At 60.9% G+C, this 57,400-nt stretch carries 48 protein-coding genes and 1 pseudogene (2 of these 49 running past the window's edge); 27 read left to right on the top strand and 22 right to left on the bottom strand.

Annotation, left to right across the window (positions count from 1 at the left end; genetic code table 11):
* On the bottom strand, window positions 1-1,491 hold the 5' portion of the coding sequence (locus tag J2045_RS08530) for a glucan ABC transporter ATP-binding protein/ permease (protein WP_307371644.1). The gene continues 255 nt to the left of window position 1, outside the view; only the first 1,491 of its 1,746 coding nucleotides appear in the window; it begins with the start codon at window positions 1,489-1,491; its stop codon lies off the left edge, out of view.
* Between the two features lie 283 nt (window positions 1,492-1,774).
* On the opposite strand from J2045_RS08530, the gene J2045_RS08525 reads away from it, so the two are divergent.
* A complete protein-coding gene (locus J2045_RS08525) occupies window positions 1,775-2,512 on the top strand; it encodes a LuxR family transcriptional regulator (RefSeq protein WP_307371643.1) in 738 nt (245 codons plus the stop codon).
* Between the two features lie 117 nt (window positions 2,513-2,629).
* The gene (gene pyc / locus J2045_RS08520; RefSeq protein WP_307371641.1) at window positions 2,630-6,091 is read left to right on the top strand and encodes a pyruvate carboxylase; all 3,462 of its coding nucleotides are present in this window, start codon (window positions 2,630-2,632) and stop codon (window positions 6,089-6,091) included.
* Between the two features lie 65 nt (window positions 6,092-6,156).
* On the opposite strand, the gene J2045_RS08515 is transcribed toward pyc, so the two are convergent.
* Entirely contained in the window at window positions 6,157-14,670 is an 8,514-nt protein-coding gene (locus J2045_RS08515) for a GH36-type glycosyl hydrolase domain-containing protein (protein ID WP_307371639.1), read from the bottom strand.
* A gap of 354 nt (window positions 14,671-15,024) precedes the next feature.
* Window positions 15,025-15,669, bottom strand: a complete 645-nt coding sequence (locus J2045_RS08510; RefSeq protein ID WP_166600460.1) for a TetR family transcriptional regulator C-terminal domain-containing protein — start codon at window positions 15,667-15,669, stop codon at window positions 15,025-15,027.
* A gap of 139 nt (window positions 15,670-15,808) precedes the next feature.
* Here J2045_RS08510 and J2045_RS08505 point away from each other — a divergent pair, with 139 nt between their 5' ends.
* Window positions 15,809-16,972, top strand: a complete 1,164-nt coding sequence (locus tag J2045_RS08505; protein ID WP_307371636.1) for a M20 aminoacylase family protein — start codon at window positions 15,809-15,811, stop codon at window positions 16,970-16,972.
* Here the strand turns inward: J2045_RS08505 and J2045_RS08500 are convergent.
* Window positions 16,969-17,832, bottom strand: a complete 864-nt coding sequence (locus J2045_RS08500) for a DMT family transporter (protein ID WP_307371634.1) — start codon at window positions 17,830-17,832, stop codon at window positions 16,969-16,971. The two genes, J2045_RS08505 and J2045_RS08500, sit on opposite strands and share 4 nt — an antisense overlap.
* 204 nt (window positions 17,833-18,036) lie before the next feature.
* On the opposite strand from J2045_RS08500, the gene J2045_RS08495 reads away from it, so the two are divergent.
* From J2045_RS08495 to J2045_RS08485, 3 genes are all read left to right on the top strand, one after another.
* Window positions 18,037-19,233 carry an MFS transporter gene (locus J2045_RS08495; protein WP_307371631.1) on the top strand — a complete coding sequence of 399 codons (1,197 nt, stop codon included), beginning with the start codon at window positions 18,037-18,039 and terminating at the stop codon, window positions 19,231-19,233.
* 264 nt (window positions 19,234-19,497) lie between these two features.
* Entirely contained in the window at window positions 19,498-20,763 is a 1,266-nt protein-coding gene (ispG, locus tag J2045_RS08490; RefSeq protein WP_166600457.1) for a flavodoxin-dependent (E)-4-hydroxy-3-methylbut-2-enyl-diphosphate synthase, read from the top strand.
* Window positions 20,764-20,839: 76 nt separating this feature from the next.
* Window positions 20,840-21,505: a YiaD family glycine zipper/OmpA-like lipoprotein gene (locus J2045_RS08485; RefSeq protein ID WP_166600456.1), complete on the top strand. Its 666-nt coding sequence runs from the start codon at window positions 20,840-20,842 to the stop codon at window positions 21,503-21,505.
* A gap of 55 nt (window positions 21,506-21,560) precedes the next feature.
* Here the strand turns inward: J2045_RS08485 and J2045_RS08480 are convergent, their stop codons facing one another.
* From J2045_RS08480 to J2045_RS08470, 3 genes are all read right to left on the bottom strand, one after another.
* On the bottom strand, window positions 21,561-22,193 hold the full coding sequence (locus tag J2045_RS08480) for a LysE family translocator (protein ID WP_307371627.1): 633 nt from the start codon (window positions 22,191-22,193) through the stop codon (window positions 21,561-21,563).
* Between the two features lie 62 nt (window positions 22,194-22,255).
* Window positions 22,256-23,311 carry a histidinol-phosphate transaminase gene (gene hisC / locus J2045_RS08475; protein WP_307371625.1) on the bottom strand — a complete coding sequence of 352 codons (1,056 nt, stop codon included), beginning with the start codon at window positions 23,309-23,311 and terminating at the stop codon, window positions 22,256-22,258.
* Between the two features lies 1 nt (window position 23,312).
* Window positions 23,313-24,227 (bottom strand): polyprenyl synthetase family protein, encoded by a 915-nt coding sequence (locus J2045_RS08470; protein WP_307371623.1) that lies wholly within the window; start codon window positions 24,225-24,227, stop codon window positions 23,313-23,315.
* Window positions 24,228-24,371: 144 nt separating this feature from the next.
* Here J2045_RS08470 and mtgA point away from each other — a divergent pair, with 144 nt between their 5' ends.
* The 4 genes from mtgA (at window position 24,372) to J2045_RS08450 (ending at window position 26,698) form a co-directional block, all read left to right on the top strand.
* A complete protein-coding gene (gene mtgA, locus J2045_RS08465; protein WP_370873058.1) occupies window positions 24,372-25,106 on the top strand; it encodes a monofunctional biosynthetic peptidoglycan transglycosylase in 735 nt (244 codons plus the stop codon).
* Window positions 25,107-25,178: 72 nt separating this feature from the next.
* Complete coding sequence (locus tag J2045_RS08460) at window positions 25,179-25,826, top strand: glutathione S-transferase family protein (protein WP_307371621.1); 648 nt, start codon at window positions 25,179-25,181, stop codon at window positions 25,824-25,826.
* A gap of 156 nt (window positions 25,827-25,982) precedes the next feature.
* On the top strand, window positions 25,983-26,168 hold the full coding sequence (rpmF, locus tag J2045_RS08455) for a 50S ribosomal protein L32 (protein WP_006724402.1): 186 nt from the start codon (window positions 25,983-25,985) through the stop codon (window positions 26,166-26,168).
* A gap of 134 nt (window positions 26,169-26,302) precedes the next feature.
* Window positions 26,303-26,698: a hypothetical protein gene (locus J2045_RS08450; protein ID WP_307371587.1), complete on the top strand. Its 396-nt coding sequence runs from the start codon at window positions 26,303-26,305 to the stop codon at window positions 26,696-26,698.
* A 42-nt stretch (window positions 26,699-26,740) separates the two neighbouring features.
* On the opposite strand, the gene phaR is transcribed toward J2045_RS08450, so the two are convergent.
* Window positions 26,741-27,319, bottom strand: a complete 579-nt coding sequence (gene phaR, locus J2045_RS08445; RefSeq protein WP_307371585.1) for a polyhydroxyalkanoate synthesis repressor PhaR — start codon at window positions 27,317-27,319, stop codon at window positions 26,741-26,743.
* Between the two features lie 225 nt (window positions 27,320-27,544).
* Between phaR and J2045_RS08440 the strand changes: the two genes are divergently transcribed.
* The 3 genes from J2045_RS08440 (at window position 27,545) to J2045_RS08430 (ending at window position 30,019) form a co-directional block, all read left to right on the top strand.
* On the top strand, window positions 27,545-28,726 hold the full coding sequence (locus J2045_RS08440) for an acetyl-CoA C-acetyltransferase (RefSeq protein ID WP_166600449.1): 1,182 nt from the start codon (window positions 27,545-27,547) through the stop codon (window positions 28,724-28,726).
* A gap of 151 nt (window positions 28,727-28,877) precedes the next feature.
* Entirely contained in the window at window positions 28,878-29,603 is a 726-nt protein-coding gene (locus J2045_RS08435; RefSeq protein ID WP_307371582.1) for a beta-ketoacyl-ACP reductase, read from the top strand.
* A 62-nt stretch (window positions 29,604-29,665) separates the two neighbouring features.
* The gene (locus J2045_RS08430) at window positions 29,666-30,019 is read left to right on the top strand and encodes a YunG family protein (RefSeq protein ID WP_307371580.1); all 354 of its coding nucleotides are present in this window, start codon (window positions 29,666-29,668) and stop codon (window positions 30,017-30,019) included.
* A 212-nt stretch (window positions 30,020-30,231) separates the two neighbouring features.
* Here J2045_RS08430 and J2045_RS08425 read toward each other — a convergent pair whose 3' ends face one another.
* The 3 genes from J2045_RS08425 to J2045_RS08415 are packed head-to-tail and all read right to left on the bottom strand — an operon-like array spanning window position 30,232 to window position 31,688.
* On the bottom strand, window positions 30,232-30,486 hold the full coding sequence (locus J2045_RS08425; RefSeq protein ID WP_166600446.1) for a YMGG-like glycine zipper-containing protein: 255 nt from the start codon (window positions 30,484-30,486) through the stop codon (window positions 30,232-30,234).
* Between the two features lie 40 nt (window positions 30,487-30,526).
* Window positions 30,527-30,679: a DUF3309 family protein gene (locus J2045_RS08420; protein ID WP_102021035.1), complete on the bottom strand. Its 153-nt coding sequence runs from the start codon at window positions 30,677-30,679 to the stop codon at window positions 30,527-30,529.
* Window positions 30,612-31,688: an alpha/beta fold hydrolase gene (locus J2045_RS08415; protein ID WP_307371577.1), complete on the bottom strand. Its 1,077-nt coding sequence runs from the start codon at window positions 31,686-31,688 to the stop codon at window positions 30,612-30,614. The genes J2045_RS08420 and J2045_RS08415 overlap by 68 nt, the downstream gene beginning before the upstream one ends.
* Window positions 31,689-32,051: 363 nt before the next feature.
* Here J2045_RS08415 and J2045_RS08410 point away from each other — a divergent pair, with 363 nt between their 5' ends.
* From J2045_RS08410 to J2045_RS08395, 4 genes are all read left to right on the top strand, one after another.
* On the top strand, window positions 32,052-35,102 hold the full coding sequence (locus J2045_RS08410; protein ID WP_307371975.1) for a helicase-related protein: 3,051 nt from the start codon (window positions 32,052-32,054) through the stop codon (window positions 35,100-35,102).
* A complete protein-coding gene (locus J2045_RS08405) occupies window positions 35,102-35,512 on the top strand; it encodes an RNA-binding S4 domain-containing protein (protein ID WP_307371575.1) in 411 nt (136 codons plus the stop codon). The genes J2045_RS08410 and J2045_RS08405 overlap by 1 nt, the downstream gene beginning before the upstream one ends.
* Before the next feature lie 189 nt (window positions 35,513-35,701).
* On the top strand, window positions 35,702-36,040 hold the full coding sequence (gene fdxA / locus J2045_RS08400; RefSeq protein ID WP_166600442.1) for a ferredoxin FdxA: 339 nt from the start codon (window positions 35,702-35,704) through the stop codon (window positions 36,038-36,040).
* Window positions 36,041-36,420: 380 nt separating this feature from the next.
* Window positions 36,421-36,993: a CarD family transcriptional regulator gene (locus J2045_RS08395; protein WP_166600441.1), complete on the top strand. Its 573-nt coding sequence runs from the start codon at window positions 36,421-36,423 to the stop codon at window positions 36,991-36,993.
* A gap of 241 nt (window positions 36,994-37,234) precedes the next feature.
* Here the strand turns inward: J2045_RS08395 and typA are convergent, their stop codons facing one another.
* Window positions 37,235-39,061, bottom strand: a complete 1,827-nt coding sequence (gene typA / locus J2045_RS08390; RefSeq protein WP_166600440.1) for a translational GTPase TypA — start codon at window positions 39,059-39,061, stop codon at window positions 37,235-37,237.
* Window positions 39,062-39,218: 157 nt separating this feature from the next.
* Entirely contained in the window at window positions 39,219-41,282 is a 2,064-nt protein-coding gene (locus J2045_RS08385; RefSeq protein ID WP_307371573.1) for a M3 family metallopeptidase, read from the bottom strand.
* A gap of 285 nt (window positions 41,283-41,567) precedes the next feature.
* On the opposite strand from J2045_RS08385, the gene J2045_RS08380 reads away from it, so the two are divergent.
* Together J2045_RS08380 and J2045_RS08375 are read left to right on the top strand one after the other, a co-directional pair.
* Window positions 41,568-41,906, top strand: coding sequence for a hypothetical protein (locus J2045_RS08380; protein WP_307371571.1), 339 nt, complete (start codon window positions 41,568-41,570; stop codon window positions 41,904-41,906).
* A 114-nt stretch (window positions 41,907-42,020) separates the two neighbouring features.
* Window positions 42,021-43,211, top strand: coding sequence for a multidrug effflux MFS transporter (locus tag J2045_RS08375; protein WP_307371569.1), 1,191 nt, complete (start codon window positions 42,021-42,023; stop codon window positions 43,209-43,211).
* A gap of 52 nt (window positions 43,212-43,263) precedes the next feature.
* Here J2045_RS08375 and J2045_RS08370 read toward each other — a convergent pair whose 3' ends face one another.
* From J2045_RS08370 to J2045_RS08360, 3 genes and pseudogenes are all read right to left on the bottom strand, one after another.
* Window positions 43,264-44,487 (bottom strand): argininosuccinate synthase, encoded by a 1,224-nt coding sequence (locus tag J2045_RS08370; RefSeq protein WP_307371567.1) that lies wholly within the window; start codon window positions 44,485-44,487, stop codon window positions 43,264-43,266.
* Between the two features lie 108 nt (window positions 44,488-44,595).
* Window positions 44,596-44,853, bottom strand: a pseudogene (locus J2045_RS08365) (type II toxin-antitoxin system RelE/ParE family toxin); the annotation flags it as partial.
* Window positions 44,854-44,889: 36 nt separating this feature from the next.
* On the bottom strand, window positions 44,890-45,126 hold the full coding sequence (locus tag J2045_RS08360; protein ID WP_307371561.1) for a type II toxin-antitoxin system ParD family antitoxin: 237 nt from the start codon (window positions 45,124-45,126) through the stop codon (window positions 44,890-44,892).
* A gap of 110 nt (window positions 45,127-45,236) precedes the next feature.
* Between J2045_RS08360 and J2045_RS08355 the strand changes: the two genes are divergently transcribed.
* The 3 genes from J2045_RS08355 to J2045_RS08345 all read left to right on the top strand — a co-directional run bounded on the left by J2045_RS08355 (window position 45,237) and on the right by J2045_RS08345 (window position 47,666).
* Entirely contained in the window at window positions 45,237-46,094 is an 858-nt protein-coding gene (locus J2045_RS08355) for an SDR family NAD(P)-dependent oxidoreductase (RefSeq protein ID WP_307371559.1), read from the top strand.
* A gap of 55 nt (window positions 46,095-46,149) precedes the next feature.
* The gene (locus tag J2045_RS08350) at window positions 46,150-46,947 is read left to right on the top strand and encodes a hypothetical protein (protein ID WP_307371558.1); all 798 of its coding nucleotides are present in this window, start codon (window positions 46,150-46,152) and stop codon (window positions 46,945-46,947) included.
* A 77-nt stretch (window positions 46,948-47,024) separates the two neighbouring features.
* The gene (locus J2045_RS08345) at window positions 47,025-47,666 is read left to right on the top strand and encodes a LysE family translocator (protein ID WP_166600432.1); all 642 of its coding nucleotides are present in this window, start codon (window positions 47,025-47,027) and stop codon (window positions 47,664-47,666) included.
* A gap of 37 nt (window positions 47,667-47,703) precedes the next feature.
* On the opposite strand, the gene rlmN is transcribed toward J2045_RS08345, so the two are convergent.
* From rlmN to J2045_RS08325, 4 genes are all read right to left on the bottom strand, one after another.
* A complete protein-coding gene (gene rlmN, locus J2045_RS08340; RefSeq protein ID WP_307371556.1) occupies window positions 47,704-48,942 on the bottom strand; it encodes a dual-specificity RNA methyltransferase RlmN in 1,239 nt (412 codons plus the stop codon).
* Between the two features lie 236 nt (window positions 48,943-49,178).
* Window positions 49,179-49,682 (bottom strand): invasion associated locus B family protein, encoded by a 504-nt coding sequence (locus J2045_RS08335; RefSeq protein ID WP_166600544.1) that lies wholly within the window; start codon window positions 49,680-49,682, stop codon window positions 49,179-49,181.
* A 263-nt stretch (window positions 49,683-49,945) separates the two neighbouring features.
* Window positions 49,946-50,326 carry a YkvA family protein gene (locus J2045_RS08330; RefSeq protein ID WP_307371554.1) on the bottom strand — a complete coding sequence of 127 codons (381 nt, stop codon included), beginning with the start codon at window positions 50,324-50,326 and terminating at the stop codon, window positions 49,946-49,948.
* A 76-nt stretch (window positions 50,327-50,402) separates the two neighbouring features.
* Entirely contained in the window at window positions 50,403-50,705 is a 303-nt protein-coding gene (locus tag J2045_RS08325) for a 4a-hydroxytetrahydrobiopterin dehydratase (RefSeq protein WP_166600429.1), read from the bottom strand.
* 25 nt (window positions 50,706-50,730) lie between these two features.
* Here J2045_RS08325 and J2045_RS08320 point away from each other — a divergent pair, with 25 nt between their 5' ends.
* Window positions 50,731-51,189: a low molecular weight protein-tyrosine-phosphatase gene (locus tag J2045_RS08320; RefSeq protein WP_307371551.1), complete on the top strand. Its 459-nt coding sequence runs from the start codon at window positions 50,731-50,733 to the stop codon at window positions 51,187-51,189.
* On the opposite strand, the gene thpR is transcribed toward J2045_RS08320, so the two are convergent.
* Window positions 51,138-51,731 (bottom strand): RNA 2',3'-cyclic phosphodiesterase, encoded by a 594-nt coding sequence (gene thpR / locus J2045_RS08315; protein WP_166600427.1) that lies wholly within the window; start codon window positions 51,729-51,731, stop codon window positions 51,138-51,140. The genes J2045_RS08320 and thpR overlap by 52 nt on opposite strands.
* Window positions 51,732-51,797: 66 nt before the next feature.
* Window positions 51,798-52,445, bottom strand: coding sequence for an arylesterase (locus tag J2045_RS08310; protein WP_307371548.1), 648 nt, complete (start codon window positions 52,443-52,445; stop codon window positions 51,798-51,800).
* Between the two features lie 74 nt (window positions 52,446-52,519).
* Between J2045_RS08310 and J2045_RS08305 the strand changes: the two genes are divergently transcribed.
* The 4 genes from J2045_RS08305 to J2045_RS08290 form a co-directional block, all read left to right on the top strand.
* Entirely contained in the window at window positions 52,520-53,233 is a 714-nt protein-coding gene (locus J2045_RS08305; protein ID WP_166600425.1) for an ABC transporter ATP-binding protein, read from the top strand.
* Complete coding sequence (locus J2045_RS08300) at window positions 53,230-55,776, top strand: ABC transporter permease (protein ID WP_307371545.1); 2,547 nt, start codon at window positions 53,230-53,232, stop codon at window positions 55,774-55,776. Before J2045_RS08305 ends, J2045_RS08300 begins: the two co-directional genes overlap by 4 nt.
* A 174-nt stretch (window positions 55,777-55,950) precedes the next feature.
* Window positions 55,951-56,688 (top strand): Bax inhibitor-1/YccA family protein, encoded by a 738-nt coding sequence (locus J2045_RS08295; RefSeq protein WP_307371543.1) that lies wholly within the window; start codon window positions 55,951-55,953, stop codon window positions 56,686-56,688.
* Between the two features lie 279 nt (window positions 56,689-56,967).
* Window positions 56,968-57,400: the 5' portion of a GNAT family N-acetyltransferase gene (locus J2045_RS08290; protein WP_307371540.1), read on the top strand. The gene runs 74 nt beyond the window's last position; only the first 433 of its 507 coding nucleotides appear in the window; its start codon is at window positions 56,968-56,970; its stop codon lies beyond the right edge, outside the window.

Below are 57,400 nucleotides of genomic sequence, written 5' to 3'. Positions count from 1 at the left end.
TTCGTCAAGCACGAGGATCGGGGCGTTCTTGAGGATCGCGCGGGCGATCGCGATGCGCTGGCGCTCGCCGCCCGACAGGCGGTTGCCGCGTTCTCCGACATGGGTGTCGTAGCCGATCATGCGGCTTTCGATGAAATCGGTCGCGGCCGCTGCCTCGGCTGCCTGGATGATCTCTTCCTCGGTCGCATCCTCGCGACCCAGGCGGATATTGTCTCTGATCGAGCGGTTCAGCAGGCCAGCGTCCTGGAAGACGGTCGCGATTGCGTGGCGCAGCGACTTGCGGGTCACCTTGGCGATGTCCTGGTCGTCGATCAGGATCTGGCCCGACTGCGGATCATAGACCCGCTGCAGAAGGTTGATCAGGGTGGTCTTGCCGGCGCCCGTCGGACCGACGATCGCGACCGTCTGACCGGCGCGGACATGAAACGACACGTCGCGCACGCCCTGCGTGGTCGAGGCGAAGTCGAACGAAACGTCACGGAATTCGACGTCGCCGCGAACATGCTTCAGCTCGGCGGCCCCGGCGCGTTCCTCGCGTTCCTGGACGGCGTCCTCAAGCTTGTAGAAGTCCTCAAGCTTCGAACGGGCTTCGAAGATCTGGTTGACGAAGGTGATCATCTGGTCGAGGCGGGCGATGAGCAAGCCGGCAAAGCCCGTAAAGGCGATGATTTCACCGACCTTCAACTCACCGCGTTGTACCAGCAGCGTGCCGATAACCAGGATGACGAGCATGGAGAGCGTTGAGGCGATGCGGTTGAGCGCCCCTGCGAGGGCCCACCAGTCGAGGACTGGATACTGGGCCGAGAGGAGCTTTGTCGTATACTCTTTCAAGGCTCGCGTTTCGGCTTCAATACGATTATAGCTGTGCAACACGGACACGTTGCTGATCGAGTCGCTCACATGCGAGAACACCGTGTGGTAGTGACCTTCAACGGAGGCTTGACCTTCCTTCGTTCGGTTCATCACCGTCTTTCCGACGATGACATACAGAACTGCTAGAACGATCAATACCGAGGTCAGGCGCACATCCATCGAGAAGGCCGTGGGGATGAGCAGCGCGAGTGCCACGGCGGTGGCAAGATGTGTGCGCATGAATTCCAGCCAGAGGCCGAAGAGTGTCTCGCCTGCGCGCAGCAATGTGTGGAGCGCGTTTGAGGTGCCGCGCTGATGATGCCAGCTGAGCGGCATCGAGATGATCTTGGCGAACGAGTCGGTCAGAAGGTCTGCTCGTCGGCCATGGGCAAGGCGGTCTGCCTGTCGCGCAACCAGGACATAGGCAACCGTATTGAAGACGCCGAAGCAGCCCCAGGCGATCAGGATCGTCGAGGCATCTCGCTTTTCTGAGATCGCATCAATGATGCGGCCGAAAAGAATCGGCTCCAGGATCGTAATGACAGCAAGGACGATGTTTGCGACAACCACGAGCGAAACCCGCAACCTGTAGTGTGCAAGATATTTCAGAGCCTTGAAATAGACCTGGAGCAGGGACAAGTGGTGTTACCTTTGTTTCGTTCGTGGCGTGCGCCAAGACAGTATCAGGCCGGAGTCTGCCGTCAGTGCGAAGGATGCCTAATGCTACAGTGGATCCTCTGCAAGATCTCACCTTCTTCGGTCCGATCGCGGAGCATGGCCACAGGCCAAAGTCGACCCCCGCGCTTTAAGCTTCCCATAACGCAATTTGACGATAAATGTTCATATTGCTCAGGGTGGTTGAAAAAACCGCTGCTCGTGGCTTTTTAATGGTATTTTAGCTGCGCATTTTGGAGAGAGTTTTGTGAACATCAATCAATTGCTGCATTTTTTGGTCGTAGTGGATGAGTGCCGATCCGCAGCCGAGATCGTCACGACGCTCGAAAAGCTGATTCGGTCCTATGGTTTCGACTATTACGGCGTCGTGCGTCAGCCCAAACCGGACGAAAATCCGATGGAACTCGTTCTGGCGGGGCACTGGCCGGAAGGATGGCCGCAGCTCTATATCGCCAAGAAATATGTCCTCATCGATCCGACCATTCGTTATCTCGGCCACGCTCAATCCGGCTTTCGCTGGCGCGAGGCGCTGTACGCCTTCCGAGCGGACCCGCATCGCAAGCGGATGGAGCGCATGCTGGCGGACAGCATGCGGTTCGGCCTGCAGGACGGATACATTTTCCCCGTCCACGGGCGAACCGGGCTGCTCGGCAACATGACGGTGGGCGGACGTCCCATCGATCTGTCCCCCACGGAAGTGGCGCTTTTCGATGCCGTGGCGAAGAAGGCCTATTGGCGTCTCGTGGAATTCCGCTTTGCCGATGAGGCGGAGGCGATCAAGCCGATCGATACGCGGATGACGCGGCGTGAAATGGAAGTTCTGAACTATCTGGCGGATGGACTGACCTCGAATGAGATCAGCAAGATCTTGAAGATTTCGAACCACACCGTTGATTGGTACATGAATGGTATTCAGGACAAACTAAATGCGAAAAATCGACAGCACGTGGTGGCTCTGTCGTTCCGTCTCGGGCTTGTAACCTGAGGCACACCTGAATCTTCTCGACACGAAGCAAGGCAAATTGAACTTCCCAAAACAACGCGCTATGACTTTTCTTCGCAGGTGCACAATGCCCTGGCATATCGTTTTGGGGAGATCGAATTGCCAATATCCAAGATCCTTGTCGCCAACCGTTCGGAAATCGCGATCCGCGTCTTTCGCGCCGCCAACGAGCTCGGTCTGAAAACGGTCGCTATCTGGGCCGAGGAAGACAAACTCGCGCTGCACCGCTTCAAGGCGGATGAAAGCTACCAGGTTGGTCGGGGCCCGCACCTGGCGAGAGATCTCGGACCGATCGAGAGCTATCTGTCGATCGAGGAAATCATCCGCGTTGCCAAGCTGTCGGGTGCCGACGCGATCCATCCCGGCTACGGCCTCCTCTCGGAGAGTCCTGAATTCGTGGACGCCTGCAACGATGCAGGTCTGATCTTCATCGGTCCGAAGAGCGACACGATGCGGCAGCTCGGCAACAAGGTCGCTGCCCGCAATCTCGCAATTAGCGTCGGCGTTCCGGTGGTGCCGGCCACCAATCCGCTGCCCGATGACGAAGCGGAGATCCACCGTTTGGCGGCAGAGATCGGTTATCCGGTCATGCTCAAGGCATCCTGGGGTGGTGGCGGTCGTGGCATGCGCGCCATTCGCGACCCCAAGGACCTGCTGCGCGAGGTGACGGAAGGCAAGCGCGAGGCAATGGCCGCGTTCGGCAAAGACGAGGTCTATCTTGAAAAGCTCGTCGAGCGCGCCCGCCACGTCGAGAGCCAGGTTCTCGGCGATACGCATGGCAATGTCGTGCATCTCTTCGAGCGTGACTGCTCCATCCAGCGCCGCAACCAGAAGGTCGTCGAGCGCGCGCCGGCACCTTACCTGAACGAAGCGCAGCGCCAGGAACTGGCCGACTATTCGCTCCGGATCGCCAAGGCGACCAACTATATCGGTGCCGGTACCGTCGAGTACCTGATGGATGCCGACACCGGCAAATTCTACTTCATCGAGGTCAATCCGCGCATCCAGGTCGAGCACACCGTCACCGAAGTCGTGACCGGTATCGACATCGTGAAGGCGCAGATCCACATCCTTGATGGTCATGCCATCGGAACCCCGGAATCGGGCGTGCCAAAGCAGGCCGATATCCGCCTGAACGGTCATGCCCTGCAGTGCCGCATCACCACGGAAGACCCGGAGCAGAACTTCATTCCGGATTACGGCCGCATCACCGCCTATCGTTCGGCTGCCGGCTTCGGCATCCGCCTCGATGGCGGTACCGCCTATTCGGGTGCGATCATCACCCGCTACTACGATCCGCTGCTGGTCAAGGTAACGGCGTCGGGCAGCACGCCGCAGGAAGCGATCAGCCGCATGGACCGCGCGTTGCGCGAGTTCCGTATCCGCGGTGTCGCGACCAACCTCACCTTCCTCGAAGCGATCATTGGCCATCCGAAGTTTCGCGACAATTCCTATACGACCCGGTTCATCGACACGACACCAGAGCTCTTCCAGCAGGTGAAGCGCCAGGATCGCGCCACGAAGCTGCTCACCTATCTCGCGGATGTGACCGTGAATGGCCATCCGGAGGTCAAGGGCCGTCCGAAGCCGCCTGCCGATGCCGCTGAGCCAGTCGTTCCCTATATCGACGCCGACATCAAACCGGGTACCAAGCAACTGCTTGACGAACTCGGGCCCAAGAAGTTCGGCGAATGGATGCGCAACGAAAAACGCATCCTGATGACCGATACGACCATGCGCGACGGTCACCAGTCGCTGCTCGCGACCCGTGTTCGGACACATGATATCGCCAAGATCGCCGACACCTATGCGCGGGCTCTGCCGAACCTGTTCTCGCTCGAGTGCTGGGGCGGCGCGACCTTCGACGTTTCCATGCGCTTCCTGACGGAAGATCCGTGGGAGCGTCTGGCACTTGTGCGCGAAGGTGCGCCTAACCTGCTGCTGCAGATGCTTCTGCGCGGCGCGAACGGCGTGGGCTACAAGAACTATCCCGACAATGTGGTGAAGTACTTTGTCCGCCAGGCGGCCAAGGGCGGGATCGACCTCTTCCGCGTCTTCGACTGCCTGAACTGGGTCGACAACATGCGCGTGTCGATGGATGCCGTGATCGAAGAGAACAAGCTCTGCGAGGCGGTTATCTGCTACACGGGCGATCTCCTGAATTCGGCGCGTCCGAAGTATGACCTGAAGTACTACACGGCACTTGCGGCCGATCTCGAAAAGGCCGGTGCGCACATAATCGCGGTCAAGGACATGGCCGGCCTTCTGAAGCCGGCTGCCGCCAAGGTGCTGTTCAAGGCCTTGCGTGAAGCCACAAGCCTGCCGATCCACTTCCACACGCATGACACTTCAGGCATTGCAGCTGCGACTGTGCTGGCGGCTGTGGAAGCCGGTGTCGATGCCGTGGATGCAGCCATGGATGCCTTCTCGGGCAACACGTCCCAGCCGTGCCTCGGCTCGATCGTAGAAGCACTGCGCGGGTCGGAACGCGACCCGGGGCTCGATCCTCACTGGATCCGCCGTCTCTCCTTCTACTGGGAAGCCGTGCGCATTCAGTACGCCGCATTCGAGACCGATCTCAAGGGGCCGGCGTCGGAGGTCTATCTGCATGAAATGCCGGGTGGGCAGTTCACCAACCTCAAGGAGCAGGCACGCTCGCTGGGGTTGGAGACCCGCTGGCACGAGGTGGCGCAAGCCTATGCTGACGCCAACCAGATGTTTGGCGACATCGTCAAGGTGACCCCCTCCTCCAAGGTTGTCGGCGACATGGCGCTGATGATGGTCAGCCAGGACCTTTCGGTGGCCGACGTCGAGAACCCGGCCAAGGACATCGCCTTCCCGGATTCGGTCGTCTCGATGCTGAAGGGGGATCTGGGGCAGCCGCCAGGCGGATGGCCAGAGGCGCTGCAGAAAAAGGTGCTCAAGGGCGATCAGCCCTATACGGCGGTACCGGGTTCGCTACTGCCGCCGGCCGATCTGGATGCGGAACGCAAGGCGATCGAGGAAAAGCTTGGCCGTGAGGTGACTGATTTCGAGTTTGCCTCGTACCTCATGTATCCCAAGGTCTTCACCGACTATGCCCTCGCAGCCGACACATACGGCCCGGTTTCGGTTATCCCGACGCCGCAGTATTTCTATGGCCTGCCAGCCGGCGAGGAACTCTTCCTCGATCTGGAGAAGGGTAAGACGCTGGTTATCGTCAATCAGGCGATTGGCCATACGGACGAAAAGGGCATGGTCACCGTGTTCTTCGAACTGAACGGTCAGCCGCGCCGCATCAAGGTGCCGGATCGTGCCCATGGTGCTTCGGGCAGCGCCGTCCGCCGCAAGGCGGAAACCGGCAATACCGCGCAGCTCGGTGCGCCGATGCCTGGCGTGATTTCGCAGGTTTCCGTCGCTGCCGGCCAGACGGTCAAGTCCGGCGATGTGCTGCTCTCGATCGAGGCGATGAAGATGGAAACGGCGCTGCATGCCGACCGTGACGGGACGATTTCGGAAGTCCTCGTGCGGATCGGTGACCAGATCGATGCCAAGGATCTGCTGATCGTCTATTCGGTCTGATACTCTCCCAACTGCTCAAAAGAAAAGAGGCCCCGCCATCGCTGGCGGGGCCTCTTTCGTTTCGATCATTCGGCAGCCTTGGCCTTTGGCTTTCGTGCCGGCTTCTTCGCCGGCGGCGGAGCCGGGGGCTCTGGCAGATCCTGGCCGATTACCTGCGCCTTGCCGTCGAGGGTCACGTCGTAGCCTTCAGTATTGCGTGTGACGGCGACGTCGACCTTGCGTCCGTCGATCTCCACCGTCGCCTTGAAGCCCTGCCAGTGCTCGGGCAGAGCGGGGCTGACCACGATATCGCTGCCCTTGCGACGGATGCCGAGGAAGCCTTCGACTGCGAAGCGATAGAGCCAGCCGGCCGAGCCGGTATACCAGGTCCAGCCACCGCGCCCGGCATAACCGTCTCCGCCATAGATATCGGCTGCCACGACATAGGGCTCGACGCGGTAACGCTCGGCGTCATCAGCCGTTCGGGCATGGTTGATCGGGTTCAGCATTTCAAAGACACGCCAGGCATCGGCCAGACGGCCGGCCTTGACCAGAGACAGCCCCAGCCAGATCGCGGCATGGGTATACTGGCCACCGTTTTCACGTACGCCGGGTGGGTAGGCGCCGATATAGCCGGGATCGACCTGCGGCTTTTCGAAGGCCGGAGTGAAGAGACGGACGATGCCCGTCTCCGTGTCCACCAGCTTCGAGACGGCCGAATCGAGAGCCTTCTCGGTATGCGCCGGATCCCCAAGTCCCGAGAGCACGCTCCAGGACTGGGCGATGGAGTCGATCTGGCACTGCAGCGACTCGCTGGAGCCGAGCGGTGAGCCGTCGTCGAAATAGCCGCGACGATAGTGGTCGCCGTCCCAGCCGGCCGTTTCCAGGGCCGCCTTGAGCTTTACGACATGATCGCTCCAGCGCGCGCTCCGGTCGCGCTCGCCGCGCTTGTCGGCCTGGACCTTGAAACGCTCAAGCGTGGCGGCCAGCAGCCAACCAAGCCAGACGCTTTCGCCGCGCCCTTCGATGCCGACACGGTTCATGCCGTCATTCCAGTCGCCGCCGAGGATCAGCGGCAGGCCGTGTTCGCCGGTGCGGGCAATTGCCAGATCCAGCGCGCGGGCGGCATGCTCGTAGAGATCAGCCGTTTCGGCTGCCACGTTCGGCAGGAAGAAGCTGTCATGCTGCCCATGCTTCAGTTCCGGGCCGTCGAGGAACGGAATCTGTTCGGCAAGGATCGTTTCGTCACCCGTTGCCGAAACATACTGGTCGATCGCATAGGCGAGCCAGACGACGTCATCGGAGATCATGGTGCGGACACCCGCTCCGGTCTGCGGCAGCCACCAATGCTGGACGTCGCCTTCGACGAACTGGCGAGCTGCTGCCTTCAGGATCTGGCGACGGGCCAGCTGCGGCTCGACCGTCAGGAAGGCTAGCGTATCCTGCAACTGGTCGCGGAAGCCATAGGCGCCGCTTGCCTGGTAGAAGCCAGCGCGCGCGAAGATGCGGCAGGCGAGGGCCTGATACGGCAGCCAGCGATTGACGAGGTTGTCGAAGGCCTTGTCTCCGGTCTCGACCGAGAGCTTGCCGGTGAAGCCCGTCCAGAAATCGCGGTTCGACCTCAAGACAGTCTCAAAGCCCGCCGCACGAACTGACTTCACCAGATCCATGGCACCTTCGGAGGTGTCGGTCTCCCCGAGAAGGAAGGTCATGTCGCGCGACTGGCCGGGAGCAAGCTCGACATCGAAGGCGATTGCGGCGCATGGGTCGCTTTCGCTCTCGATCGAACCGCTCAGGCCAGAAGCACGGGCAACGGCCTGCGGAAGCTTGATCGTGCCGTTGCGGCCGATGAACTCACGGCGGCTTGCGGTGTAGCCATCCGGCTGTTCCGGGCCCGCGAGGAAGGCGAAGCGGCCTGGATAGTTGATCTCATAGGGGTTGGAGGCGAGCAGGGCGCCCGTTTCCTCGTCAAAGGTCGAGAGAACGAAGGGCGCGGTGCGAGCCGGGTTGTTGCCCAGTACCCATTCCGCATAACCGTAAATGCGGAACTTGCGTGCTTCGCCGCTGACATTCTTCAGCCGGATCTTCGAGAGTTTCACTGGACGTTCGCGGTCGACCGTCTGTGTCAGCTCGATTTCGAGATCGCCGTGTCGGCCGACAAAGGTCGAGTAGCCCAAACCATGACGGGTTTCGAAGGTGGCAGCCGGATCGAGGTTGAGCGCGCTCACCGTCGCATAGGCGCGACCGCTGACGAGATCGGTCACATAGAAGGCTTCACCCGGGCGGTTGACGACCGGATCATTGGTCCACGGCGTCACCTGGTAATCGCGCGAATTCTGGCTCCAGGTGAAGCCCGCACCTTCGGCGGACACATGGAAGCCGAAGCTCTCGTTGGCGATCACGTTGATCCATGGCGTCGGCGTGTTGGCCGTCCCGTCGAGGCGGACGACATATTCCGTTCCATCCTTCGAGAAACCACCGAAGCCGTTCCAGAAGTCGAGGTCGGAGCCACCGATCGCCCGGCCTGGCTTTACCGGTGCGGGCAGCGACGGGGGCAGGCCTGCCCATTCGGCTTCGCCGTCGATGGTGCGCGGTGTCGCAAAGAGCGAGACGGCACGGTTCACCTGGTCGACGATCTTGCCGTTGCGGGTGTGGAGGACAACGCGGGCTGCCGCGAGAACGGCGAGCGTCGCACCTTCATCCTGCAGATCGTCGCGGACGGTGAAGACATGCTGGCGACCGCCCGGCAGGCGATGGCGCAGGTTGTCCGCCATCTGGTCGAGCGCATGCTGCATGTCCTGGGCGTAGGAGGTCGCGCGCTCGTTGATGATTGCAAGATCGGCCACGACGCCGCGACGGCGTAGATATTCCAGGGCGCTCATCGCTTCGCGGGCGATGTCCATGTCCATGTCGTCGTTGATGCGCAGCGCAAAGATCGGGAAGTCGCCCGAGATCGCCATCGGCCAGAGGGCCGACTGAGAGCGCAGGCCCTTGCGAACCGTTTCCGGGTCTGCCCGCAGGTGGTTATCGGGATAGACCAGATAGCGGCCAAGGTGCTGGAAGGCGGCGGCCTGCTGAGAGGTGATGCCAATGTGGCGGAGTTCCACCTGGGCGCGCGTCCAGGCATGGATGAGCTCGTGGCTGAAGGCGTCCGGGTGACGATAGCGTTCGATCGCCTGGTCGATTTCCTCGCGGTTCGGGGCGGCCATGGTCCAGAATATGACCTGGACCTTCTTGCCCGCCGGTACGCGGACGACGCGGCGCAGGCTGAGGATCGGGTCGAGCGTGAAGCCTTCCGTTCCAGAAAGCGAGGCGCCCGGATCGAAAGCTGCGGCTTCACCGAGGCTACGTCCGCGGCCGAGGAACTTGCGTCGGTCGGTTTCGAACTCCGTCGGACGGCCCTGGCCGGCGCTGTCGACCACGAGGTGGGCGACGCAGATATCCGGATCGGACGGGCTGCGCTTGTTGCGCTCGGCGCGGATGACGTCGCGGCGGCGGCCGAATTCCGTCTTCACGAACATGCGCGAGAAGAGCGGGTGAGCGTTGTCGCCATCTTCATAGGCGAGCACCGGCTCGGTGTAGGAGGTGACCTCGATGTAGCGGTCCTCGGTCCCGGTGTTCAGGATCGTCAGGCGTCGGCCTTCGGCGTCGTGCTCGGTGCCGACGATGCATTCCAGGGTCGTCGAAATGTCCCCGACGCTCTTGAAGAATTCGGCCTTGTCGTCGCCGAAGATGACCTTGGACTTTTCGTTCAAGGCGCTGCGCGGCGCCGATGTCGCCGACCACCACTCGTTGGTCGCGGTATCGCGCAGGAAGAGGAAGGTGCCCCAGCGGTCTTCCGTCGTGTCAGGCTTCCAGCGGGTAACGGACTGACCGTTCCAGCGGGAGAAGCCGGAGCCGGTGGCGGTCATCATCACCGAGTAGTGGCCATTGGAGAGGAAGACGACTTCACGGTCCTTGGTGGCCGGGTCTTCGACGGTGCGGATTTCGGCGCGCAGCAGGTCGGCCTGGCCCTTGCCCGGCGTCTGCGGCTCGTATTTGGCGCTCATGACCGGGATTTCGCGCGGGGTCTTTTCCTGCAGGAGAAGTTCCGCAGCCTCGATCACCGGATCGGCATGGAAGAGGGCGCGCAGGCGACCGTTGAAGGCGACGTTGGCGATCGCCGCAATCGACATGCCATGGTGGTGGGCATAGTAGTTGTAGACGACGGCGCACTTCTTGCCGTCCGGCAGACGCGTCGGCGTGAAATCGACGGCATCATGGAAACCATAGGCCCCGAGTGCGCCGAGCTTGCGCAAGCGCTTCAGGTTCTCGAGTGCCGCTTCCGGATAATACTGGCTGGCGAGGATCGAGGCATAAGGCGCGATGACGGCGTTCTGGCCGAGACCACGCTTCAGACCCAGCGTCGGCACACCGAAGTTGGTGTACTGGTAGTTCATCTCGTGGTCGCGGGCGTTGAAGGCCGCTTCCGAGATGCCCCAGGGGATGTTCAGTCGGCGACCATGGTTCATCTGTTCGATGACAACAAGATTGTTGGTCTGGTTGAGGATGCCGCCCTGACGCTCCTGCATGACGAGCGGTGGCATCAGGTACTCGAACATGGAGCCCGACCATGAGATCAGCGCGGCACGTGCGCCGATCGGAACGACCTGACGACCGAGGCGATACCAGTGTTCTGTCGGCAGGTCACCCTTGGCGACGGCGAAGAGACTGGTCAGGCGGCATTCCGAGGCGAGCAGATCGTAACAGGCCTCGTCCAGCTCGCGGGCGTCGACGCGATAGCCGATCGACAGGAGGCGTCGCTCCGGGCGGAACAGGAAGGTGAAGTCCATCGAGAAGGCGATGTTGCGGGCGCGCTCGGACAACTGGCTGAGACGCTGGCGCAGCGGATCGATGTTCGACAGGTCGAACGCGGTGTCCGAGATGTGGGCTTCGCAGACCGAAACCAGGTATTCCGTCCAGCGTACCACCTCGGCGCTCGGCTCGGAGCGCACCTCGTGATGCAGGTTGGCCGCGAGCTTCTGCACGTCGCGGGCCAGAATGGCGAGATTGATGATGCGGATAGAGGCGAACTCGTGCTCGCGCTTGACGGCAACAAGCGCCGTGTTGAAGCCGATGATGCGCTCTTCCAGGCGACGACGCAACGGACGCACCGTCTTGCGGTCGTCCGGCAGCTGCCCGAGGACCTCGAGCAGGATGCCGCCGACATCACCGATGCCGTCGAGATTGCCCTGAAGATGCGCAGAGGGCGCTTCCGCCCATTCCCGGCAGGCGGATGAAATGGCGATCAGGTGGCCAGCGAGGTTGCCGCTATCGACGGCGGAGATATAGCGCGGACCGAGTGTCTTCAGCGTGTCGGTGTAATACCAGTTGTACAGATGGCCGCGGTACTTCTCCATTCGCTCGACGGTCGCGATCGTCTGCTCCATGCGTTCGATCGTCTGCTCGAAGCTCAGCCAGCCGAAGTGGCGAGCGGAGACGACCGAGAGCAGGTAGACGCCGATGTTCGTCGGTGAGGTGCGGTGCGCAATAATCGGCTCGGGCGTTTCCTGGAAATTGTCCGGCGGCAGGTAGTTGTCGCCAGCCGTCGTGAAGGTCTCGTAGTAGCGCCAGGTCCGGCGCGCGATCTTGCGCAGCTCATAGGAGACGTGCTCCGGCACTTCGAGGCTGTCTTCCGTCTCGGCCGACTGGCTGACATACCAGGCGACCAGCGGCGACAGGACCCAGAGCGCTGCAAAGGGCAGGCCAATCAGATAACCGTAACCGCCTGGCATGGCAGCAATGCCGACCGACAGGATCGCCAGGATCGGGGCGTGACGCATGTTGCCGTAATAGGACGCGATCGAGCCCTGGGCCGCCGATTGCACGCTCGCAGCCGTGCGCCATTCGAGCAGCAGTTTGCGGCTCACCAGCATGCGATAGAGTGATCTTACGATGGCATCGGCCATCATACAGGCATTGTCGGCAATGAAGACGATGCGCAGCGCGACCTGCGCGTTGATGGAACGGACTTCCGACCAGAGCGTCTGGAAATGGGCCGCTGGCACTATGTCGGTCTGGCGCGGCACGATGCCTGAGAGCAAAGACAGCGTCGGGGCGACAAAGAGGCTGAAGATCAGCAGCAATTGCCAAATGGTGGCCCCGACCGGTTCCATCGAGGCCCAGCCGAGGACGGAAGCCGCCAGCCACGCGATCGGCGTCAGCGAACGGCGAAGGTTGTCGACCATCTTCCAGCGACCAAGGCTGGTGATGCCGCGGCTGGTGTCGCCGATGTAGGGAATAAGCTGCCAGTCGCCGCGGGCCCAGCGGCGCTGGCGCGAGATTTCCACTTCGTAGCGGGTCGGGAAATCCTCGACCAGTTCGACGTCGGTCACGAGAGCACAGCGGGCGAACGAGCCCTCGAGCAGGTCGTGGCTGAGCACGCTGTTTTCGTCGATGCGGCCTTTGATTGCCGTTTCAAAAGCGTCGACGTCGTAGAGACCCTTGCCGGTGAAGGTGCCTTCGCCGGTAATGTCCTGGTAGACGTCAGAGACCGTGAAGACGTAAGGGTCGAGGCCACGATTCATCGAGAAGATGCGCTGGAAGACCGACGCGTCCTTGCCTGTCGTCAGTGACGGGGTGACGCGCGGCTGCAGAACGCCGTAGCCGCTCACGACGCGGCCGGTCTTCTCGTCATGGACCGGCCGGTTGATCGGGTGGTGCATCTTGCCGACGAGTTTGGTCACGGCGTCGCGCATCAGGCGCGTGTCGGCATCGAGCGTCATCACGTAACGCACGTTTTCCGGCACCGTGTTTGCGCCCGGCAGATAGGACGTGTCGCGGTCGCCACGCAGCAGCAGGTTCAGTTCGTGCAGCTTGCCGCGCTTACGCTCCCAGCCCATCCAGCAGCCCTCGGCCTCGTTATACAGGCGGCGGCGATGCAGAAGGTAGAAGCGCGTCTTGCCAGCAAAATCATAACGAGCGTTGAGCTGAGCCACTTCGCGCTTGGCGTAATCAAGGACCTCGAGATCGGCAGCCGATTCCTCGGTCTGACTGTCCTTCCAGTCGCTCAAGAGCGCGAAGTAGATTTCGCCGTGCGGATTGGTGAGGTAGTGGACTTCGAGATTGCGGACGAGTTCGTCCACATCGTCACGCTTCGTGAGCATGCAGGGCACGACCACAAGCGTGCGCGCCTCTTCGGGGATTCCGTCCTTGAACTCGTACCCGGTCAGCCGGAATGGCTTCACGAAGAAGGTCACCACCGTGTTGAAGAGGCCCGTTGCCCCTTCCGACACCGGCAGCGACACCATGATGAGCAGGATCAGGATGAGCGGCGTGGAAGCCCCGGCCTGATCGAGAAAGTGCCCGATCACAGCCAGGGCTGCGATGGTCAGCGCAATGACGGGAACTGCAATCGAAAGCCAGTTGAGGCGTTTTATGATGTCGACCAGGATGCGCGACAGCGGCTGGCTGTAGCCAATCGCTGCTTCGAGATCGCTGCGGCGGCTGCCGACGAGGTAGCTCCCGACATCAAGCTGGCCATCTGCACCAACGGTCGCGGAGGCCAGATCGATCGCCGTCTGGGCGATCTCGATCTCGGTCTGATCACAGCGGCGCGCGAGCTTCTCGATGGTGTTGCGGTAGGCGTTGCGCGAGCCGAAGTCGAGGTCGCGGTAGTCGGTGTGCTGGCCGAGAACGCGGTCGACATGACTGACTTCCTCGACCCAGACCGACCATTCCTTGTCGTCGATCTCCCGCAGACCACGCACAATGTTGCCCATCGTGACGTTGCCTGACGAGAGACGGTTGTGCTCGGCGTCCATCGCTTCCTGGGCGGTGCGACCGGCGGCCTCCAGACGGCTTTCCAGCCACTCGACCGCGAAGCTCGTGTTCTGAGAGCCATTGCGCAGGCGATAGAGGAACTGGGTAGCAAAGGTGTTGTCGTCTGCGAGTTGTTCGATCTGGCTGAGATAGGTCGCGGCTGCAACCGGATCGTTCAGTCGGATGATCTCATCGGCGACTTCGTTGGCGCGGCGGCGCATCCGCCGCGAGCGATCGACGCGGGTGGCGATGCGGCGGAGATTCTCAACCAGCACGAAGCGGACGATCGATGGCAGGGCCCAGAGTTCGCCGATCTCCAGCGTCTGGTGCTGTTGATAACCTTCCACGAGTGCCGTCATGCTTTCCTGGCTGACGGTCGAATGGGTGTGAGCCACATAGAGCCAGGCGAGCGCCATGGTGCGGGGTATCTCGCGCCGGCCGACCTTCATCGTCGGAAGCTGGCGGTAGAACCGCTTCGGGAAGTCGCGGCGGACTTCCTGGATTGCTTCCTCGATGATGTAGTGATTGTCCAGAAGCCACTCGGCTGCCGGCGTGATGGTTGCGCCAGCTTCGACGTCAGCTGCAGTCGCCCGATAGACACGCAGGATCTCGCGCTCGTTCTCCTTATGTCGGGCAAAGAAGTCGAAATCCATCAATCCCGGCAGTTCTTCGACGCCGTCTAGCGCCAGCGACGCGGCGCTCTCCCGTAACTCCTCGATCGTGAAATAGGCAGATCGTATGGAATCGTTATGGTCGATCTGCTTGGTTTCGAGGTCGCGCGATGGCACATGAAGCGTCATGAAGGATAGGTTCTCGGTTCGATGGTTGAATAGAAAGCGATCGGGCTTCGACGGTCTGGTCGTCTCCGCGGCACCATTGCTCGATCATTGGGCTTTCGGCGAACAATCGTGGCAGAAAAAGGCCGTAGTAGGACGGTTACCGGCGGGCGGTTTGACTCTGTGACTGACTTTCGCTTTCTGGCATGTGAATTGGCGTTTTTATGACTCATTTCAAGCGTCTGGCCAAGGGGCTTGCGCAAAGTCGAGGCCTTTGATCCGGCCTTGTCGATAGATGGTCCTGATTTCTTTTGCCAGCGAGGTTACCAGATCGCGAAACAGGTGAAGGATCGATCGGTGCGCGCGACTTGTCCCGCGTTATGGAGCGGGCTCCCTATCCCTCAATGACAGGCCGCCGAGCATTGCCTCGACCGCATCAAGGGCTATGTTTGAAAGCCTCCCTTCGTCGAAGAGATCGCTGGCCAGAGAGTTCTCCAGCCACAGTCCGTCGATCAGGCCGTTGATCGCCACGGCGAGGTGGCGCACGGCCGAAAAGGTCGTCTTGTGTCGATGGGCTGTCAGGAGTGTTGCGACGAGATCTTCGAGGATGCCGATGAAGACGAGATAATTTTCCCGGTGGATGCGCGCAAGTTCCTCGTCGGATCTGACGCGGCCAATGAATGCTGCCCAGAGCGACAACGCCTTCGGGTCGGCGATCGGCGGGCTGACATTGGCAACGATGAAATCGTGCAGGCGTCGGCGCGGATCCGTGCCTGCATCTGCCATGGCTTCTACCGCGGTGCCGGTCATGCCGGCCAACATCTCACGGTAGGCCGCCTGGATCATTTCGTCCTTGCCGGAAAAATAGTGGCGGATCAGGCCACCCGTCACGCCCGCCCGGGCGGCGATATCGCGTACGGTTGCGCCCTCGAGTCCGTGCTCGGAAATGCTGTCCAGGGTTGCCGCTATCAGATCCTTGCGGCGCTCGGTCTCCCCGGCACGCTGGAACGTGCGTCGTGTCATGCGGCAACTCCAGCCTGGATTGAGGGGTGGCGGTCTCGCGACGCCATCCGTGCTTTTTATACGGTTGAACAACTAGGCAGCAAGTGCAACAGTTCGGTCCTCGAAAAACAGACACCCAGACGGTCAAAAGGTAGAGACTATGACGATCCATGCTCCCAACGTGATGGCGGAAGTGCTCGCAACGCGCCATCACCTCCACCAGTTCCCGGAGATCGGTCTTTCGGAATTCAAGACCTCCGACTATGTCGCCGAACAGCTCGCGGCGCTTGGTTATCAGGTGGCGCGGGGGCTGGCCAAGACCGGCATCGTTGCGACGCTTAGAAACGGTGCCAGCAACCGCAGCATCGGCATCCGGGCCGACTTCGACGCGTTGCCTATCCTTGAGGAAACCGGGTTGCCCTATGCCAGCCAGGTGCCGGGCGTGATGCATGCATGCGGTCATGACGGACATACCGCCATGCTTCTCGGGGCTGCGAAAATTCTCGCGGAGAGGCGGAATTTCGATGGGGTGATCCATCTGATCTTCCAGCCCGCGGAGGAGAACTTCGGGGGCGCACGGCTGATGATCGAGGATGGCCTCTTCGAGCGGTTTCCCTGTGATGCGGTGTTCGCGCTCCACAATGACCCGGAAATCCCGTTCGGGCACTTTGCGGTACGGGAGGGGCCGGTCATGGCTGCCGTCGACGAGTGCAAGATCACCGTCAATGGCCGGGGCGGGCATGGGGCCGAGCCGCAGTCGACTGCCGATCCCATCGTCTGCGGCGCCTCAATCGTCATGGCGCTGCAGACCATCGTGTCGCGCAACATTCATCCGCTCGATCCGACGGTCATCACAGTTGGCGGCTTTCATGCCGGTGCCGCGAGCAACGTGATCCCGGAGCGGGCCGAAATGGTGCTGTCCATCCGCTCATTCGATCCGAAGGTGCGCGATCAGTTGGAGCAGCGTATCCGCGCTGTGGCGGAAGGGCAGGCCGCGAGCTATGGCATGGGCGTGACCGTCGACTATGAGCGCGGCTATGACCCGACGATCAACCACAAGGCGGAAACCGACTTCGTCCGCGACCTCGCTGTCAGCTTCGCCGGAGCGAACAAGGTCTATGATCTGCCGCGGCCGATGATGGGCAGCGAGGACTTTGCCTACATGCTGGCGCAGCGACCGGGCAGCTATTTCTTCCTCGGCACCCAGCGGACACCGAACGATCCGCCGTTGCATCATCCGCGCTATGATTTCAACGACGATATCCTGCCTGTCGGAACAACCTTCTGGGTGGAGCTCGCCGAGCGTTATCTGGCGCAGTCCTAAGCGGCCCGGCGACGTCCCTGCGCGACAAGGACAATGAGGCCGGCGGCAGCGATCAGAACTGCCCCGGCCCAGACATTCGGGCCAGGCACGTCCTTCCAGATTGCATAGCCGAGCGCAAAGGCCCAGATCAGCGCTGTGTATTCGAGCGGTGCGATGACCGAGATCGGTGCGCGGCGAAGTGCCTCGAAGTAGCTCAACTGGCCGAGGCCGCCGATCACGCCGACAGCGAGCAACAGGATCTGGCTTGCTCCGCCAGGCATTGTCCAGGAGGCTAGTGCCATTGGTGCCGTCAGCGCGAGAAAAAAGACATTGGTCATGGCCATCTGCACCATGCTGCTGGCGTTCTGACTCGTGGTTCTGAGCAAGGTGGTGGCAATTGCCCAGCAAACGGCGGCAACCAGAGCCAGATAGACTGGCCAGCCGGTGGATATGCCGGTCGGGTTGCTGGCAATGACAACGCCGACGAAGCCGGTGATGACGGCGATCCAGCTGGTCAGGGGCACCTTCTCGCCCAGGATCGGGATTGCCAGGAGGATCGCTGCGATCGGTGCCGCAAAGTAGAGGGTTGTGAGGTCTGCCAGAGGCAGGTGTTTTGCGGCATTGAAATAGCATAGCCATGCGGCAAGCAGGAACAGGCTGCGCAGCATCATCGGTCGCAGAGTTGGCGAACTCATCGTCTCCCTGGCAAGCGACCTGCCGCCGAGAACAAAACAGCCGATCAGGATGACGATGCTGCGGCAGAAAAGGATCTGCCAGACTGTCGTGGATTCCACGAGAAGCTTGATCATCGCGTCGTGCGTGGCGAAGAAGAGATAGGCGAGGCTGGAGAGGGCGATCCCAGCACCGACAGCGGTTTTCACGGGAGAGTTCTTTCAAGGCAGGGCGGCGCCGCACTGGCGTCAGCATCGTGCATGTGTCGCGGCTTGCAACCCGGCTGTCAATCCTGCAGGCCGATCGCCACAAATGTTGTCTGTCGCAATAAAAGTTTATGCATGGTGCTCTGCGACGAGGATTGAGAGTTAAATCGATTTAATTAAAGTGCGGCCCCAATACGGGAGCAGGTCATGAATGACATTTCGCAGAGTATCGATAGCGCGGCAGCCGCACCGACGCCGCTCGTGACCAAGGAACGCGCTGCCGTTGCAATGCTGTTTTTTCTGAACGGACTGGTGATCGGCGCCTGGGCTCCGAAGATCCCGTTCTTCTCGGAGGCACTCGGGCTGAGTGAGTTGATGCTCGGCGTGATGATTTTCGCCTTCGGCGTTGGCTCGCTGGTCCTTATGCCAATTGCTGGCATGCAGATTGCTCGGCATGGCTCGCGTCGTGTCGTCGAAGTGACGACCCTGCTCTTTATCCCGACCGTCGTGCTGGTGACCCTGGTCGACAATGTCTGGACGGGTGCTGTCGCGATATTCCTGTTTGGCGGTTTGACCGGTGCCATGGACGTGGCGATGAATGCCAATGCGGTCGAGGTCGAGCGCAAAATGCGCCGCTCGATCATGTCTTCCTGCCATGCCTTCTGGAGCCTTGGCGGTTTGTGCGGGGCGGCGACCGGTGGCTTCGTGATCGCCGCGCTTGGTGTGATCGGCCACGTTTTCCTGCTTGCCGCCGTTTGTCTCGTCCTGTTCCTTATCGCCCGACCCATGATCCTGCCGGATGCCCCACATCCGAGTGACGAGCCGGTGAAGGCGAATCTGCCGATGACGCCATTGCCCTGGCTCATCGGATTGATCGCGCTTTTCTGCATGATCCCGGAAGGCACCGTTCTAGACTGGAGTGCACTCTACCTGCGCAATGAGCTGAATGCGTCGACGGAAATGTCGGGCTTCGCCTTTGCGGCCTTCTCCTTCACCATGGCCGTCTGCCGCTTTGCCGGTGATTTTGTTCGAGACCGGTTCGGGGCAGTCAATACGCTTCGCTTCTGCGGTGTCGCTGCGATCCTGGGTCTGGTCATCGCCGGTCAGGCCGATAGCGTGACCGTGGCGCTGGTTGGCTTTGCGATCACCGGTATCGGAATCTCGAACATGGTGCCCATCGCATTTTCCGCGGGCGGCAACATCCCGGGCCTGGCGCCCGGTGTCGGGCTCTCGGTCGTTACCACCATGGGCTATTCGGGCATTCTCTTTGCGCCTTCGCTGGTCGGCCTCGTGGCCGAGTACACATCGCTTTCGACGGTCTACACCGCCATCCCGTCGCTCCTGATTGTGGTGCTCGCGCTTTCGAAGCTTGCCCGGCATGCCGATCGCGTGACCGGACACTAGGGGGCAGGCTGCGGCCGGTCGCAAGCGTATTGAGTTCTGGCGTCGCACATCAAATTCGCGTCAGGCAACCACCCATGCCAGATGCCTGGTTGACGGTTCCAAGGTGGCTTCGGAGGCTGAGAGGTGCGACAATCGCCAGCGATCTGCAGGCTTTCGAACCGGTGTTGAGTCGGGTTGTCGGCTATGGCGGCGACAGGGCTCCAGTTGACAAGCGGGCGGCTTTGATCCACCTCCATGGCGATTGAGGCTTGCAGAGAACCAGCCATGACCGCACCCCTGATCCATCCCGCCGATGCCTTTGACCCCAAGCCGCGCCGTTCGTCGGTGGCGGTCGAAGTGGGTGGCGTCATCATCGGTGGCGGCGCCCCCGTCGTCGTCCAGTCGATGACCAATACCGACACTGCCGATATCGATGCGACGGTCGCTCAGGTGGCCGCCCTCTACAAGGCGGGCTCCGAGGTGGTGCGCATCACCGTCGACCGCGACGAAAGTGCGGCCGCCGTGCCGAAGATCCGGGAGCGCCTGCTGCGCCTCGGCATGGATGTGCCCCTGATCGGTGACTTCCACTATATCGGCCACAAGCTGCTCGCCGATCATCCGGCCTGCGCCGAGGCGCTTGCCAAATACCGCATCAATCCGGGCAATGTCGGCTTCAAGGACAAGAAGGACAAGCAGTTCGCCGAGATCGTCGAGATGGCGATCCGCTACGACAAGCCCGTCCGCATCGGGGTCAACTGGGGCTCGCTCGACCAGGAGCTGCTGACCCGTTTGATGGATCAGAATGCGGCTCAGGGCTCGCCGCTGTCGGCGCGTCAGGTGACCCGCGAGGCAATCGTGCAGTCGGCGCTGCTCTCGGCCGAACTGGCTGAGGAGATCGGCCTGCCGCGCAACCGCATCATTCTTTCCGCCAAGGTCAGCCAGGTGCAGGATCTGATCGCGGTGTATTCGATGCTGTCCGACCGCTCGAACCATGCGCTGCATCTGGGCCTCACCGAGGCCGGCATGGGGTCGAAGGGGATCGTCGCCTCCTCGGCGGCCATGGGCTATGTGTTGCAGCACGGCATCGGCGACACCATCCGTGTTTCGCTTACGCCCGAGCCGAATGGCGATCGCACCCGTGAAGTGCAGGTGGCGCAGGAGCTGCTGCAGGTCATGGGGTTCCGGCAGTTCGTGCCCGTGGTCGCCGCATGTCCCGGCTGTGGCCGAACCACCTCAACTGTTTTCCAGGAGCTCGCCCAGAAGATTCAGGACGACCTGCGCAAGAACATGCCGGCCTGGCGGGAGAAGTATCCGGGCGTCGAAGGTCTGAACGTCGCGGTCATGGGCTGCATCGTCAATGGACCTGGTGAAAGCAAGCATGCCGACATCGGTATCTCGCTCCCCGGGACCGGTGAAAATCCGGCAGCGCCCGTCTTCATCGACGGTGAGAAGGCGATGACCTTGCGTGGTCCCAACATCGCCGCCGACTTCGAGGCTCTTGTGGCGGACTATATCGAGAAACGCTATGGTCGGAAGTCAGCGGCGGAGTGAGCTTGTTGGCCAACTTTTTGTTGCCGCAATTTCACGGTTGACGGAATATCTGCCGAATCCTGGAGGGACCCCGAGCATGATCAAGAAGATCGCCATTCTCGCGCTTTGCGCGACCTATCTGAGTGCCTGCACGACGACAGATCCCTATACGGGGCAGCAGAAGGTGTCGAACACCGCCGGAGGTGCAGCCATCGGCGCGGCCGTTGGCGCGCTCGGTGGTCTCGCAGTCGGTGGTTCGCCGGTCGGCCGGCGTAATGCAGCCCTCATTGGTGCCGGTATCGGTGCACTCGCCGGTGGCGCCATCGGCAACTACATGGACCAGCAGGAATCGGAACTGCGCGCACAGCTGCAGGGCACCGGCATTTCGGTCACCCGCGTCGGCGATCGCATTATCCTGAACATGCCGTCCAACATCACCTTCAACACCGATCAGGATGCGGTCATGCCGCAATTCTACCCGACGCTGAATTCTGTCGCGATCGTCCTTCGCAAGTTCGACCGCACGCTGATCGACATCAACGGTCACACCGATTCGACCGGCAGCCAGGGTTACAACCAGGGTCTGTCCGAGCGCCGTGCGATGTCGGTCGCCGGTTACCTCAACAGCCAGGGCGTCGACCCGCGTCGTGTCTCCGCCGTCGGTTTCGGTCCGAACCAGCCGATCGCATCCAACGCGACACCGGATGGCCGCGCGCAGAACCGCCGCGTGGAAATCCAGATCTCGCCGCTCACCCAGGGCTGAGGTCTGTCCACCTCAAGGATCAGAGGCGCCGCATCCGTGCGGCGCCTTTTTCGTTTCAGCGGAAGGTGAGCAGCTTCACGCCGGCAAAGGCAAAGAGAACGGCGAGCGTGCCGTCGATATAGCGACGCGCGGCGCGATAGATCCGGAGCGCGCCCGGGGTCGAGAAAAGCAGCGCATAACCCATGAAGACGATGAAGCCGGTCACCAGGCAACCGCAGACGACGATGGCGACTGCAGACGGCGTCGCACCGGCGGGCAGGCCGAGCGAGATGATGGCGAGCCAGGCGAAGATCGCCTTGGGGTTGGTGAGGTGGATCGCATAGCCCATCAGAAAGGTACGCTTCAGGCTTGCCGTCGCTTTGATGACGCTCATCGGGTCGACGGCACTGGCGGCGGAGCGGAAGGCGCGCCAGGCGAGATAGAGCAAGTAGAGACCGCCCAGGATCCGCATCAGTACCAGCGCTTGCGCATATTGGGAAAGGATGGCGGCAAGGCCGAGGGAGGCGGCAATCGCCCAGGTCATGGACCCGCAGAAGATGCCGGCTGCAATCGTCAATCCATGGCGACGCCCCTGGCCAAGCGAGGCGGAGGCAATCGCCATGGTCGCCGGACCGGGGCTCAAGACCGCAACCAGGTATACGAGGTAGGCAGCCGCGACCTGCGGCCAGTATTGAAGGATTTCAGTCAAGGACATGCTCCGGCGCTTGCAACAGGAGCCGGAGACTAGCCGCTATCGGTCAATTCCACACGTCAGATGATTTGATCGATCGCCTTCAGAAACTGATGGCATTCCTCTGTCGTGCCGATGGTCACGCGAAGGAAATCGGAAATCCGTGGCTTGTTGAAGTGGCGAACGAGGACGGCACGCTCGCGTAGGCCCTTCTGAAGATCTGCACCCTGATGCGCTGGATGGCGCGCAAAGACGAAGTTGGTCGATGAGGGCAGGACCTCGAAGCCGCGGGCCTTCAACGCTTCCGTGACCATGTCGCGGTTGGCGATTATTTTCCCGCAGGCCTCGTCGAACCACGCCTCGTCCTCGATCGCGGCCGTGGCAGCGGCCTGGGCGAGCATGTCGACGGGATAGGAATTGAAGCTGTCCTTCATCCGCTCCAGCGCCTCGATCAGCGGCCGCTGACCAAGCGCGAAGCCGACGCGCAGGCCGGCAAGCGAACGGGACTTCGAGAAGGTTTGGACGACGAGCAGGTTTTCGTAGCGCGGGATGAGCGAGGCTGCAGTCTCGGCGCCGAAATCGACATAGGCCTCGTCGATGACCACGACCTGATCCGGGTGGGAGGCGACGAGTTTCTCGATGTCTGCCAGCGACAGCGCAATGCCGGTCGGGGCGTTCGGATTGGCGAGGATGATGGCGCCGCAGGGGCGGTCGTAGTCCTTGATGCGAACCCGCAGGCCGTCAGCCAGCGCGATCTCCTCGACCTTAACCTCGAAGAGCCGGGCATAGGTCTTGTAGAAGCTGTAGGTGATGTCAGGGTAGAGCAGGGGGGCGTCGTGCTTGAGCAAGGCAGCGAAGGTGAAGGCCAGGACTTCGTCCGAACCGTTGCCGACGAAAACCTCGTCCATCGTCAGGCCGAACCGCTTTGCAATCGCCTCGCGCAGGCCCGTGGAGGCCGGATCGGGGTAAAGGCGCAGTCGTTCACCGGATGCCGCAGCGATCGCGTCCAGCACACGCTGCGACGGGCCGTAGGGGCTCTCATTGGTGTTGAGTTTCACCAAGCCCGGAATCTTGGGCTGTTCACCGGCGACATAGGGCTCCAGCGCATGGACGGCAGACGACCAGAAACGGCTCATACTATTTCTTCCTGTAGGCAATGAAGTGGGCGGCTTCCTTCAGCGGCTCGGCCTTGGTGCCATAGGGATCGAGCAGCGCATTGGCTTCAGTGACCAGACGGTCGAGCTCGGCGCGGGCCCAATCCGTGCCCTTGAGGCCCACCAGGGTCGCCTTGCCCTTGGCAGCGTCCTTGCCGGTTGCCTTGCCAAGGGTTGCAGCATCCGACGTAATGTCGAGGAGATCGTCCGCGACCTGAAAAGCGCGCCCGATGATCTCGCCGAAGCGGCGCAGGCGATCGCGGTCTTCCGGGGGGCGAGCGGCGATGATCGCGCCGGCCTCGCAGGCGAAACGCAGCAGCGCACCGGTCTTCATGGCCTGGAGCATGACGATCCCGGCCTCGTCCGGCTGTTCCTTGTCGGCTACGAGATCGAGCATTTGGCCACCGGCCATGCCGCCGATGCCGGCTGCACGCGAAAGCTCAAGAACGAGGGTCACCTTGGCGCTATCCGTCAGAGGTGTTTCCGGTGATGCGATGATGTCGAAGGCGTATGTCAGCAGGCCGTCGCCGGCGAGGATTGCGGTCGCCTCGTCATATTGCTTGTGGACCGTCGGCTTGCCTCGGCGCAGGTCGTCGTCATCCATAGCCGGCAGGTCGTCATGCACGAGAGAATAGCTGTGCAGGCATTCCAGCGCACAGCCGACCTGGAGAGCCGCCTCGTCGCTGCCGCCGAACAGGCGTGTCGACTGCATCACGAGATAGGGGCGCAGCCGCTTGCCGCCGTTCAGGGCGCCGTAGTCCATGGCTTCAATCAACTGCCGAGGGCGCGCGACTTCCGCCGGGCGCGGGGTTCCGTCGAGAAGGACAGCGAGCCTTGCCTCGACGATCTCGGCATGGACGGACAGGCTTTTTTCAAAGGCATCGGCGCTCTGGGTCATGCCGGCTATTTGGCACGCTGCCCCCTATCAGGCAACGGGAAATTCAGCGTGGGAATGGCGCGGATCCGCGCACCCAGACTGGTCATTTGCCAAGAGGACGGCTATGAGGGTCCATCATCGATCACGGACCCCATTTCATTGACACTGGAAGTCGAGGCATTGGAGCAAGACGAGCAGGTCGCGCCGGCGGACGAGCGGAGGCTGAGGCCCCGGATCATCCGGGCCGTGCTGATCGCTCTGCTCGTCTTCCTCGTCGGACCGTATTTCCTGATCCTGCTCTATCGTATCGATTTCGTTCGTCCGGTCTCTACCTTGATGCTGGCAGATCTCGCCACCTTCCAGGGCTATGACCGCCGCTGGGTGGATTTCGAGGATATCTCGCCCAATGTCGTCCGAGCCGTGATGATGTCGGAGGATGGCCAGTACTGCAATCATGGCGGGGTCGACTGGACCCAGCTGCAGTCCGTGATCGACGATGCGCTGGCGGGCGAGGCGACGCGCGGCGCCAGCACGATCCCGATGCAGACGGCGAAGAACCTCTTTCTGTGGAACGGTCGCTCCTTCGTCCGCAAGGGCCTCGAACTGCCGCTGGCGCTTGTGCTGGATGCGGTCTGGCCCAAGGAACGTACGATGGAGGTCTACCTCAACATCGCCGAATGGGGACCCGGAATATACGGGATCGAAGCCGCCGCACGCTATCATTTCAAAACCTCGGCCGCCAAGCTCAGCCGCCAGCAGGCTGCCCTGCTCGCGGTATCCCTGCCCAATCCGATCGATCGTGTTGCGAGCAAGCCCGGTCCGGGCTTGAAGCGGCTGGCCGGCGTTGTCGATCGACGCGCCCGCGCCTCGGGCGATTACATCACCTGTCTTTATGATTAGGATCAGAAGCTTTCGTTGGCGGTGAAGCGGTCGGTCCGTTTAGGATCAGCTCTCAACCGATCGGAAGACCCCATGACCGACCTCATCCTCTACATCGCCAACAAGAATTATTCCTCGTGGTCGTTCCGGCCCTGGATTGCCCTGACCGCCGCAGGCATCCCGTTTCGCGAGGAACTGATCCCGTTCGGGCCGGGCGCCACGCATCCGAGATTTCGAGAGCTCTCACCGACCGGCAAGGTGCCGGTGCTGCATCACGGCCAGGTCCGCGTTTGGGAATCGCTCGCGATCATCGAATATGTCGCCGAACTCTATCCGGACGCGAGGCTCTGGCCTGCCGACCGGGAGAACCGGTCGCTCGCGCGCTCCATCTCGATGGAAATGCTGTCCGGCTTCCGGGCGTTGCGCAGCGCCTGCCCGATGAACCTGCGCCGGCCCGTGAAGGCAATCCCGCTGCCCGAAGGCGTGAGCGGCGATGTCGCACGTATCGAGACGATCTGGCGCGAGATGCTGAAACGTTCGGGCGGGCCCTTCCTGTTCGGTGCCTTTTCCGCAGCTGATGCGATGTTCGCCCCGGTCGTCAATCGCTTTGCAGCGTATGATTTGGTACGAGATGCCGATACCATCGCCTATACGGACGCGATGCGCGCGCATCCGGCCTGGCGTGCGTGGGAGACGGCAGCACTTGCTGAACCCTGGATCGTGCCTGAGGACGAGGCCTGAACGGGCCTCTCTTAGATTCGAAAAAAGTGTCCTGGGGACTGGTCAAACCCACTTCGGGCATGTATAAGCCCGCCAAATTCCGAGATCGAGACAGGTTCTGTCCGGCCTCATCGAGGCCGCATAAACCCGTCTTGTCCGTCACGTGGAGTAACGAAAATGGCTGTACCGAAAAGAAAAACAAGCCCGTCCAAGCGCGGTATGCGCCGCTCTGCTGACGCGCTGAAGGCTTCGACCTATGTTGAAGACAAGAACTCCGGCGAACTGCGCCGTCCGCACCATATCGATCTGAAGACCGGTATGTATCGCGGTCGCCAGGTTCTGACGCCGAAGGAAAGCGCATAATTTCTGCGTTTTACAAACTGTTTCGAAGGGCCGGCGCTTGCGCCGGCCTTTTCATTTTGGTTTAGGCATAGTTAAATCAGCGCGGCTGATTGCCGCCGGACCGTGCGGGATCGCAATGCCAGGAAGGATCCCGCATGCTGATCGCCGTGCCGCTGATGATCGTCCCCTTCATCTTCTACAATGCCGTCATGCTGGGGAGCGGTGTTTCGGCCTTTTCCGGTGTGATCATGACCGTGCCGATGCTGTCTGGGGCGGTCTGGACGATGACGCTCGGTGACATCGTCATCCTGTGCGCACTCGTCGCTCTGTTCTTCGAGGTGCTGAAGGCAACGCTCAGTAATCGCGGGTCTCTCATGAACCACATGCTGTCGATGCTGGTTTTCATCGCCTTCCTCGTCGAGTTCCTGCTCGTTCGCGATGCGGCTACGCAACTCTTCTTCAGCCTGATGGTGATCGCCTTTATCGATGTCGTTGCGGGCTTCACGATTTCCAATCGTGCCGCGGGTCGCGACGTCTCGATCGGGCTCTGATCCAAGCCACGAAAAAGGCCCCTTCCGGGGCCTCTTGTCGCTTCAGAGATTGTCGAGCTTGTTCTGCAGGGAGCGCAATTGCTCCTTCAGTTCATCAATGTCCTTGGCTTCCGCCTTCTTCGTTTCCTTCACCGGCTGCTGGCCGCCCAGGAAGGGCGAGAACATCTGCATGGCCTGCTGGAACATCTCTGTGTTGCGCTTCACCTGCTCTTCCATGAGTTGTATGGGCATCTGCAGGTTCTTCGACAGCGGATGGTCGCCGAAAGCCTTGGTCATCTGCTCGCGCATCTGCGTCTGTTGCTCGGTGAAGGCCTTCATCGAGTGCTCAAGAAAGCTCGGCACGACCATCTGCATCTGGTCGCCGTAATAGCTGATGAGCTGGCGAAGGAAGGAGATCGGCAGCAGCGTATTGCCGGTCTTGGATTCCTGCTCGAAGATGATCTGGGTCAGGACGGAATGCGTGATATCTTCACCGGACTTGGCGTCCTGCACCACGAAATCCTCGCCCTTCTTGACCATCTTGGCCAAGTCCTCGAGGGTGACGTATGTGCTCGTCCCGGTGTTGTAGAGGCGTCGATTGGCGTATTTCTTGATAACGATTTCGCCATCGGCTTTGGCCATTTCTGTCTCCTAACCCGTCGTTTTTCGATTGTTTTTGCTCTTCCCAAGCCCAAGTGTAAGCGCAAATGAAGTCCGGTGACAATCTCTTTGTGCGATGCAGGATTTGCATTTGACGAAAGACAGGGAAGCGCAACCAAAGAACGAGAAGACCGGGTTTATCCTGTTTGACACCAGCGACAGTCTTTGTCAGTTTCTTCCCAACGACAAAACCCGGAGGATACGTCCATGAGCACCCCGTCCATCGTTATTGCGAGCGCCGCCCGAACCCCGGTCGGTTCCTTCAACGGCGCTCTTGCGTCCGTCACGGCCCATGATCTCGGCGCAATCGCCATCAAGGGCGTGCTGGAGCGTGCCGGCGTCGAGGCGGCAGAGGTCGACGAGGTCATCCTGGGTCAGATCCTGACTGCCGGGCAGGGCCAGAACCCGGCGCGGCAGGCTGCAATGAAGGCCGGTATCCCGCAGGAGGCGACCGCCTGGGGGCTTAATCAGCTCTGCGGTTCAGGTCTTCGTGCCGTGGCCATCGGTATGCAGCAGATCGTTACGGGCGATGCGAAGATCATCATCGCCGGCGGCCAGGAATCGATGTCGATGGCCCCGCATTGCGCACATCTGCGCAACGGTACCAAGATGGGTGACCTGAAGATGGTCGACACCATGATCAAGGATGGCCTGACTGATGCCTTCTACGGCTACCACATGGGCACGACCGCCGAAAATGTCGCCCGTCAGTGGCAACTGACCCGCGACGAGCAGGACGCCTTTGCGGTCGCCTCGCAGAACAAGGCCGAAGCCGCCCAGCTGGCGGGTCGTTTCAAGGACGAGATCGTTCCGGTCATCGTGCCGGGCCGCAAGGGTGACGTTACCGTTGATCAGGACGAATACATCCGCCACGGCGCAACACTCGACAGCATGCAGAAGCTTAAACCCGCCTTCGACAAGGAAGGCACCGTCACGGCCGGCAATGCTTCCGGTCTCAACGATGGTGCCGCCGCTGCCCTGTTGATGACAGAGGCGGAAGCCGTGCGTCGCGGTATTGCGCCGCTGGCCCGCATCGTTTCCTGGGCCACCGCCGGCGTCGATCCGAAGATCATGGGCACGGGCCCGATCCCGGCCTCGCGCAAGGCGCTCGAAAAGGCCGGCTGGAAGATCTCCGATCTCGATCTCGTTGAAGCCAACGAAGCGTTTGCGGCCCAGGCCTGCGCCGTCAACAAGGATCTTGGCTGGGATACCTCGATCGTCAATGTCAACGGTGGTGCGATCGCGATCGGCCACCCGGTCGGTGCATCCGGCGCGCGCATACTGAACACGCTGCTGTTCGAGATGAAGCGTCGCGGCGCCAAGAAGGGGCTCGCCACACTCTGCATCGGCGGTGGCATGGGCGTTGCCATGTGCCTAGAGGCCTTCTGATCCGGACAGCCAGGGATGGCACCGGCTCACTCTTGACATCACAAAGCTCTGTCCCGGTGTGAAGCCGGGATGGCGAAGTCATGCCGATGCGACGGGAGCCGCAGCGGTTGATCCAGACGGGCACCCATACAGAAAAAACGGGGAGGACAGTATGAGCAGAGTGGCTTTGGTAACCGGCGGTACGCGCGGCATCGGTGCTGCGATTTCGATCGCCTTGAAGAATGCCGGCTACAAGGTGGCCGCAAACTTCGCCGGCAACGAGGAAAAGGCGAAAGCCTTCGAGGACGAGACAGGCATTCCCGTCTTCAAATGGGACGTTTCGAACTATCAGGCCTGCGTCGACGGCATCGCCGCCGTGGAGGCCGCTCTTGGCCCAGTCGAAGTGCTGGTCAACAATGCTGGCATCACGCGTGACGCCATGTTCCACAAGATGACGCCGGAGCAGTGGGGCGAGGTGATCAACACCAATCTCACCGGCCTCTTCAACATGACGCATCCGGTGTGGACCGGCATGCGCGACCGCAGCTTTGGTCGCGTCATCAACATCTCCTCGATCAACGGCCAGAAGGGCCAGATGGGGCAGGCGAACTATTCCGCAGCCAAGGCCGGCGATCTCGGCTTCACCAAGGCTCTGGCCCAGGAAGGTGCCGCCAAGGGCATCACCGTCAATGCCATTTGCCCCGGCTATATCGGCACGGAAATGGTGCGCGCCATCCCGGAAAAGGTGCTGAACGAGCGCATCATTCCGCAGATCCCTGTGGGGCGCCTCGGCGAGCCGGAAGAGATTGCGCGCTGCGTTGTCTTCCTCGCCTCCGATGATGCTGGTTTCATTACCGGTTCAACGATTTCTGCCAATGGTGGGCAGTTCTTCGTCTGAACATCACTCGCGCATCCGTCTCTGGCCGGCCTTGTGCCGGCCTTTCACGTTCTGGGTCGGTCATGTCGGAATTGATCGCTGATGTAAGCCAGTTTGCCAAACGCCTGGACGCGGCGTGGTCAATCGAGACGTCCAGCCTGTGGTCGATTGATAATGCGGCACGCGGACAGTGCGGCGTTACCAGTCTCGTCGTCCAGGATCTGTTCGGCGGTCACATCTTGAAGACGTCTCTCCCTGAAGGGCTGCACTTTTACAACTTCATCGCTGGACATCGTTTCGACCTCACAGCGTGCCAGTTCACTCACGCCTTAGACTATCAGGACACGCCTTCCAGCCGCGAAGAGGCGATGTCCGATACCAGTCCAGCACAGTATCGCGCCTTGCGCAGCGGTTTGGGTCTTCCTGTTAAGGATTAAACCCAGCATACGGCGTCAAAACTCTTAATATCCACCGTGTCTTATGGTTAACCATATGTTATTCCACAATATCTAGTGGTGAACAAACCGGGAAAACTGATCAGTCCGCGATTCGTCGTCGATTCGTTCCGTCTTTGGTCGACAGGTTAACGCAGACAAGAAAAAGGCCGCCGAACCGGTGGGGTCGACGGCTTTTTCGATGGCTTTGCCTGTTAGCGGCACCGAGCTTCATAGGTACGACCGTAGCGATCGCGGTAGACGCAATAGCCGGAACGTTCCTGCGAATTGCCAATCAGAGCGCCGGCGACGCCGCCGACAGCCGCACCGACTGCTGCGCCGCGGACATTGCCCGTTGCTACGCCCCCGATGACGGCGCCGGAAGCCGCACCGATGCCGGCGCCCCGTTCGGTTGCTGTGCAGCCGGCGAGAGGTGCGATCAATGCCAGTGCCAGAAGGGTCTTTTTCATCGTCCTATACCTTTTCTCGTCGAGTTGGTTTCACTTCAGGTCAAATTCGACCCATCAGCATCAGGATGATGAGGATGAGCAGCACGAGGCCCAAGCCTCCCGACGGACCGTAGCCCCAGCTGCGGCTATGTCCCCAATTCGGCAGTGCGCCGATCAGCAGCAGAATTAATATAACGATGAGGATGGTACTCATGTGGACCCTCTCCTGAGCCTGGATGAACTATGATCTCTTGTGCTGGTTGAACGCGACTGGAGGGCGTTTGTTCCGTCGGGTGCACGGTTGCATCCAGCAGCCTGAAAAGGCCTGCGGTCGCCAGATCCATGATTGTGGTCTCTCGACGCTGACGTCTGCCCTCCGCAGCTGACATGCCGTCAACAAAGGCGCTGATCGTGTCGGACGTCAGAGCCTGATGTTCGACCATTGGCAGATGGCCGCAGTTGCGGAGCACTACAGTTTGCGCCTGCGGCAACAGCTTGGAGACGCGCAGCTGATGAGCGGGTGGTACGATGGCGTCTTCGGCCCCGACGATATTCAGGACTGGCAGTCTGATCGCGGGCAAATCGGCGAGCAATGTCGTTTCCGACATGAACTGGATGCAGGCGGCAATATCCTCGGGTCTTGCCTGTTGCAACTGGAGCCGGACGTCCTCCATCGCCAAGACGGCGCGCTCGTTCTGCCAGGGGCAACGCTTGTCGAAGACGCATGCGATCGACCCCCAGCGGAACTGCTCGCTGGAGGAGATCCAGCGCAGAAAGAGCCGGCGAAACAGGAAAGGGCCGATATGCGGCATTCTCAGCAGGCGAGCCGGCAGACGCTCCTGTCCCTCAAAGCGACCGCAGGCAAAGGCGCCAACCAGGACGATCGCCTTCACCAGTTGGGGGAAATGGATCGCGATCAGCATCGATACGAAGCCCCCGGTCGAGTGTCCGATCAGGGTGACGGGTCGCCCCCCGAAGTCCCGCCGGATAGCGTCGGCATAGGCTGCCGCAACTGCCTGGGGCGTCAAGGGCTGGCCAGGATCGGAGAGTTTCCAGGGATGGTGTCCCGGCAATGCATAAGCAGCACTGTTGGCCCTGCGGACAGCCTGCGGCGCATAGGTGCGCCAGAAGGATGGGGCCATAACCATGCCGTGGATCAGGACATAATCCTGATCCAGCTTTCTTTTTCCGATCCACTCAGCGGGTGGTAGGGACAATGTCATCAGCTTCACCTCGGCGGCGGAACGTGGAACTGTTCTCCATTGTTCCACTGAGCTTTCCAGGAAGGTGGCCGTCGATTGATGGTGGAGGGGGATTCAGCATCTGGTGTGAATGCCGCACCCGGCTTCCACATCTAGCCGTGAACAAATGCAGAATTCACGGGAGTCGTCGATTCGTCTCTGATTCGTTCCCAGACTGTTCTCGATTCGGAAAGCTGATTCCGATCAAGGGTTTGCAAGGAATTCTGGGGTGATCGCGACAAGCGCCTTGCCTTTGCCCCTGTTCGTCGCCATGTGTTGGCCAAGGGCGTCGGTTTCCAGGAAACGCGGCCCCGACAAGCGGAGCGGTCATTGAATACGCAACCCATGATCCTGAGTGGCCGCGGCGTCAACGCTGTGCTGGGGCCAACGAATACGGGCAAGACCCATTTCGCCATCGAACGCATGGTCGCGCATGGGTCTGGCATGATCGGGTTGCCGCTCAGACTTCTGGCCCGTGAGGTCTATACCCGTGTTGTCGAGCGGGTCGGCGTCAAGAACGTCGCTCTCGTCACCGGCGAAGAGAAGATCAGCCCTCCGAACGCCCGCTTTTCCGTCTGCACCGTCGAGGCCATGCCACGGGAAACGAAAGTTGCCTTCGTCGCGATCGACGAGATCCAGCTCGCCGGCGATCTTGAGCGCGGGCATATCTTCACGGATCGCCTGCTGCATCTGAGAGGGCGTGAAGAGACGCTTCTGCTTGGCTCTGCGACGATGAAGTCGATCCTCATCCAGCTTCTGCCCGGCATCACCATCGTCGAGCGCCCCCGGCTTTCGCAGATCTTCTATGCAGGCCAGAAAAAGATTACCCGCCTGCCGCAGCGCACCGCCATCGTCGCCTTCTCCGCTGACGAGGTCTATGCGATCGCCGAGCTCATTCGGCGCCAGCGCGGCGGAGCGGCCGTGGTGCTGGGTGCGCTTAGCCCACGGACGCGCAACGCCCAGGTTGGCCTCTACCAGGAGGGCGATGTTGATTATCTCGTCGCCACCGATGCCATCGGCATGGGGCTCAATCTCGATGTCGACCACGTCGCCTTTGCCCAGGACCGCAAATTCGACGGCTACCAGTTCCGCAATCTCAATCCGGGCGAACTGGGCCAGATCGCGGGCCGTGCTGGGCGGCACATCAAGGATGGCACGTTCGGCGTTACGGGTCGCGTCGATCCTTTCGATGACGAACTGGTGGAGCGGCTTGAAACCCATCAATTCGATCCCGTCAAAGTTCTGCAATGGCGGACGGAGAAGTTCGACTTCTCGTCGATTGCCGGTCTGCAGCGAAGCCTCGATGCGGTGCCGCGCGTTGAAGGACTGACGCGCGCGCTGCCGGCGACCGATCAGCAGGCGCTCGAGTACCTGTCGCGCTATCCTGAGATTTCCGACATCACGGACCGACCCGAACGGGTGGAAAAACTCTGGGAAGCCTGTGCGCTGCCCGACTATCGGCGTATTACGCCTGCACAGCATGCAGATCTGATTCAGAGTCTCTATTTTGATTTGGTCAGGCGGGGTACCGTGAACGAGGATTTCCTCGGTGAACAGGTGCGCCGGGCTGACCGGACTGATGGCGAGATCGACACGCTTTCGGCGCGGATCGCCCAGATCAGAACATGGACTTACGTGTCGAACCGGCCCGGCTGGCTTGCCGATCCGACACACTGGCAAGAAAAGACGCGGGAAATCGAAGACCGATTGTCCGATGCGTTACATGAACGGTTGACGAAACGCTTTGTTGATCGCAGGACATCTGTGCTCATGAAGCGCTTAAGAGAGAATGCAATGTTGGAAGCTGAAATCAGTGTGAACGGCGATGTCTTCGTGGAAGGCCATGCCATGGGACAACTCTCCGGTTTCCGGTTCACGCCGATTTCCGGCATGGATGGTCCGGACGCCAAGGCTGTCCAGGCGGCCGCCTACAAGGCGCTGGCGCTTGAGTTCGAGGCGCGCGCCGCGCGCCTGCATGCCTCCGGCAACAGCGATCTTGCCATCGGTTCGGACGGCCTCGTTCGCTGGGTGGGTGACCCGGTTGCCCGCCTGACGGGTACCGATCACATCCTTCATCCACGCGTCATCCTGCTTGCAGACGAACAGCTGACCGGCATTGCCCGCGATCATGTCGCCGCCCGCGTCGAGCGTTTCGTCAATCATCATATCTCGACCGTCCTGAAGCCGCTCGATGACCTTTCGCGCGCCGAAGACCTGCAGGGCTTGGCCAAGGGTCTCGCCTTCCAGCTCGTCGAGAACCTCGGTGTGCTCTTCCGTCGTGATGTGGCGGACGACGTAAAGACACTCGACCAGGATGGTCGTGCATCCATGCGTCGCTACGGCGTGCGCTTCGGCGCCTATCACATCTTCATGCCGGCGCTGTTGAAGCCGGCCCCTGCCGAACTGATTACGCTGCTCTGGGCGCTGAAGAACGACGGCCTCGACAAGCCGGGTTATGGCGATCTGATCCCGGTGCTCGCTGCCGGTCGTACCTCTGTCGTCACCGATCCGAGCTTCGAGCGCATGTTCTACAAGCTCGCCGGCTTCCGTTTCCTCGGCAAGCGCGCGGTGCGCATCGACATTCTCGAGCGTCTCGCTGACCTGATCCGTCCGCTCCTGCAGTGGAAGCCCGGTTCGCCGGCACGTCCTGATGGCGCCTATGACGGCCGCCGCTTCACGACGACGACGGCCATGCTTTCCATTCTGGGTGCTACGCCTGACGACATGGAAGAGATCCTGAAGGGTCTCGGCTATCGTGCCGACAGCGTTTCGGCCGAAGAGGCTGCTGCCTTCCTCGGCGCGCAGACCGGTTCTGCTGCGGCTGAGGCTCCGGCGGTTGCCGAAAAGGGCGACGACACCGTCGATGATGCCGATCAATCCGTGGAGGCATCTGCCGAAGGCGAGGCACCGGCTGCTGTGACCGAAGAGCCTGCTGCAGCGGTTGCCGCTGAAGCGGCTGAGCCTGCCGCTGCCGAAGAGCAGTCGGCCGAGCCGACCGAGCCGAAGCCGGTTCTTCTCTGGCGTCCGGGTGGTCGCAACGACAACCAGCGTGGCACAGGCCGTCCGGGTGGCGATCGCCGTCCGCAGGGCCAGCGCAACCCGGCTCCGCGCGAAGGCGGCGAGGCCGCTGGCGAGAAGCGTGGCGAAGGCCGTCGCGACGATCGCCGTTCCGACAATCGCGGTGAGCGTCGAGACGACAATCGTGGCAAGTTCGCCGGCAAGGGTGACCGCCAGGATCGTGGCGACCGCAAGGACCGTGGTCCGCGACCGGAGCGCGACAACAACAAGTCGCAGCCGGCACGCTTCGAGGCAAAGCCGCCGCGCAAGGAGAAGCCTGTTGATCCGGATTCGCCTTTCGCCAAGCTCGCGGCTCTCAAGGAGCAGCTGAAGAAGTAATGGACGACAAGCAGTCACAAAGCGGTTCGCGCCAGCGCATCGACAAGTGGCTGTTCTTCGCCCGTGTGGCAAAATCACGCAGCCTCGCGCAAGAGCGCGTGGCTTCTGGCCATATCAGCGTCAATGGCCAGAAAATCCGCCAGGTCAGCCATCAGGTCAAGCCTGGCGACAAGCTGGAGATCGCGATGCCCGAGCGCCACCTGGTGCTGGTCGTAAAACTCCCCGGCGAGCGGCGCGGCCCTTACGAGGAAGCAAAGCTTCTCTACGAAGATCTCACGCCTCCGCCCGAGAAGAAGCCCTTCAGTCCGTCCGAGCCTGGTGTTCGCGCTCCTGGAGCCGGGAGGCCCACGAAGAAGGAACGCCGCGCGCTCGATGAACTGCGTGGCGAGCCGGATTGGTTGGCGGATTAGAAAATTTCTACAAAGGCGCCAGAATTGAGGGTGTTTATCCTTGCCTTGTCAGGGATTCCGCTTTAGCTCACATGCCGTCCGACATTAATTCCCGGTGGGGCGCGAGCCTTCCGAACAGGGTGTCACCCGATCGGAATACCCGCATTCGTCTCTCTCCTGCCGTTCGAGAACGTCATCCTGGAGTGCCGCATGACCTATATCGTCACCGATAACTGCATTCGTTGCAAATACACTGATTGTGTCGAGGTCTGCCCCGTCGATTGCTTCTATGAGGGCGAAAACTTCCTCGTCATCCATCCGGACGAATGCATCGACTGTGGTGTCTGCGAGCCGGAATGTCCTGCTGAGGCGATCAAGCCCGACACCGAGCCAGGCCTCGACAAGTGGCTCAAGATCAATGCGGATTATGCGAAGATCTGGCCGAATATCACTGTGAAGAAAGAGCCGATGCCGGAAGCCAAGGAGATGGACGGTGTCGATGGCAAGTTCGAACAGTTCTTCTCGGAAAAGCCCGGGTCGGGTGACTGACGATAGTCTAGGCCGTGTTTCATCGGAATCGCGCCTAAAATTCCATCACTTGACTCCGCATCTGCCCGCAGCTGCGTCACGATTGTGGCGCGCTGCACTAAAATATTGATTTCCTCGTCTTTTTGTGATAGCCTCTTGGAACTGTTCCACTTTGCGGCATAGCTATGCCCTGAACCATCACGAAAGCAACTTCACCAACGCGCGATTTCCGTGACATCGGCGACACCGCTTGTGTCGTGTCTCCGTCGCGACGAGGTGGTTTTGACTGTGTGGCGGACTGGATCAGGATGACAAGTTTCGCAACCTTGTCATCTCATCCGGGCCTGACCGACCCGGCGCCGGCATCTCGCCGGGAGCAAAACAGGGAGTATTTGAATAGAATGACGACCCAGCAGAAGAAGAGTTCCTCGGCGCGCCACGGCTTCAAGACCGGCGAGTCGATCGTATACCCGGCCCATGGCGTGGGTACCATCACCGCCATCGATGAGCAAGAAGTCGCCGGCATGAAGCTTGAGCTTTTCGTCATCGACTTCGAAAAGGACAAGATGCGTCTGAAGGTTCCGGTCGCCAAGGCCGTGAGCATCGGGATGCGCAAGCTGTCCGAGACCGATTTCGTCGACCGCGCGCTGAAGGTGGTTCAGGGCAAGGCCCGCGTCAAGCGCACCATGTGGTCGCGTCGTGCGCAGGAATACGATGCCAAGATCAATTCCGGTGACCTGATCTCGATCGCCGAGGTCGTTCGCGACCTCTATCGCGCCGAGAACCAGCCAGAGCAGTCCTACTCCGAGCGCCAGCTCTATGAGGCTGCTCTCGACCGCATGGCTCGCGAAATCGCTGCCGTGAACAAGATGTCCGAGACGGAAGCCGTTCGCCTTGTCGAGGTCAATCTCGCCAAGGGTCCCAAGCGCGGCAAGACGATCGAAGAAGACGATGCACAGGAAGAAGCTGCCTGAGGCATCCTTCTTCTTCTCCTTGAAAAACCTCCGGTGCGAGCCGGAGGTTTTTTCGTTTGTCTGGGCGTCACAGGCTGGCGTCAGGCGCCTTCTGCGCGGGGCGTGTGCAGACCCGCCGGCTCTCACTGGGCTTGGCGCGCGCCTGGCGTCTAGTCGCCACCCTATGCCCAAGCATGGAAAAGCCCCCGGAGTGGATGCTCACGGGGGCTCTTCATTTTATTGTCCTGCGAGGAGGGCGAAGTTAACCGGCGATGGAAGCCTTGGCCTTGTCCATGCGCTTGCGGTCGTTCGCATCGAGGAACATCTTGCGTAGGCGGATCGACTTCGGCGTGACTTCCATCAGCTCGTCGTCCTGAATCCAGGAGAGCGCGCGGTCGAGCGTCATGCGGATCGGCGGGGTGAGCTTGACGGCTTCGTCCTTGCCGGCCGAACGGATGTTGGTCAGCTGCTTGCCCTTGAGGACGTTGACCTCGAGGTCGTTGTCACGGGTATGAATGCCGATGATCATGCCGGCATAGACCTTCTCGCCTGGCTCGATGATCATCGGGCCACGATCTTCCAGGTTGAACATCGCATAGGCGACGGCTTCACCGGACTGGTTGGAAAGAAGGACGCCGTTGACGCGACCGGTGATCGCGCCCTTGAAGGGCTGATAGTCGTGGAAAAGGCGGTTCATGATCGCCGTGCCGCGCGTATCTGTCAGCAGTTCCGACTGGTAGCCGATGAGGCCACGGGTCGGCGCGTAGAAGCGCAGGCGGACGCGGCTGCCGCCCGACGGACGAAGCTCGACCATCTCGCCCTTGCGCTCGGACATCTTCTGAACGACGACGCCGGAATGCTCTTCGTCGACGTCGATCACGACTTCTTCGATTGGCTCCATGGTGGTGCCGTTCTCGTCCTTGTGCATGACGACGCGCGGACGCGAAACGGCAAGCTCGAAGCCTTCGCGACGCATGGTCTCGATCAGAACGGCCAGCTGCAATTCGCCACGGCCGGACACGAAGAAGGAGTCCTTGCCGTCAGATTCTTCAATTCTCAGCGCGACATTGCCTTCGGCTTCCTTGAACAGACGATCGCGGATAACGCGGCTCGTGACCTTGTCACCTTCGGTGCCGGCGAGCGGGCTGTCGTTGACGAGGAAGGACATGGTGACCGTCGGCGGGTCGATCGGCTGTGCCGTCATGGCTTCGGTGATCGACGGATCGCAGAAGGTGTCGGCAACGGTGCCCTTGGAGAGGCCAGCGATGGCGACGATGTCACCTGCATGGGCTTCTTCGATCGGCTGGCGCTCGATGCCGCGGAACGCGAGGATCTTCGAGATGCGGCCGGTTTCAACGGTCTTGCCGTCCTGGGAGAGAACCTTGACGGCCTGGTTCGGCTTGATCGAGCCGGAAGCGATACGACCGGTGATGATACGGCCGAGGAAGGGGTTGGCTTCCAGAAGCGTGCCGATCATGCGGAACGGGCCTTCTTCAACCTTGGGCTCCGGAACGTGTTCAAGCACGAGATCGAGAAGCGGCGCGAGGCCGGCGTCCTTCGGGCCTTCTGGGTTGACGTTCATCCAGCCATCGCGGCCAGAACCGTAAAGGATCGGGAAGTCGAGCTGATCGTCGGTCGCGTCGAGGTTGGCGAAAAGGTCGAAGACTTCGTTGATGACTTCCTCGTGGCGGCCGTCCGGACGGTCGATCTTGTTGATCGCAACGATCGGACGAAGACCGACCTTCAGCGCCTTGCCGACAACGAACTTGGTCTGCGGCATCGGGCCTTCGGAAGAGTCGACCAGAACGATCGCGCCGTCGACCATCGAGAGGATACGCTCAACTTCACCACCGAAGTCGGCGTGGCCGGGCGTGTCGACGATGTTGATGCGGTGGCCCTTCCACTCGATGGAGGTCGCCTTGGCAAGGATCGTGATGCCACGTTCCTTTTCGAGGTCGTTCGAGTCCATCATGCGCTCGGCGGTGCGCTGGTTCTCACGGAAAGAGCCCGACTGCTTCAGAAGCTCGTCCACAAGGGTCGTTTTTCCATGGTCGACGTGCGCGATAATCGCGATGTTGCGCATTTTCATGTTTGTGATCTCTGATAGCTGGGGCGCAATACGGGAGAGTGGCGCCGATTTACTTTGGCGCGCTCATACCTTGTTTTTTGCATTTGCGAAAGGGGGAAACGCCCGATGCGCCGGCGATGGTTACCGCCGGCGTCGGTTTTGCTCGGTCCTGCGTACCTTAAGCCGCAAGCCCTTTCTTCTTCAGCATAGCCTCCGGGCTCGGCATCTTGCCACGGAAGGCCTTGTAGGCATCCTCCGGATCGACCGATCCTCCCGATGAATAGATATGGGTCTTGAGCTTCCGCGCCATGTCCGGATCGAAAGGATTGCCGGTTTCCTCGAAGGCAGCGAAGGCATCGGCATCGAGCACTTCCGACCACATGTAGGAATAATAGCCGGCAGAGTAGCCATCGCCCGAGAACACGTGCTGGAAGTGCGGCGTGGCGTGGCGCATGACGATCGAGGCCGGCATGCCGATCTTCGCCAGCACCTCGGCCTGCACAGCCATCGGATCCTCGACCGGCCCTTGCGTATGGAAGGCCATATCGACAAGCGCGGACGACGTGAACTCGACCGTGTTGAAGCCGGCATTGAAGGTGCGGGCGGCAAGTACCTTGTCGAGCATGGACTGCGGCATCGGCTCGCCCGTCTGATAGTGCACCGCATATGTCTTGAGGATCTCCGGCACGGTCAGCCAGTGCTCGTAGAGTTGCGAGGGCAGTTCGACAAAGTCCCGCGAGACGCCCGTGCCGGATACTGAGGGATAAGTGACATCAGACAGCATGCCATGGGCGGCATGCCCGAATTCGTGGAAGAGCGTGCGCGCATCGTCCAGAGACAGGAGTGCAGGTCTTCCCGGCTCGGGCTTGGCGAAGTTGCAGACATTGTAGATGATTGGCAGCTCGCCCTGCCGGCCGTTCTTCAGGGGGAGCCGATGCTGTGCCTGGAAGCTGCTCATCCAGGCGCCAGAGCGCTTCGAGGGCCGAGCGAAGTAATCGCCGAGGAAGAGGGCGACCAGCTTATCGTCGCGGTCACGTATCTCGAAGACGCGCACATCCGGGTGATAGCCGACGACCTTGGTGAGGGGTACGGCGCGAATGCCGAATAGGCGACCGGCGACATCGAAACACGCCTCAATGATCTTTTCGAGCTGTAGATAGGGCTTCAGCTCCGCTTCGGAAAAATCGAATTTCCGAGCCCGAAGCTTTTCGGCATAGTGACGCCAGTCCCAGGGCGCGACCTCGTGGTTCTTGCCCTCGTCGGCAATCAGGGCAGCCAGTTCCGTCTCCTCGACACGTGCCTGTGACACGGCCTTGTCCCAGACCTGCATCAATAGGCCGTTCACTGCCTCCGGCGTCTTCGCCATGGTGTTGTCGAGCTTGTAGGAGGCGTAGTTCCCGTAGCCGAGGAGTTCCGCCTTTTCTGCCCGAAGCGCTAGCGTCTCCTTGACGATATCCCTGTTGTCCGTCGCGCCGCCATTGATGCCGCGCGATGTCCAGGCCCTGAAAGCGACTTCGCGCAGATCCCGGCGTTCCGAGAAGGTCAGGAACGGTTCGATGATTGAACGAGACAGTGTGACGACATGGCCATGGCCGCCCCCATGCGCTGCAGAAGCAGAGGCCATGGCTTCGCGCAGGAAGATGGGGATGCCGGCGAGATCTTCTTCGCCTGACAAGGGCAGTATCCAGGACGACTCGTCTGCAAGGACGTTCTGGCCGAAGTTGGCGCCGAGGCTTGCGAGCCGTTCGTTGATGGCAGCCAGCCGCTCCTGTTGTGCTTTCGGTAGCTTGGCACCCGCCTTCACGAAACCCTTCCAATGACGTTCGAGTACGCGTTTTTCCTCATGAGACAGACCAAGGTCGTCACGTCGGTTCCAGAGGTTGTCGATGCGTTCGAACAAGGCAGCATTCATGCCGATCTTCGAATGGTGCCTTGACATCTTCGGTGCGATTTCGCGTTCGAGCGCCTGGATTTGCGGATTGGTGTGGGCACCGGCGCGGTTCCAGAACAGTGCTGACACGCGAGACAAGGCGTCGCCCGCAATCTCGAGCGCAATGATGGTGTTGGCGAAGGTTGGCGGTTGGGCATTGTCAGCGATCGCATCGATCTCGGCCTCGTGCTCCTCGAGAGCGGTCTCGAAGGCCGGTGCATAGTCGTCGTCTCCGATCTTTGCGAATTCCGGTAGGCCGTGAGGCCCTTTCCAGTCCGTGACGGCGGGTTTGAGGGCGGGCGACTCAGTCATGCAGAAACCTCCTTCGGCAACGCCGGCCATGGGCGAAGCACTGATTTTCCACCATGTTATCCCGGCAGTGCGGCGGCAAGCACGCAAAAATCAGTGAACAAGGCACATTTTTTCCGAGCCGCAATCCGACTGTCATTGACGTATTTTCGAATAGCCCCATAGATCGATGAATCCTATGAGAGGACTGTCACGGCCATGGAAATCTTTCCGATCCAACCGGTGAGCATATCAACTCTCCGCACCAAAGATAGCACGCCGCAAACGGACGCCCGGATAACGGACGTCATGGCCAAGCAGCAGGCCACCCGCGAAGCCCATGCATTTGAAGAGGCGCTGTCGGTCTTCGCCAGCATCACCCCCAGGCAGCTTCGAGAAATCGCGAGCGAGAGTTTCCAGCGTGAGGAGATCGATGCCGATACCTTCCGCGAGCTGTCGACAGAACTGCCGCTGCAGGTCGTCGATCGCAACGGCAACGTGACGGACCTTTCGACCCTGACCGACGACTCCCAGTTCGACTACGCGGAATATTACCGAACGCAGCAGTCGCTGGCGGAAATGATCGGCGACATGGATATGGCCGATTCCTATTCCAAGGTGCTCGACTTCTTCTCAAAGTCGACCTGAGCTTTGATTGCACGGAGTTCGGATTTCAGACTCGATCTGTGCCGACAATCGCACTAAGTGATCATGCGAAGGCGCCATAGCGGCGCATTTCTTCATGCATCAGGGCGAGTTTGAATGACACCGTCGCGTATGAGCGAGCGTCGCACCACCTTCCTCGGTGCCTTTCTGACGACGCTCGGCCCCATCTCCATGGCGATCTACACGCCAGCGATGCCGGAGCTGGTGCGTGCCTTCGGTACGACGGACGCGGCGATAAAGATGAGCCTGTCGCTATTCTTTGCCGGCTTTGCCCTGGCGCAACTCGTCGCGGGACCCTTGTCGGATGCGCTCGGCCGGAAGAGGGCCACGCTGATATTTCTCGGGATTTACGTGACGGGATCGATGCTTGCGACAATCGCGCCTTCCGTCGAGTTCATTCTCGCCGCGCGACTCGTCCAAGGCATCGGGGCGTCGGTCGGGGTGGTCGTCGGCCGTGCGATCGTCCGTGATCTCTATACGGGCGCAGAGGCTTCCCGCATCCTCAACACCATCGGCATTTTTCTGGCAGTCGGACCCGCCATGGGCCCTACGCTCGGTGGACTGACGCTCGCGGCCTTCGGCTGGAATGCCGTCTTCCTGCTGATGGTTGGCTTCGGTCTGCTCGCGCTCACCTTCACGCTCGCCTTGCTGCGGGAAACGATCGTTCCCGATCTTGGCAAATTGCGCCCCGCGCAATTGCTCTCAGGCTATGCCGAGGTTGCGGGGAATGCGCGCTTCCTCGCCGCATCGCTCGTCCTCAGCGGCACGATCGGCGCTCTCTATGCCCAGTCGACCATGCTGCCCTTCGTGCTGATCAACACGGTCGGTCTGACACCCACCCAGTTCGGTATCGGCATGCTGATGCAGTCCGGTTTCTATCTTCTCGGGTCGTTGACTTTGAAGCTCTTCGCGTCCCGTCTCGGTGGCGCTCGCGCGGCCTTGATCGGCATTACGCTGTGCGGGCTTGGCGGCCTCATCATGGCGGCGTCTGTGGCTTTCGTGCCGCCGTTCTTCCTGTCGATCATGGGGCCGGTTGCCATCTGCACCTTCGGCCTCGCCTTCCTGACGCCGCATGTCATCACGCTGAGCATGGCGCCGTTTCCGCACATAGCCGGATCCGCCTCCGCATTGACGGGCTTCCTGCAGATGAGTGCCGGCTTTGCTGGGGGCATCGCGGCTGCCTCGGTCGGCGACCCGCTGACTGCGTTCGGCATCATCATTCCAACGATGCAACTCAGCGCCGTAGCGGGCTTCCTCTGGCTGCGCCTCCTCGTGGAGCGGGCATAAAAAACCCACCTCCCTTGCGAGAGGTGGGCTTGTTTGCCGACGCCAGGGGTCGTTACTTGCCGAGATTGCGCTTGGCGAGCGTGCGCAGGCGCAGCGCGTTCAGCTTGATGAAGCCGGCTGCATCCTTCTGGTCGTAGGCGCCCTGATCGTCTTCGAAGGTGACCAGCTGGTCGGAATAGAGCGACTTCGAGGACTCGCGACCGATGACCATGACATTGCCCTTGTAGAGCTTCAGCGTCACTTCGCCTTCCACATGCTCCTGGCTCTTGTCGATCAGGGCCTGCAGCATCTCGCGCTCGGGCGAGAACCAGAAGCCGTAATAGATCAGCTCGGCGTAGCGCGGCATGATCTCGTCCTTGAGGTGAGCTGCACCACGGTCGAGCGTGATCGATTCGATCGCACGGTGTGCGGACAGGAGGATCGTGCCACCGGGGGTCTCGTAGACGCCGCGGGACTTCATGCCGACGAAGCGGTTCTCGACGAGGTCGAGGCGACCGATGCCGTTGTCGCGACCGTAGTCGTTGAGCGCGGCGAGAAGCGTGGCAGGGCTCATGCGAACGCCATTGATCGAGACGGCATCACCCTTTTCGAAGCCGACCTTGATGATGGTTGCCTTGTCAGGAGCCGCTTCCGGGGAAATGGTGCGCATATGCACATATTCTGGAGCCTCGACGGACGGATCCTCGAGAACCTTGCCCTCGGACGAGGAGTGCAGCAGGTTGGCATCGACGGAGAAAGGCGCTTCGCCCTTCTTGTCCTTGGCAACCGGGATCTGGTTCTGCTCAGCGAAGGCGAGCAGATCGGTGCGGCTCTTGAACGCCCAGTCGCGCCAGGGTGCGATGATCTTGATGTCGGGGTTCAGCGCATAGGCCGAAAGCTCGAAACGCACCTGGTCATTGCCCTTGCCGGTCGCGCCATGGGCGATGGCGTCTGCGCCGGTCTTCTTGGCAATGTCGATCAGATGCTTGGAGATCAGCGGACGGGCGATCGAGGTGCCGAGCAGGTAGACGCCTTCATAGACGGCATTGGCGCGGAACATCGGGAAGACGAAATCGCGGACGAATTCTTCGCGCACGTCCTCGATGAAGACTTCCTTGATGCCGAGCATCTCGGCCTTCTTGCGCGCCGGCTCAAGCTCTTCGCCCTGGCCGAGGTCGGCGGTGAAGGTCACGACTTCAGCACCGAGTTCGGTCTGCAGCCATTTCAGGATGATCGAGGTGTCGAGGCCGCCGGAATAGGCGAGGACGACTTTCTTCACGTCTTTGGGGAGTGCCATGTCGATGTTCCGTCTGGAGGGTGCGAGGCTAAAACCCCGCCTGGATCAAGAATGGCGGCACTTTTAGCGAGATTCCGCCAGCGTGCAAGGGCGGGAAGTGCCTCTGTGTCAGAGATGACGGCCAATATTCATGCGCTGATGGAGGATGCGGATGATCTCGATCGTCTGCTTGCGGCGGGCATAGATTATGAAATGAGACCCACAGGTGAGGCTCAGATATCCCGCTTTCAGGCCAGCAACCACGCGTCCCTCCCTGTCTCCGTTCGCGAGGTCCCTGAATGCATCTACAATTTCCGTATAGTATCGGTCGGCTTGATCTTTCGACCATCGTTCGAACGAGAAACGCCAGATACCCCCAAAAGGTCTTTCCGCGTCAGCGGCGAGAGCTTGTAACTCCCCACTTCAAGCCCCGTACTTGCGATGCATTTCATTCAGAAACTGAGTTGCATCGAATGGCTGAGGCTCACCGGAGGCTTCACCTTCCTCGATCGCGGCTTTGATGGCGGCTAGGCCATCCAGCTCATCGCGCAGCAGCGCGAGAGCAGCCTCAATGATCTCGGCTTCAGAAGCATAGTCGCCGGCGGCGATCTTGGCCTCCATGAAATCTGCCAGTTCCTGCGAGACGGTCACGGTCGTCATCTTATTCATTGGCAGGCAATCCTCCATCACGCGCTGTCACGTTGACGATGTGCCGCGAGGGTACCATATCGCCTTCAACCACAACACCATCGGTTTAAAGGAGTTTGCCCATGACGATCCAGCATCCCGCGCTCGTGAAAGGTCACGTCGCCGTCGTCACCGGTGCCGCTTCGGGCATAGGCCTCGCCGCCGCAAAAGCCTTTGCCCAGATGGGTCTCTGCGTAGTGCTCGTCGATCTCGAGGGGGATCGGCTGGCCGCTGCGACCGCCGACGTCGCAGCCCTCTCTGCCAGCGGCGAGACGGATGTTGTCGCGATCGGTATGGACGTATCGAAACTCGACGAACTGGAGGCCCTCGAGCGCGCCGTCATCCAGCGCTTCGGACGCGTGCATGTGCTGATGAACAATGCCGGGATACAGCCGGGCAGCGCGCTCTTTGGACCTCAGGCCAACTGGGAGAATGTGCTTGGGGTCAATCTGATGGCCGTCATCAATGGCACGCGCACCTTCGGCCCGGGCATGGTCGCCCACAAGGATCCGGCCCTCATCATCAATACGGGGTCCAAGCAGGGCATCACCACACCTCCGGGCGACCCGGCCTATAATGTCTCGAAAGCGGGCGTGAAGGCCTTTACCGAGGCGCTCCAGCACGAGCTGCGCAACACGCCGGACTGCAATGTCACCGCCCATCTGCTGATCCCTGGCTTCGTCTTCACGGGACTGACCGCAAACGGCCGCACGGAGAAGCCGGCAGGCGCATGGACGCCGGAGGAAACGGTCGATTTCATGCTGCAAAGCCTGGTCGCGGGCGATTTCTACATTCTCTGCCCCGACAACGAAGTGAACCGCGCACTGGACGAAAAGCGCATCGCCTGGGCCGCCGGCGACATCATCGCGAACCGTCCGCCCCTGTCACGCTGGCATCCGGACTTCAGCGAGAGGTTCAGACTCTACCTTGGAGAGAGGTAGATTGACGATTTATCCAATGGTTGTATTCTCCTGTCTCTGACAAGAGGAGGAGACCATGAGTATCCTGTATGCCTGGGTGGTGCCCGCTTATGCCGATGGCTCGCCCGTCGACCATACCTGGGTGACGACCTATGACAGTCGAGTGCATGCATATCCGGATATTGCCGCAGTCAAGGCGGCAGGGGAGCGAAACTGGTATTGCTGGGGCTCGTTCCATCCGAAGGGGGGAGCACCAGGCCATGCCGATGGCTACATCGGCAGCCAGTCCGGCGATCTGAACCTCGCCGATTGTCTGGTTGCTCCCAATCTTTCGTCGAGCGGCAACCCGCCGGCACAGGGAACGATCTTCACCTATGGCGTCGACGGTGTCTGTCACCAGCTCGCCAATCAGGTCCTCTATTCGACCGGTGGTGCGGGCAGCTCTCCCTTAACCGTCAAGCGCGCCCGGGGGTATGCGCTCAGCTCGTTCATCTACGGGACTTATGGCTTGCAACATACGGCATGGCAGAAGAAGATTGCTGCCTGCACCGGCAAAAGGCTGCCGCTGAATGTCACCGATGGAGCCGGACCCATGGCCGATCTTCCCGACGATTTCGAACAGTTGGCGCGCGAAGCGCTCGGTGACAGGACGGAGGCCCTGAGCAAGCTTCTTTCGCTGCGGGCACAGGTGCAGGCTTTCGCCATGCAGACGATGCCCGGATTTCTTCCGCCCGATCCGGACTACCTCAATGCCCGCAATCAGCAGCTGATCGATCAGGCTGCGGCCCTGCTTGGTCCGGATGACTTCCGCAAGCTCTTCGGCATCGCGCCGGGTGAGAAGGTGAATCTCGTTGATCCCAAGGTCGAACGCTGATGATCTTCGAGGACGACTGGTCGAGGCATTGAAGAGCGTGTAAGTCTCGGCGGACATCCTGTTCGCCGAGGTCTTGCATGGACTTTCTTCCCAGCCTTCCCGTCTTTCTGGCCTTCAGCCTGGCTCTTCTCCTGCTGGCCATCACGCCGGGTCCGGACATGACGCTCTGGATCAGCCGTTCGCTCAGGGATGGCCGGAGCATTGGTCTTATGACGCTGGCCGGAACGAATTGCGGCATTGCCGTCCACACTCTGCTCGTCGCCTTTGGCGTTTCGGCACTCATCGTCGCCTCGCCGACGGCCTTTCTGCTGCTCAAGACCGGAGGCGCCGCCTACCTGCTGTGGCTTGCTTTCCAGGCGGTGCGGCATGGATCGAACTTCGTCATCAAAGCGGATGGCGATGCAGTCGTGTCCAAGAAGGGCGCTTTCCTGAACGGGCTCTGGGTGAACCTTCTCAACCCCAAGGTCATCATCTTCTTCATGACCTTCCTGCCGCAATTCGTGACCGCGACCGATCCTGATGTCACGGGCAAGCTGATCTTCCTCGGCCTGTGGTCCATCGTGCTTGCGCTTCCGATCGGGGTCGGGATCGTCTACGGGGCGGACTTCATGTCGAACTGGCTGCAGGCAAACCGAAAGGTGCTGCGCGGTATCGACTACACCTTCGCCGGCGTCTTCTCGATCTTCGCCGTGAAAATCTTCATGACACAGGCAAAGTGAGGGCAGAGGTCGCGGGGCGGGACGAACCCGCCCGGCTTCAATCGTCGTCCTCGCCGTGATTGGCGATCATCATCGCTTCAAACGCCAGGCGCTCGGTCTTGCGCATGCGCTCCGATTCCGACTTCAGCTGACCGCAGGCGGCGAGAATATCGCGGCCGCGTGGCGTGCGGATCGGCGAGGCATAGCCTGCCTGATTGATGAAATCTGCGAACTTCTCGATCGTCGCCCAGTCGGAACACTGGTAGTTCGTGCCGGGCCAGGGGTTGAACGGGATCAGGTTGATCTTCGCCGGCACGCCCTTGAGCAGCTGGATCAATCCCTTTGCATCTTCCAGGCTGTCGTTAACGTCCTTCAGCATCACATATTCGAAGGTGATGCGACGGGCATTCGACAGGCCCGGATAGTTGCGACAGGCTTCGATCAGCTCCTTCAGCGGATACTTCTTGTTGATCGGCACCAGCATGTCGCGGAGCTCGTCGCGAACCGCATGCAAAGAGATGGCCAGCATCACGCCGATCTCTTCGCCGGTCCGGTAGATCTCAGGCACTACGCCCGAGGTCGACAGCGTGACGCGTCGCTTGGACAGCGACAGGCCATCGCCATCGGTCGCGATCAGCAGTGCCTTCTTCACTTCCTCGAAATTGTAGAGCGGCTCGCCCATGCCCATCATCACGATGTTGGTGATCTTGCGATCGCTCGACGGCATCATGGTGCCGACAGGGATTTCCCGATCGGGGAAGTCGCCAAGACGGTCGCGGGCAAGCAGCAGCTGCGAGAGGATTTCCTCCGCCGTCAGATTACGCACCAGCTTCTGCGTGCCGGTATGACAGAAGGAACATGTGAGGGTGCAGCCGACCTGGCTCGAGATGCAGAGCGTGCCGCGACCCTCTTCCGGAATATAGACGCTTTCTACCTCGACCGGGCGACCTGCACCGCGCGGCGGAAAGCGCAGCAGCCATTTGCGGGTGCCATCGTTCGACACCTGCTCCTCGACGATTTCGGGACGCGCGATGGTGAAATGCGTCTTCAGCATTTCGCGCATGTCCTTGGAGACATTCGCCATATGGTCGAAATCGGAAATGCCGCGCACATAGAGCCAGTTCCAGATCTGCGCCACGCGCATCTTGATCTGCTTTTCCGGCACGCCCTTGCCGCGCAGGGCCTCACCCAGCTCTTCGCGGTCGAGGCCGAGCAGGCTCGGCTTCTCGGCGAAAGCGGTGGGGCGAACCGGAGCCGCAGTCTGGCTACGCTCAGGAAGCGTTACTGAAACTGTCATCGTCTGGACCTCTGGACCATATGGAGAAGCATGCTCGGATCGAGCGCGTCCCGGCTGGCAGGTGTGCATTCATGGATCATGGCGGACAGGGGATCGAGCCCATGCCCTAATTTGCAGCGGCCAATAGCAGCTTTTTTGGCTTACGTCACCCCGACCGTCTGCGGGGCGGCCATGCGCAAATGAAAGGGGCCGGCAGATGCTGCCGGCCCCTCGCGTAAAATTCAGGCGTTCCGGCCTTAGTTGCAGTTCTGGATCTTCTGCAGAGCCGCCGAGATGCCGGAAAGCGAATAGCTGTAGCTGGTGGCTGTGCCACGAGCCGACGTTGCCGTGACGGTCATCGACGAGCCACCCTTCATCGCAGCGACGAGCGCTGGCTCTTCAGCTGCATTCTCGACCCAAGCGGACGTATCCTTGACGAACAAGACGAAATTCTTGTTGTCGATTTTCACATTGACCTTGGAGTCGCCCTTCATCGGGTAACCCATCATGGCCTGCGGCTCATACGAGATGTTCTGGCCGGGACGCTGCGACACGACAAAGAAGATGTCGCCATGATTGACGCTCGCCGGTTCCTTGGTGGTCGGAACGGACAGCACGTAGCAAACAGTGCCGCCATTCGATTTGTAGGAATAGGCGCCCCAGGCCTTGAACTGCTCGATCCGCGTGGGCGATTGCGCGTTGGCGAGCCCGCTGCTCGCCAGGAGGATTGCCAGTGCGGTTACGCTACTTCTTACGAACATGTCTTCCTGCCGGTTGTTTCCATCCATCACCCGACCATGCGGCCGGGCGCTCATCGTCAAAACCTGTGTTCAGTTTGACTTAATTTACCTTACCAAACGATGAACGACGAACGCCTTGTTGTCATATTTGGCGTCAACGTTCTGTCTGGCGCCCCGAAATCCGGCAAAAAACGGTTTTCGGACCTCGATCCTGCTGACGATGTAGAGTCAAAGAAAAAGGCAAGAGTTGGGCTGCACAGCAGTTAGTGAGAACCGCAAGCGGCTCAGGCTGCGGGTTCCTCGTCGGCGAGGACCTTGTCGGCGGCATCGTAGTGCCGATCCTTGATATGCCGGTTTATCAAGGCGATTGCCGTGGTCAGCACCGCGATGTCATCGGTGAAGCCGACAACGGCAAGAATGTCCGGCACGACATCGATCGGCAGGACGAAATAGCCCAGGGCAGCCAGCAGGATACCCCTGACGCGGAACGGGGTTTCGCGGTCCGTCGCGCAGTAATAGGCGGCGACCAGATCCCGTGAAAAAGGAATCTGTCGGGCAGCCTTCTTGAAGGTCGGCCAGAAACGGCTGCGAACCTTTGCTTCCTGTCGCTCCTGTGTTTCCTCGTCTCCGGGAAGCAGGATCTCACCGATCTTCACGTCATCCATAGCCCATCGATCCTTTCGTTCGGACCCGATCAATCATATGTGAATGGCGGTTTGCGAATTCAATCACCACCCACCTTCACCCGCTTCGGGCGGCGGCCAGATCCATGAGAACGGCGAGCTTGAAGTCCAGTTCCGTCACGCCGCCCGCAGAATGGGTTGTCAGCACGACATCCACCTTCCGGTAGACGTTGAACCATTCGGGGTGATGGTCGAGTTTCTCGGCGGCGAGCGCACACTCGGTCATGAACCCGAAAGCTTGCCGGAAGTCGCGAAAGACGTAGTGTTTGACGATCGCCGCTCCCTCACGACCGACCTGCCATTCCTTCAGCTCCGACAGACGTGCCGCAATGGACGCCGCATCCAGTTTCTCGTATTTCACGGATCGCACTCCTCAGGATGAACCGATGACGGCACCTTCCATACTCTTCGTCTGCCTTGGCAATATCTGCCGTTCGCCGCTGGCAGAGGGAATCTACCGCCACCTCACGCAGGGTGCCAGTGAAAAGCCGTTGATTGCATCGGCAGGAACCGGTGGCTGGCATGTCGGCAATCCGCCGGACCGTCGTTCGATAAACGTGGCAGCCGCAAACGGGGTTGATATCTCCCGCCAGCGCGCGCGGCAGATCTTGTTGTCAGATTTCTTCGAATTCGATCTTGTTGTCGCGATGGACAGGAGCAACCTTGCAAGGCTCCAGTCAACGGCCCCGGTGGATGCCACGGCAAGCCTGCATCTGTTCGCCGAACTCGCTTTCGGTACATCGGACGAGGTGCCGGATCCCTATTACGGCGATCTGGCGGATTTCGAGGCTGTCTACAGCATGCTTTCTTCAGGCTGCAGCGCCATGCTGGCAAAGTTCGAATAACCTCCCGCTTCTTGCAGAGGAAAGACCTCTTCCGTCAGATAGGGGCCGCCGCCGACCGATTCCCTGGACGATAGAAGCACAAAGCGTCCGATGCGGAAGGGCATTGTGTGGAAGTCGCCGCGCCCGCCGAGATAATGCACGACATCGTCGACCCGCGACGCCTTCAGTCTGGCCAGGGTCACATGTGGTGTAAACTTGCGAGGATCGGGCGGCAGGCCTATGCGCTGGCAGATCCGTTCGATCTCGCCCTGGAGTGCGTAAAGCTCCGGCGCAGGAGAAACGCCTGCCCAGATCGAATGCGGCTTCTTCGATCCGAAAGAGCCGATGCCGTTCAACGTCAGGGAGAATTCGGGTCGCTCTATACGGTCGAGCCTGTCGACGACCTCGTCTGCCGTCCTGCCATCCACGTCACCGATGAAGCGGAGTGTGATGTGGTAGTTCTCCACATCGATCCAACGCGCTCCCGGAAGGCCACCGCGCAGCAATGAGAGGCTCATGGCAGCGTTGCGCGGAATTTCGAGGGCAGTGAACAATCTCGGCATGGAGACCTCCCCGAATCTTTTGCAGGTGCTCACAGCGAATCATGCAACGGCATCAGGCGCAAGCGTTTAATTCGGCTGACCCTTGATGCCCGCCACCCAAGATTCGGCGAGAGGCAGCATGCGCTCGGCCATGATCTGCAGTCCCTTGGTGTTCGGATGCATGCCGTCTTCAAGCAGCAGGCTGCGATCGGTGATCACGCCATCGAGCACGAAGGGATAGAGCGGCAGACCATGCTTTTCGGCAAGGCGCGGATAGATCGCATTGAACTTGTTTCCGTAGTCCTCACCCATGTTGGGCGGTGCCAGCATGCCGACCAGCAGGATCGGGATGTTGCGTTCCTTGAGCCGTGTGATGATCTGCTCGAGGTTGTTCTCTGTCTGCTCCGGAGGAATTCCGCGCAGCGCGTCGTTGGCTCCGAGTTCGAGTATTACGCCGTCGGTTCCATCCGGCACCGACCAGTCGACCCGTGACAGGCCTCCCGATGTGGTGTCTCCGGACACGCCGGCATTCGCAATGACCACGTCATGACCCTTGGCGGCGAGCTGCCGCTGGAGTTGTGCCGGAAGGGCATCCTCCTGCGGCAGCTGATAGCCCGCCATCAGACTGTCACCCAAGCCGACCAGCTGCAGTGGGTCGGCCGCGGCAATCCGGGGGCCGACAAGCGCAGCCACAAGGATCACGGCGAAATGAAGGAGTGAAGCTTTAAAAGTCATGGTGGCTTTCCTAGATTGCATGCAATGCCGCAGTGCGGCGAAGCTTTGTCTTGCCAAATATAGGATGGTTGAGTGTGAGAAACAGCATCATCGAACTGAAAAGCGCCGATCTCACCCTGGGCAATGCCGCAGCCTCCGTTCACGTTTTGAAGAGCATTGATCTTTCCATCGCGGAAGGCGAGGCGGTGGGCATCGTGGGGCCGTCCGGCTCGGGCAAGTCGACGCTTCTGATGGTGCTGGCCGGGTTGGAGCGCCTCGACAGTGGCCAGATCCTTGTCCGCGATACGCCGCTTCACACGCTCAGCGAGGACCGGCTGGCGGATTTCCGTGGCAAGAACATCGGCATCGTGTTTCAGTCCTTCCATCTGATCGCCAATATGACGGCCCTTGAAAATGTTGCCGTCCCGCTGGAGCTGGCCAACGTCAAGGGCGCCTTCGACATCGCGCGTCGGGAACTTGAGGCCGTTGGCCTCGGCGAACGCCTCAGCCACTATCCCGGCCAGCTTTCAGGCGGCGAGCAGCAGCGTGTGGCGATTGCCCGCGCCCTTGCGCCTTCTCCGGCGGTGCTGATCGCCGACGAGCCGACCGGAAACCTTGACACCGATACTGGTCGCCAGATTGCTGACCTTCTGTTCAACAAGCAGAAGGAGCGTGGCATGACGCTGATGCTGGTCACCCATGATCCGTCGCTGGCTGCCCGCTGCACACGGCAGATTCGCGTTGCGTCCGGCCGGATCGCCGGCGACAGCCGAACCGAGCCAAACCGCCTCGCTTCGGTGTCGGCATGACGGGTTTCACGTCACGCATTGCCATCGCCTTCCGTATCGCTTTGCGTGAGTTGCGCGGCGGGTTGAGCGGCTTCTATATCTTCCTTGCCTGCATCGCCCTCGGGACGGGGGCGATCGCGGCGGTCAATTCGGTTTCGACCGCTATCACCGATGCCATCTCCTCGGAAGGACGCACATTGCTTGCGGGTGACGTGCGCTTCGAGCTCGACAATCGCGAGGTGACACCGGAAGAACTGGCATTCCTGGAGCGTTTCGGCACGGTGTCCGTGACAACCAATCTTCGTTCCATGGCTCGCCTCGCCGACGGTTCCGACCAGTCGCTGGTGGAGATCAAGGCAGTGGATGGAGCCTATCCGCTTTATGGCCGTCTGGTGGCCGAGCCCGATCGTCCGCTCAGCGAACTGCTGGCACAGCGGGATGGTGCCTACGGCGCCATCGTCGCGCCGCTGTTGCTGGAGCGCATGAATATGGCGATTGGCGACGAACTGCTCGTCGGCAATGCACGCTTCCGCATCAACGGAACGATCACGACCGAACCCGATTCGATCTCTGACGGCTTCGGCTTTGCGCCACGCTTCCTCACGAGCCGTGACGGCCTGTTTGCGAGTGGTCTGGTGGCAACGGGCAGCCTCGTCGAGCATGCCTACAAGATCCGCTACACCGAGCCGGCTCCGACCGCTGAAGCGATCCGCGATCTCTCCCAGACCGAACATCCGACTGCGGGCTGGTCCATCCGCACCAGCGACCGCGCCGCCCCCGCGCTTACGGAAAATGTCGAACGGTTCTCGCAATTCCTGACCCTCGTTGGCCTCACTGCGCTGGTCGTGGGCGGTGTCGGTGTCGCCAATGCCGTGCGCGCCTTCCTTGATTCCAAGCGCACCGTGATTGCGACGCTGAAATGTGTCGGTGCCCCTGCGTCTGTCGTGGTGATGGTCTATCTCATCCAGATCACATTGGTCGCCTCGGTCGGCATCCTGGCCGGTCTTGTGCTCGGCGCCATAGCCCCGCCAATCACGGCGAGCTACCTCGCTGGCATCCTGCCGATTTCCGCCGAAGCGACGCTCTATCCGCGCGCGCTGCTGCTGGCTGCCGTCTTCGGCATGCTGGTGACCTTTGCCTTCGCCATATTGCCGCTGGGTCATGCCCGCAAGGTTCCCGCCACGGCACTCTTCCGCGAGCAGGGCTTCGAAGCCTCGGGACTGCCGCCCTGGCCCTATCTGCTCGCGATGGCGATGGCGCTTGCCGCTCTCGCCGCGCTTGCCATCTTCACCTCCGAACAGGAGCGCATCGCGGCCACTTTCCTCGCCGCCATGGCTGTTGGCTTCGTCCTGCTGCGGGTCGTGGCCCTCGGCATTTCCTATGCCGCACGGCGCAGCCCCCGGATCCATTCGGCGGCCTTGAGGTTGGCCGTCGGCAACATCCACCGGCCGGGCGCACTGACGCCGGCGGTCACGCTGTCGCTCGGTCTCGGCCTCAGCCTCCTTGTCGCACTCGCCCTGATAGACGGAAATCTTCGCCGGGAACTGACGGGCAATCTCCCGGAGCGGGCGCCGAACTTTTTCTTCGTCGACATCCAGGGCAGCGAAATCGACGGGTTCCGCAACCTCGTCGAGGGCATGGCGCCGCAAGGCAAGCTGATCGAGGTTCCGATGCTTCGTGGCCGTATCGCCGAACTCAACAACGTGGACGTCGCCAAGGTTGACGTGCCGCCGGAGGGACGCTGGGTGCTGCGCGGTGATCGCGGCCTGACCTATGCGAAGAACGTGCCGGAAAACAGTACCGTGACGGAAGGCGAATGGTGGGCCGATGGGTATGCCGGCGAACCGCTCGTGTCGTTTGCCGAGGAAGAAGGCCGCGAACTGGGCCTGAAGATCGGCGACACCGTCACCATCAACGTGCTCGGCCGCAATATCACCGCCAAGATCGCCAACTTCCGTACGGTGGAATGGGAAAGCCTGTCGATGAATTTCGTCATGGTCTTCTCGCCCAACACCTTCGCCGGCGCCCCACATGCGTGGCTGGCGACGCTGATCGACCAAGATGCGACCGCGGCACAGGAAGCCTCCATCCTGCGTTCGGTGACCCAGCAGTTCCCGACGATCACGACGGTACGGGTGAAGGATGCTCTCGACATTGTCGACCGCCTCGTCGGGCAGCTCGCCACCGCCATCCGGGCGGCCGCGGCGATTGCCCTGATCGCCTCTGTGCTCGTTCTTTCTGGAGCGCTGGCTGCGGGCAATCGTGCTCGCACGCATGATGCGGTGATCCTGAAGACGCTCGGCGCCACGCGTTCGATGCTGATCCGGGCCTTCACCTATGAATACATGCTGCTTGGTGCTGCTACCGCCCTTTTCGCGCTGATTGCCGGCGGAGGCATCGCCTGGTTCGTGCTCAGCCAGATCATGAACCTTCCGTCCAGCTTCCTTCCCGACGTGGCCCTGATGACCCTGGTCATCGCGCTCGTCGTGACGATCGGCATCGGATTGGCCGGTACGTGGCGTATTCTCGGCCAGAAAGCGGCCCCCGTGCTGCGGGAATTGTGATCCCTGCGGGCGGATGGATCAACCATCCGCCCAGGATTACGGCGATTTAAGATTGCGGCCCTTGTCGATGACACGGGAACCTCTCATATTGAAGTTACGCATGCTGGGCTTCACAGCGGCGCGGGAGCCATCCGGGCTCCGTCGTCCAACATTGAAGCTTTGAGAGAGGAAATCATGTCCGAACTTCGCAACTATCAGAGCCGCACGGGCCAGTCCCAGTCGGCCACGATGATCGACGAAGGTCTGCGCGCCTATATGCTGAAGGTTTACAACCTGATGGCCCTGGGCCTCGCCATTACCGGTGTCGCAGCCTTCGCAACATTCCAGATGGCGGTGACGGATGGCCAGTTGACGGCCTTCGGTCAGGCGATCTTCCTGAGCCCGTTGAAGTGGGTGGTCATCCTGGCGCCGGTCGCCATGGTGTTCTTCCTGAGCTTCCGTATCCATAAGATGAGCGTCTCTGCTGCGCAGACGACCTTCTGGGTCTATGCCGCTCTGATGGGCCTGTCGCTGTCGTCGATCTTCCTGATCTACACCGGCGCGAGCATCGTCCAGACCTTTTTCGTGACGGCCGCTTCGTTCGGTGCGCTTTCGCTCTACGGTTACACCACCAAGCGCGACCTTTCCGCCATGGGTTCGTTCCTGATGATGGGTCTCTTCGGCCTGATCATCGCCTCGCTGGTCAACCTGTTCATGGCCTCCTCGGCGCTGGACTTTGCGATCTCGGTGATCGGCGTGCTGATCTTCGCAGGCCTGACCGCCTACGACACGCAGTCGATCAAGGAGTCCTACCACGAGAGCCATTCGAGCGAGATGGCCGGTCGCAACGCCATCATGGGTGCGCTGCGCCTTTACCTCGACTTCATCAACCTCTTCCTGTTCCTGCTGCGCTTCCTCGGAAACCGCGAGTAGTCACGAGATCGAAGAGCTTTGATATCGCTTTCTGGACCCCCGAGTGGCCTCACTCGGGGGTCTTTTACGTGGCGGCTACCTCGCTCGCTGACGTTCTGGGGCCGGCGGCTGTCCCGGGTCTCGTTCGAGCTGTCTCTGCCGTCCTCCCGGATAGTTTGTGCATCCGGCGACTCCCGGCTTGCGACAAGTCTTAAAAAAGCGTTAAATTTCACTCGTGGACCGATGCAGGTTCAGGCGTCATACCCGTTGTGAGCGGGACTGCCAGGGTGAGAACACGTTATGAAGACGTTGACGATCGACATGCGCTTGGCTGGGCCCGGAGATGCGGCTGCGATCGCTGATGCCCATAGAAATGCCTGGACGCATGCCTATTCCGGGATCATTCCCTATCGGGCCCTGACCCGCATGATCGAGCGCCGCGGCGAATCGTGGTGGCGCAAGGCGACACGTGGCCCCGCCACCATCCTGGTGGCGGAAGTGGCGGGGACTGTCGCCGGCTACGCTTCGCTTGGATACAATCGCGCTCGCGTGCTGCCGCATGAAGGTGAGATTTACGAACTCTACCTGCGTCCGGAATATCAGGGCATCGGCCTCGGCTATCAGCTCTTCCACGAGGCGCGTCGGCTGCTGAAATCACTCGGCTGCAACGGAATGGTTGTGTGGTGCCTGGAAGACAGCGAGATCGCCGCCAACTTCTTTCGTAGCAATGGCG

Source organism: Peteryoungia aggregata LMG 23059, from assembly GCF_030814435.1.
Lineage (GTDB): Bacteria > Pseudomonadota > Alphaproteobacteria > Rhizobiales > Rhizobiaceae > Allorhizobium > Allorhizobium aggregatum.
This window is presented reverse-complemented; position numbering and strand designations above follow the sequence as displayed.

Excerpts from the sequence above, each read along its gene's own strand:
- J2045_RS08415 (WP_307371577.1), bottom strand. The coding sequence starts at position 31,688 with ATGACATTGTCCCTACCACCCGCTGAGTGGATCGGAAAAAGAAAGCTG.
- J2045_RS08310 (WP_307371548.1), bottom strand. The coding sequence starts at position 52,445 with ATGACTTTTAAAGCTTCACTCCTTCATTTCGCCGTGATCCTTGTGGCT.
- J2045_RS08355 (WP_307371559.1), top strand. The coding sequence starts at position 45,237 with ATGACGATCCAGCATCCCGCGCTCGTGAAAGGTCACGTCGCCGTCGTC.
- J2045_RS08350 (WP_307371558.1), top strand. The coding sequence starts at position 46,150 with ATGAGTATCCTGTATGCCTGGGTGGTGCCCGCTTATGCCGATGGCTCG.
- J2045_RS08380 (WP_307371571.1), top strand. The coding sequence starts at position 41,568 with ATGGCCAAGCAGCAGGCCACCCGCGAAGCCCATGCATTTGAAGAGGCG.
- J2045_RS08510 (WP_166600460.1), bottom strand. The coding sequence starts at position 15,669 with ATGACACGACGCACGTTCCAGCGTGCCGGGGAGACCGAGCGCCGCAAG.
- J2045_RS08385 (WP_307371573.1), bottom strand. The coding sequence starts at position 41,282 with ATGACTGAGTCGCCCGCCCTCAAACCCGCCGTCACGGACTGGAAAGGG.
- J2045_RS08460 (WP_307371621.1), top strand. The coding sequence starts at position 25,179 with ATGACCGACCTCATCCTCTACATCGCCAACAAGAATTATTCCTCGTGG.
- J2045_RS08420 (WP_102021035.1), bottom strand. The coding sequence starts at position 30,679 with ATGAGTACCATCCTCATCGTTATATTAATTCTGCTGCTGATCGGCGCA.
- J2045_RS08360 (WP_307371561.1), bottom strand. The coding sequence starts at position 45,126 with ATGACGACCGTGACCGTCTCGCAGGAACTGGCAGATTTCATGGAGGCC.
- J2045_RS08495 (WP_307371631.1), top strand. The coding sequence starts at position 18,037 with ATGAATGACATTTCGCAGAGTATCGATAGCGCGGCAGCCGCACCGACG.
- thpR (WP_166600427.1), bottom strand. The coding sequence starts at position 51,731 with ATGCCGAGATTGTTCACTGCCCTCGAAATTCCGCGCAACGCTGCCATG.
- J2045_RS08345 (WP_166600432.1), top strand. The coding sequence starts at position 47,025 with ATGGACTTTCTTCCCAGCCTTCCCGTCTTTCTGGCCTTCAGCCTGGCT.
- rpmF (WP_006724402.1), top strand. The coding sequence starts at position 25,983 with ATGGCTGTACCGAAAAGAAAAACAAGCCCGTCCAAGCGCGGTATGCGC.
- typA (WP_166600440.1), bottom strand. The coding sequence starts at position 39,061 with ATGAAAATGCGCAACATCGCGATTATCGCGCACGTCGACCATGGAAAA.
- J2045_RS08330 (WP_307371554.1), bottom strand. The coding sequence starts at position 50,326 with ATGGATGACGTGAAGATCGGTGAGATCCTGCTTCCCGGAGACGAGGAA.
- J2045_RS08370 (WP_307371567.1), bottom strand. The coding sequence starts at position 44,487 with ATGGCACTCCCCAAAGACGTGAAGAAAGTCGTCCTCGCCTATTCCGGC.
- J2045_RS08410 (WP_307371975.1), top strand. The coding sequence starts at position 32,052 with ATGATCCTGAGTGGCCGCGGCGTCAACGCTGTGCTGGGGCCAACGAAT.
- J2045_RS08295 (WP_307371543.1), top strand. The coding sequence starts at position 55,951 with ATGTCCGAACTTCGCAACTATCAGAGCCGCACGGGCCAGTCCCAGTCG.
- hisC (WP_307371625.1), bottom strand. The coding sequence starts at position 23,311 with ATGAGCCGTTTCTGGTCGTCTGCCGTCCATGCGCTGGAGCCCTATGTC.
- J2045_RS08300 (WP_307371545.1), top strand. The coding sequence starts at position 53,230 with ATGACGGGTTTCACGTCACGCATTGCCATCGCCTTCCGTATCGCTTTG.
- rlmN (WP_307371556.1), bottom strand. The coding sequence starts at position 48,942 with ATGACAGTTTCAGTAACGCTTCCTGAGCGTAGCCAGACTGCGGCTCCG.
- ispG (WP_166600457.1), top strand. The coding sequence starts at position 19,498 with ATGACCGCACCCCTGATCCATCCCGCCGATGCCTTTGACCCCAAGCCG.
- J2045_RS08440 (WP_166600449.1), top strand. The coding sequence starts at position 27,545 with ATGAGCACCCCGTCCATCGTTATTGCGAGCGCCGCCCGAACCCCGGTC.
- J2045_RS08450 (WP_307371587.1), top strand. The coding sequence starts at position 26,303 with ATGCTGATCGCCGTGCCGCTGATGATCGTCCCCTTCATCTTCTACAAT.
- J2045_RS08375 (WP_307371569.1), top strand. The coding sequence starts at position 42,021 with ATGACACCGTCGCGTATGAGCGAGCGTCGCACCACCTTCCTCGGTGCC.
- J2045_RS08435 (WP_307371582.1), top strand. The coding sequence starts at position 28,878 with ATGAGCAGAGTGGCTTTGGTAACCGGCGGTACGCGCGGCATCGGTGCT.
- fdxA (WP_166600442.1), top strand. The coding sequence starts at position 35,702 with ATGACCTATATCGTCACCGATAACTGCATTCGTTGCAAATACACTGAT.
- J2045_RS08430 (WP_307371580.1), top strand. The coding sequence starts at position 29,666 with ATGTCGGAATTGATCGCTGATGTAAGCCAGTTTGCCAAACGCCTGGAC.
- J2045_RS08335 (WP_166600544.1), bottom strand. The coding sequence starts at position 49,682 with ATGTTCGTAAGAAGTAGCGTAACCGCACTGGCAATCCTCCTGGCGAGC.
- J2045_RS08515 (WP_307371639.1), bottom strand. The coding sequence starts at position 14,670 with ATGACGCTTCATGTGCCATCGCGCGACCTCGAAACCAAGCAGATCGAC.
- J2045_RS08320 (WP_307371551.1), top strand. The coding sequence starts at position 50,731 with ATGACGGCACCTTCCATACTCTTCGTCTGCCTTGGCAATATCTGCCGT.
- J2045_RS08425 (WP_166600446.1), bottom strand. The coding sequence starts at position 30,486 with ATGAAAAAGACCCTTCTGGCACTGGCATTGATCGCACCTCTCGCCGGC.
- J2045_RS08395 (WP_166600441.1), top strand. The coding sequence starts at position 36,421 with ATGACGACCCAGCAGAAGAAGAGTTCCTCGGCGCGCCACGGCTTCAAG.
- J2045_RS08470 (WP_307371623.1), bottom strand. The coding sequence starts at position 24,227 with ATGACCCAGAGCGCCGATGCCTTTGAAAAAAGCCTGTCCGTCCATGCC.
- phaR (WP_307371585.1), bottom strand. The coding sequence starts at position 27,319 with ATGGCCAAAGCCGATGGCGAAATCGTTATCAAGAAATACGCCAATCGA.
- J2045_RS08485 (WP_166600456.1), top strand. The coding sequence starts at position 20,840 with ATGATCAAGAAGATCGCCATTCTCGCGCTTTGCGCGACCTATCTGAGT.
- J2045_RS08505 (WP_307371636.1), top strand. The coding sequence starts at position 15,809 with ATGACGATCCATGCTCCCAACGTGATGGCGGAAGTGCTCGCAACGCGC.
- J2045_RS08405 (WP_307371575.1), top strand. The coding sequence starts at position 35,102 with ATGGACGACAAGCAGTCACAAAGCGGTTCGCGCCAGCGCATCGACAAG.